The sequence below is a fragment of the Candidatus Dormiibacterota bacterium genome, assembly GCA_035532835.1.
Taxonomy (GTDB): Bacteria; Vulcanimicrobiota; Vulcanimicrobiia; order Vulcanimicrobiales; family Vulcanimicrobiaceae; genus DAHUXY01.
In genome coordinates this window covers 1-57,671 of record DATKQG010000052.1, presented here as the reverse complement: position 1 = coordinate 57,671, position 57,671 = coordinate 1, and the positions used below count along the sequence as shown (strand labels likewise).

Below are 57,671 nucleotides of genomic sequence, written 5' to 3'. Positions count from 1 at the left end.
AGTATTCCAACTGGTGCACGATATAGAGGAGCGTTTCGTGATGCATCGGTTCGTGTTCGAGCGCCGTGTACAGCGCCTGCGCGCGAGCCAAACGCGGCACGCTCGGGTCGTCGAGTCGCGCGCCGGCGATCGCCGCTTCGACGCGCGCATCGCAGGCTCGCGCAAACGCTCGCAGCGTTTCCGGCTCGGGCCAGTCGGCGCGCGTTTGCCGGCGGGCCTCCTCGAGCGAGCCCGGATCGATGCCGCGCTCGAACAATCGCTCGAGGACGGTATCCAGCGCCGGCTCGCCTAAGCCGCGCTCGCAGAGAACGAGAAAGCTGAACGCCGGCAGATGACCCTCGTAGAACGCGAACGGATGGCGCAACGGAATGGGCCGTTCGAAATACGCCTCGGGATCGACCAAGCTGAAGATCTCTGCGGATCGCCGGCGGTTCTCCGCATACCAAGCCAGCAGCGACTCGCGATCGGTGGCGCGGGGCGTTAGGACGCTCATGGATGCGTTCTACCCTTGTTGGCGTTCCGTTGCGCGCCGGCGCATGAATTCTTCAAAGCGGTAGGCAGGCATCGCCGGTGCCAAAACGTGTCCCTGAATCATGTCGCACCCGTGGTCCTTGAGGAACTGCCGTTGTTCGTTCGTCTCGACGCCTTCCGCGACGACCTCCAGGCCGAGGCTCTGAGCCATGCCGATGACCGTCTTCACGATCGTCTCATCGCTGCTCTCGCTTCCGATCCCCGATACGAAAGACCGATCGATTTTCAGAACGTCGAGCGCGAAGCGGCGCAAATACGCAAGCGACGAATAGCCGGTGCCGAAATCATCCACGGCCGTCCGAATGCCGCAGGATTTTAGGTCGCGCACGATCGCCACAGTTTGAGCCGCGTCGCTCATGGCGACGCTTTCGGTAATCTCCATCTCTACCAGATGTGGATCGAGATCGGCCTGCGCGATGGCGGCCATCAAGGCTTTGCGCAGGTCTCGCTGGTGAAATTGCCGGCCGGAGAGATTGACCGCTAGCCGCAAGGTGCCGAGCTCGGCCTGCCACGCCTTGACTTGGCGTGCGGCCGTCGCCAGCACCCAATCGCCGAGCGGCACGATGAGACCGGAGATTTCGGCGCTCGGAATGAAGTGCGACGGCTCGATCAGCCCGCTCTTCGGGTGGTTCCAGCGGACTAAGGCCTCCACGCTCACGATCTCGCCGGTGCGTAAGCTCAATTGAGGCTGATAGTATACCTCGAATTCCTTATATTCCAGCGCGCGACGCAGCAATTTCTCCTGCGAAAGACGCATGTGAATCGGAGATTCGAGCGTTGGATTGTAGAAATAGAATCCGTTGCGGCCGCGGTCTTTGGCGCGATACATCGCGATGTCGGCATTCTTGATCAGCGTTTGATCGTCGCGTCCGTCCTCCGGGTACATCGCGATGCCGATGCTCGTGGAGATGAATTGTTCGTACTCGTCCAATGCGAACGGTTCGCTCATCGCGGCCAGAACGCCGTCGGCGATATCGCGAACCTGATCCGCGTCGGAGAACTCGGTGAGTAACACCACGTACTCGTCGCCACCCATGCGCGCGATCGTCCCACGCTCGCCGATTTGCGCGATGAGGCGAGCCGAAGCCAATTGGAGCAATCGGTCACCACGGGCGTGCCCGAGGGTATCGTTGACGTCCTTGAAATGGTCGAGATCCAGGAAGAGGATCGCAACGCGCGTCAGCCGCGATTGAGCCACCTCAATCGCGTCGCGCAGCCGCTCGGTGAGATACGCGCGATTCGGCAATCCGGTCAGCGTGTCGTAGTAGGCCATCGCGCGCAGGCGCGCTCGTTGCCGGCTGCGTTCGATAGCGCCGGCGATAAGCGTCGATATCAAGCCCAAGAGATCGGCATCGGTGTCGGAGAAATCGGTCGCGCTGGGGGGACTCGATGCGAAAACCAGCGCGCCGTAACGGTCGCCGGCGATATCGAAGCGCAACGCGATGCCGTTATGAAAGCTTACCGGGATGCCAGGCGCCCCGCGCGCCATCACATGTTCCGCCATCTCCAGCAGCGTCGCGTCCTCAACTTGTCCGAAACGCGGATGGCGATAGATCGCATCGATGCGCGCTTCTCCGCTCATCACCTCAACGACCGCTCCCACGCCGACGTCGAAGGCCCGGCAGCCCATCTCGAGCGATGCACGGATGCGGACGTCCGGATAGTCGCCGCTGGCGGCGATGAAGTAAAGGTTGCGAATACGTTGCCGTTGCATCTCCGCGCGCCGTTCGGCGTCGCGACGCTCGGTGATATCCTGGATCACGGCGTAGGCGCCGACGATCGAGCCTCTGGCATACTGAGGAATCAGCGTCGCTTCGAGCTGGAGCGGCGTGCCGTCGATGCGGAACGATTCGAGCGTGAGCGAGACGGTCTCGCCCGTCAGCGCGCGTTCGATGGCCGCCTCGCATCCCTCGTGCTCTTGAGGCGTGAGGAAAACCTTGAGACTCTGGCCGATCACCGCTTCTTGCGGGAATCCCCCAAGGCGGAGCGCAGCCGCATTGACATCGACGATGGTTTGCTCGAGCCCGATCGCCACGACGGCGTCCGGATTGTGCTCGAACAGCGAACGGAGCCGCGCTTCGCTATCGGCTAATTCGCCTTCTTTCTCCGCGATCAGCAGTTGCGCGGCACGCTGTTCGGTCTCGTCTCGCAGGATCGAATACACCGACGTAACGACGCCGCCTCGATAGATCGGCACCGTGGTGACGGTCATATGCAACTCGTGCCCGCCCAGCGAACACACCTTGGCGTGATAGTGCAGCGTCTCCCCGCGTAACGCGCGCTGCAGCAACGCTTCGTGTCGGGCCGTCTCGCTCTCGTCCAAGAACGCACTGTAATGCAGACCGATAAGCTGTTCGCGCGGCGCGTCGCCGAGTTTGGAGACCGCTTTGTTGATATCGATGACGCGCCCGTCGCGGCCGAAAATGATGATAAGATCGGGGTTATAGTCGAAGAGCGAGCGAAATTGCTCCTCGCTGTGCTCGTGCGTCGTCATCGTCGTTCTACGCCGGCTCCGCGTTAGTGCGCAAGATACTCGTAAAGGCCGTGCACGCCCCCCTCGCGGCCGAATCCCGATTCGCGATAGCCCCCAAACGGCGAGCTTGGATCGAAGGCGTTATACGTGTTACACCAGACCACGCCCGCTCGCAAGCGATTTGCCACCCACATACTCTTGCTGCCTTTCTCGGTCCATACGCCGGCCGAGAGCCCGTACTCCGTGTTATTTGCTTTTTCGACCGCTTCGTCCGGGGTCCTGAAGGTCATAATGCTCAGAACCGGCCCAAAAATCTCTTCGCGCGCGATGCGGTGTGCCGGGGAGACCCCCGTAAAAAACGAGGGCGGGAAGAAGAAGCCGCGCTCCGGGATTTCGCACGATGCTTGCACCAGCGTAGCGCCTTGCTCGACGCCGCTGCGCACGAGCGCTTGAATCCGTTCGAGTTGAACGCGCGAGTTGATCGCACCGATGTCGGTGTTCTTGTCGAGCGGATCGCCGAGCCGCAGGGTCGCAATGCGCTCGGTGAGTCGCCGAACCACAAGGTCGTGGACCGACTCCTCCACCAACAGCCGTGAGCCCGCGCAGCAGACGTGGCCTTGATTGAAATAGATGCCTTTGACGACGCCTTCTATCGCTTGATCGATCGGCGCATCCGCGAAGACGATGTGCGCGGCCTTGCCGCCGAGTTCCAGCGTGAGACGCTTCGAAGTCCCGGCCACGGCGGCTGCGATGTGTTTTCCGACCTCGGTCGAGCCGGTGAACGCGAGTTTATCGATGTCGGGGTGATCGACGAGCGCGGCGCCGGTGGCTCCGTCGCCCGTGATGACGTTCACTACCCCTGGCGGAAGATCGGCCTCGAGCACGATCTGCGCGAGCGCGAGCGCGGTGAGCGGCGTCGTTTCGGCGGGCTTGAGCACCACGGTATTCCCGCACGCGAGCGCCGGCGCGATCTTCCAGGCCGCCATGAGCAGCGGAAAATTCCACGGCACGATCTGGCCGCACACGCCGAGCGCCTGTGGTTCGCTCCCGCCGCGCATCGCCCACGGCAATTTATCCGCCCAGCCTGCGTAGTAAAAGAAGTGCGCCGCCGCCGCGGGGATATCGAAATCACGCGATTCTTTGATCGGCTTTCCGCCGTCCATCGTTTCGAGGACCGCGAGTTCGCGGCCGCGCTCGGTGATCGCGCGCGCGATCCGGTAGAGATATTTGGCGCGCTCGTTCGGGCGCATCTTGCGCCAATATCTGTCGTAGGCTTTGCGCGCCGCACGCACGGCCAGATCGACGTCCCTTGCATCGGCGTGAGCGACGCGGGCGAGGAGCGACTCGTTGGCGGGATCGATCGTGTCGTCGTACAGGCCGGACTGCGGAGCAACCCACCGGCCGCCGACGAACAGTCCGTACCGCTCCCGAAGGATCGGGCGGACGCTCTCGGGCGCGGGGGCATACTCGAATATCGCCATCTGCTCTCTAATCTTTCGGAATATAATCGATCGCGGCATAGCGCCCGGTCTGCGCCGTTTCGAGTTGCATGAGCAAATCGTCGAGCAGAGCGCTAGCACCGATGCGGAATCGATCGGGCGAGAGCCACGCGGCACCGAGCGTCTCGTTGACCAGCACGAGATACGCCAGGGCGGCTTTCGTGGTTCGCACGCCGCCCGCAATTTTCAGGCCGCGACGTTCGCCCGTGCGTTCGGCAAAGTCGCGGATCGCGTAACACATCGCCAGAGCCGTCGGCATCGTCGCGCTCACGCCGATCTTTCCGGTCGAGGTTTTGATGAAGTCGGCGCCGGCTTCGAGCGCGAGATCGCTGGCCGAGCGAATGGCATCGTAGCTGCCGAGCTCTCCGGTCTCCAAAATCACTTTGAGGTGCACGTCGCCGCAGAGACGTTTAACCGCCACGATGTCGTCGTAGACGCGGCGCAGGTCTCCGGCGAGAAAGGCGCCCCGATCGATCACCATATCGATCTCGTCCGCTCCCGCCGCAAGCGCCGCCTCCGTATCGGCTAAACGCACGGCCGGCGATGAGAGCCCGCTCGGAAACGCGGTCGCGACCGACGCCACGCGGACGCGACTTCCAACTAACGCGGCCTTCGCCGCTTCAACCAAATTCGGATAGACGCAGACCGCCGCAACGCTCGGGATGCCGGGCCAACCGGGCCGCGGGGCTACGGCCTTGGCGCACAACGAGCGGACGCGACCTACGGAATCCTTGCCTTCCAGCGTCGTTAAATCGACGCATGAGATGGCGAGCTCGATACCGTCTCGTTTGGCCTGGGCTTTGATCGAGCGCTTCGCGAAGTCGGCGGCGCGTGACTCGAGCGCCACCGCATCGACGGCGACGCGCGGTGCGATCATAGGGTTCCGCGCTTTTCTTGCTCCTTTTCGATCGATACGAACAGCGCTTTGAAATTGCCCTTTCCGAATGAGAGGCTGCCCTTACGCTGGATGATTTCGAAGAAGACCGTCGGACGATCTTGCAGCGGTTTGGTGAAAATCTGCAGCATGTATCCTTGGTCGTCGCGATCGACGAGGATACGGCGCTTGCGTAACGTGTCGACGGCTTCGTCGATCGTGCCGACCCGTTCTTCTAACATATCGTAATAGGAATCGGGTGTATCGAGGAACTCCATACCGTTGTAGGCGAGCGCATCGATGGTTGCCGCGATATCGTCGGTGCGGATGGCGATATGCTGCACGCCGGAACCTCGATAGAAATCGAGGTACTCCTCGATCTGCGATTTTTTCTTGCCGCGCGCGGGCTCGTTGATCGGAAACTTCACGCGGTGACGCGGATCGGTCATCACCTTCGATTTGAGCGCGGTATATTCGGTCGAGATATCGCCGTCGTCGAACGACACCAATTGCGAGAAACCGAACACGGCGGCGTAGAAGTCGCCCCACCGATCCATCTCGCCCCAACCGACGTTGCCCACGCAATGGTCGATGAATTGCAGCCCCGGCCTGTGACTGCCGGGAATCGTGCGCCGATCTTCGACGTACCCCGGCGCGAAAATCCCGCGATAGCCGTCGCGCTGAACGAACGTGTGAACCGTATCGCCGTACGTGGCGATCGTCGCTTTGATCAATCGACCGTTTTCGTCTTCTACGACGGTCGGCTCGAGCAGTGAGACCGCACCTCCGCGAACGGCCATTTCCCAAGCGGCGCGCACGTCCTCAACCGCGATCGCGATATCCTTGACGCCGTCGCCATGGGTTGCGACGTGCTGGGCGATCGCATCGTCCGGGAGCAGGCTAGCCGTGAGAACGAAACGCAGCTTGTTCTGCACCAGCACGTAGCTGACGCGGTCCTTGATGCCGGTCTCCGGGCCGGCGTACGCTACCCGATCGAACCCGAAGGCCGACATGTAGTAATGGGCGGCTTGTTTGGCGTTGCCGACGTAGAATTCGATATAATCCCAATCGATCGTTGCCAGGGGATTGCTGCGGGCTTCGGTCATCGTGCTCATAACCGGAGCTTGGCGAAGCGTCGGGGGCTGCCCTGTCGAATGGGGCCGACATGAGCACCTCAACCAGAGCTAGCACGTCCTTGCAGGCAGCCTTCCGGGCGTTGATCGATTACGCCGGGGTATTTCCGCCCGCAATGCTGGCCATGGAACCGGCCGTGGACGAGTATCTGATAGCTCGCGAAGGGCCCCACGCCTGGATGCTCGGGCGATTTATCGCGCCCGCCTCTCGCCTCGACGAATTGGTTACCGTGCTGCGCCGTAAGGATCCGGCGGAGCCGATCGCCGTCAGCGCGATCGTCGATTCGGCGAGCGATCCACGGCGCTGGTTCGGCACGGCGCAGGAGCGCTTGGCAGCGGTGGCCCTCATTCGGTCGACCGTCCCGCAACTCGCGATCGAGGTGCTCGAGACCAGGCTTCCGGCGCTCACGACGAAGCGCGATAGCTACGATGCTTCGATCGGCCAGTTTGCGGCGATGGCCGGCCAAGCCGGCCTGCGCGACGTGCCGATCTACGTCGAGCTTCCTTACGACGCGCGGTGGCACGAGGCGTTGCCGGCGGCGATGGGCGCGTTAGCACGCGCGCGGCTGGGAGCGAAGCTCCGCTGCGGCGGTGCCGAGCCGCAGAGTATCCCGAGCATCGCCGACGTGGCGGCCTTCGTGGCAACGGCGACGAGCGAGGAGGTCCCCTATAAGGCGACCGCGGGACTCCATCACCCGATACGCCATCTGCGCGTGGAGGACGGGGCCGTCATGCACGGCTTTCTGAACCTGCTCGCAGCCGCGGCGTTTGCCCCGGATCTCGACCGCTCCATGCTCGAGCAAGTACTGGCGGAAGAAGCCCCTGAAGCGTTCGGATTCGATGAAGACGGCTTCACGTGGCGCGATCTGCGCGTGGATGTCGAGGCGATCGCGCGTGCGCGCACGCGGTTCGTCGGCTATGGGAGTTGCAGTTTTAGCGAACCGATCGACGACCTGATCGCATTGAAACTGCTTCGGAGCAATGCATAAGGATGCAATCGTGGCGTGACATCGGCGAGCGGAGCGATTTTCCGCTCGAGAACCTGCCGTACGGCGCATTCCGCACACACGGTGGGGCCATCCATCTCGGGGTTGCTATCGGTGAGGAAGTCCTCGATTTGGCTGCGGTGGCGGAGGCGGGCCTCATCGACGACATCTGCGAACGCGAACTGTTGGAGGCCGGAAGCCTCAACCCGTTTCTTGCGGCGGGCCGGGAGTGCTGGACCTCCGTACGCGAGCGCCTGATCGCGCTGCTGCAACGCGACGGCGACGCGCGTCTGCGCACCGCGAACGCCGATCGATTCTTCGCCCGACAACGCGATATCGAAATGGTACTGCCGGTCGAGATCGGCGATTACGTCGATTTCTATTCGTCGATCGAGCACGCCACGAACCTGGGCCGCATGTTTCGTCCCGACGGGGACGCGTTGATGCCGAATTGGCGCCATCTGCCGATCGGATACCACGGACGTGCGAGCACCATCGTCATCGACGGTACCCCGATCGTGCGGCCGAGCGGCCAACGCAAACCGCCCCAAGCGGCGCTCCCGGCGTTCGGGCCGAGCACGCGCTTGGACATCGAACTGGAGGTCGGCTTTATCACGGGCCCCGGTAACGCAATGGGCGAGCCCATCGCCATCGCCGATGCACGCGAACACATCTTCGGAGTCGTGCTCGTTAACGATTGGAGCGCGCGCGATATCCAAGCGTGGGAGTACCAGCCGCTTGGGCCCTTCCTTGGAAAATCGTTCGCTACGACGATCTCTCCGTGGATCGTGACGCTCGACGCGCTGGAGCCGTTTCGCACGGCGGGGCCGCTTCAAGTGCCGCAGCCGCTAGAGTATTTGCAGACACGCGAGGAGTGGGCGTACGACATCGCGCTGGCGGTCGACGTGCAGTCGCGGACGATGCGCGAGCGCGGCATCGCCCCGCAGACGATTTCGCGCACGACCTTCGCGGCGATGTACTGGAATATAGCGCAGCAGCTCGCGCATGCAACGAGCAACGGGACGGCGATTCGCCCCGGCGATCTCTATGCGTCCGGCACGATCAGCGGCCCCACTCCCGATAGCCTAGGCAGCCTTATCGAACTAACGTGGAACGGGGAACGCCCGATCGAACTCGCAAGCGGCGAGCGGCGCGCCTTTCTGGAAGATGGCGACGAGGTCACGCTACGCGGCTGGTGCGAGCGCGGCGGCGCCTCCCGCATCGGCTTCGGAGCGGCACGCGGGACGATTCTGCCGGCGCGCTAGGCGGGGCTAGGTGTTTCGATCCAGGAACGAAAGTACTGCGGGTCTTCGATCTCGCTCGCCGCATAGGCGAGGTTGAGCGGCGCGAACGTATCGATCATGACGGCGATCTCGTCCGTTGACGTTTTTCCGAGCGAACTCTCCACCGCGCCGGGCTGCGGACCGTGCGGCGCTCCGGCCGCGTGCAGCGTGATCGACCCCTCTTCGACGCCGCGACGGCTCATGAAATTTCCGCTGACGTAATACAACACTTCATCGCAATCGACGCTGGAGTGGTTGTACGGCACCGGAATCGCGAGCGGATGGTAATCGAACATCCGCGGTACGAACGCGCAGAATGCGACGCCGGGCGCTTCGAAGGTCGCGTGAGCCGGCGGCGGCTGGTGCAATTTGCCCGTGATCGGCATAAATTCTTCGAGATTGAAGGCGTACGGGTAACAGTAACCGTCCCAGCCGATCACGTCGCATGGGTGATTCTGCACCACGTACGTGGCGTGCCGCCCGGCGTTGGTGACGCGAATCTCGTACTCGCCCTGCTCGGCCAGCGGCGCCCTTAGTACCGGCACCCGAAAATCGCGCTCGTAGTACGGCGCGTGTTCTTCCAACTGCCCGAACTCGTTGCGATACTTGCGTGGAATTTTCACCATGCCGGCCGTCTCGTGGACGAGCATGCGCGTCGGTGACGAGGGCAGCACGCGATAGACCGTGCCGGTTGGAACGATGACGTAGTCGTTCGCCCGGTAAGCGAGATCGCCGAACTGCGTCTCCAGCACTCCGGAACCGCGATGGATGAACAGGAGTTCGTCGCCGCCGGTGTTTCGGTAGAAATATTCCATCGGAACGTCGGCTTGGGCCATCGAAATCGTTATGTCCGCATTGCCGAGCACCGGCGTGCGCGTCGCGATCGCATCGCCGCCGTCGAGTTGTAAGTGGTGCGTTTTGAAGTGACGATTCTTGAGCGGATCGTTAGGAGCGAAGACGAGCGTCGGCCGCTCCCACGGGCGCACGTCGAGCGTCGCGGTCGGCGGGCGAAGATGGTAGAGCAGCGAGTAGATGCTCTCGAAGCCCTTGGTCGAAAAAAGCTCCTCGGCGTAGAGTCCGCCGTCGGGGCGACGGAACTGAATGTGGCGTTTGTGCGGCAAGGAACCGGCGCGGACGTACGAAGGCATGGCCCGTCTCTCTCCTTTAGGGTTGCGCGGCGCGTTCGGTGGCGACGAATCCGTTCGTCCGGTGCGAGCCGTCGCAGAACGGTTTGGTTTGCGACCCGCCGCACCGGCAGAGCGCGATGTTCTCGCCCGGGGTGACGTACGGCGTACCGTCGGCATCGGTGAGCACGACGGGGCCTTTGATGAGGTACGGTCCGCTCTCGCGGACCTTGATCGTTACGGATTCCATAGCATGCGAGGAGTTCGCTTACCGGCCTGCGGTTCCCACAAGCCCAAACTCGGCGTAGAACGCATCGGGATTCATCGGGCGCCCCAGGAAATCTCGCACTTCGACGTCGGGTTCGAGCGTGCGAGCGGGTGCCAAAATGTCGTCGCGATAACGCATTCCGACCACAGGGTTCTCCAATCCGCCGGTCTGGAATGCCGTAAAGAGGTCGGCGGCGTAGACTTTCGACCACAAATAGCCATAGTAGCCGGCGTCGTATCCCCCCATCAAATGTCCGAACGAGGCTTGTGGATGGGTCCCCGGATACATCGGCATCGGCGTGAGACGTTGCGAAAGCGCCTTCCAGACCGCCGTCGTATCGACGTGCGGACCGTTGGAGTGGTACGCCATGTCAACCATTGCGTAGAGTATTTGCCGGGTCGTATCGAACGCGTAGTCGACGTAGCGAGCGCGGACCATTTTCTGGATCAGTTCGTCCGGAAGCGGCGCGCCGGTCTTCCAATTCGAGCTGATCTCCCGCAGAATCGACGGCTGCCAGACGAAGTTCTCGAGCATCTGCGAAGGCGCCTCGACAAAATCTTGCCGGAAGCCCGCGCTGAGCGTTTCGTACGGAGCCGTCGCCAGCAGCGCCGCCATATCGTGCCCGAACTCGTGGAAAAACGTGACCACGTCGCCGTGGCTCAGTAACGCCGGGCGGCCCGGCGCGGGCTGCGGCCAATTGCCGACGATCGCGGCCACCGGCGGGCGCATCGTGCCGTCGATTTTACGGGCGGGCAAGAGTGGGAAATTCGCAAAATGCGAAAATTTGCCGGGACGGGGAAAGAGATCGAAGTAGGTGTATCCGATCAGGGCTCCGCTGCGCGTGTCGTTCACGCGATACGCCAAAACGCCGGGCGCCCACGCTTGCACCGGTTCGATGCGCGAAAACGTCACGCCCAAAAGGACGTGATAGACGTTCAAGACCGCGTCGATCGTATGCTGGACGGGGAAGTACTGCCGCACGAGTTGCGTATCGACGGCGTAACGCTGCTTTTCGAGTAAGTACTGCTCGCGCGAAACGTCCCATGGTTCCAATACCGCCTCCGGTTCGTGCGTCTGCTCGGCTTTGAGATCGCGCAGCACGCCAAGCTCCTCGCGAGCCTTGGGAAGAATTGCGGTATCGAGATTTTGCAGAAATTTCGTCACGCGAGCGGGCGATTGCGCCATCTTGTCGGAGAGCTGGTAGTCGGCCCACGTTTCGTAGCCCAACAGATGGGCGAGGCGGTCCCGAACGGCGATCGCCTGTTGCAGCAATGCGGTGTTGGTTTTGGCTTCGCGACTTTCGTACGCGAGATAGTAAGCTTTGCGCGCCGATTCGTCGGGCGCGAGTTGTAAGAACGATACCGTGCTCTCGTTGACGGGGACTACGTACCCACCCGCATCGTGCTTGTATCCCGCCAGGACGTCGCTCGGTAAACCGGCCGCTTGCGCGCGTGAGATGTCGATCGTCGTATCGTCCTGCGCCAGATGCTCTTCGAAGCGGTTCTGGAGATCGGTGAGTTGCTGTTCCAAGCGCACGAATTCACTGCGATTAGCTGCCGGGAGAGCCCCGCCGGAGCGTCGCAGGCTTACCAGCCAGAGTTCCGTAAGCTTGCGGTCGTAGAGCGTCTTGGCGGTGCCGCTGCGTTGGGCGAGAGCGACGGCCTGATAGAGGGCCGGTTCCGCGGTGAGTTGGGCGAAGACGTCGCTGGCCTTTGTCGCGCACGCGAGCGATGCGTCTCGGACCGCTTTCTCCGGTGAGACTTCGAATAAGAATTGCTGCGCGACCAGCGCGTCGTTCGCATCCGACGACGCATTCTCTAACGGCAGCACCGTGTTGGCGAAGGTGCGCTTTCCGCGAAATTGCGTCACCGCATCCACCTTCGCGGCGGCGGTGGCGAGTTGCGCGTCGCAACTCGCGGAGATCTGCGCCGGCGAGAGATTCCAATCGACCGTAGGGCCGGCGGCGGCCCGTGCAACGGACGGCGCAAGCAGCAGTAAGACGGCGCACGCGACGGCGGGACGGAGCAACACGGCAGGGCCTCCCTAGGTTAGAGCTGGTTCCGGAGAGTGGTTCCGACGGGTCTTCGGCCGCAACCCCGCGCTATCCGGCAGTAGGCGGTTTGGCCCGTGTGGTATCATGCCTGAGCCATGACGGGAGCTCGGCTTCACGCGGCGTAAACTCGTGAACCCCGCCAGGACCGGAAGGTAGCAACGGTAAGCGAGCCCTTACGGGTGCCGTGAATCACCTGGCTCTCGTTGTGGTCGAGTCTTTTTAAGTACGGCGCTATTTTAAGTATGACGATATCTGAAATCTATGCGGCCCTAGCCGCCTTTGCCGCCGCCCTGGCCGGCATCCTGGTCTATCACCTCGTCGCGGTACGTCCGCCGATGGCTCGGATGCGCGCCCTTTTGGAAACCCACGACGGCCTGATCGGCGCCGGCCACGGCGCCGCCGACCGGCTGGGCACGCTTGAAGCGCGCTCGCTTGCCTTGGCTGGTGATATTGAAAGGGTGAGCGGGCGAGTAAGCGAACTCGAAGGCCTGGCTAAAACCGACCTCGCGCTCGTCGGATTCGTCCGTTACGACGCCTTCGACGACACGGGCTCGGAACTCTCATACGCGTTGGCCCTGCTCAACCGAGTGGGCGACGGCGTGGTCGTTAATAGTATCTATTCACGCACGGATACTCGGACCTACGGAAAACTCGTGCACGCTTACAAGCCCGCCGTCAGCGCTTCGAATGAGGAACTGCTGGCGATAGAACGGGCTCGGACCGCAACGACGTAAGGTATGATCGACGAACGTTATTACATCAAAATCGTCCCGCATAAGGGCGAGAGCGTCCATCGCTTCGAGGTACGCCGGCGCGCGATTATCGCCGCGCTCGCGGCTGCGCTCATCGTGCTGGTGGCCACGTTCGGCTTCGCCGCCACGCAGATCTATCGAGCGCACGCCGCCGCCGCGGCATACGCCCGCGAGACCGCCACGAGTCGGGCCGCGCTGGGCCGCATCGACAAGCAGGCCGATGCGCTGCGTTCCGCGCTCCAGCGCGTGCAAAAACAGAATCAGGAGATCCGGCGCCTGATCGGCGTTCCCGCCGCACCCGCCCCCGCGCACGGCCTCCACAAGATGGCCTGGGTCCACGGCCGTTCGTTCGGAGCCGCCGCCCGCCGCATCTCCTCCCTGCGGGTAGCCTCGAGTGCAACCGTGCGCGAGTCGGATCTCAACAAGCGCCTGGCGCTCCGCGTCCTCAACATCCGGCACATCCACAGCATGCTTCGCGCGCAGATGATCGCGGCGATCCCGTCGATCGATCCGGTCGCGGGAGCTCAAATCGACGGCTGTTTCTGTTATCGCACGTACCCCGATACCGAATTTCACCCGGGCGTTGATTTAAGCGCCAACTACGGCGAGCCGGTACGGGCGGCCGCCGCGGGAACCGTCGTTTCGGCCGGCTGGGAAGCGGGCGGATACGGCATCAAGGTCGATATCGATCACGGTAACGGGTACCATACCTGGTACGCCCATCTCTCCAGCGTCGACGTCCATCCCGGCCAGCACGTATATAAGGGCGAAACCATCGCGGCGGTCGGCTCAACCGGTTTCTCCACCGGCCCGCATCTCCACTATCAGGTCATGCACGACGGGGTCGCGGTTAACCCGACGCCGTTCTTGACCGGTATCCCTTCAAATGTCTTAGCCTCGCTGCCGTAGAACAGCCAACGCCTCGTGAACGCTCTGCTTTGTCAAATCGACCGCCTCGCTAATTTTCTGGTATTGATCTATACCGGAGTTCTGATCGTCTATGCGGTAATCTCGTGGATTCCGGACCTGCGCGGGAAATGGACCGAGTATCTCGCCATGCTGGTCGAGCCGGTGCTGCAACCGATCCGTCGTGTCATTCCACCCATCGGCGGCCTCGACATCGCCTTTTTGGTCTTGCTGGTGCTGCTGCAAATCGTCATTCGCCCCGCGCTCTCGCAGATCGCCTACAATACCTGTTACCGGCTCTTTTAGCCGTGACCGTAAAGCCTGAGAATCCCCACCGCACGCTAGTTGCGTCGAACATTCGCAACTTCTGCATCATCGCGCACATCGATCACGGCAAGACGACGCTCTCCGACCGGCTGCTCGAAATGACCCGCACCATCGAGATGCGCGATATGGAAGATCAAGCGCTCGACGCCATGGATTTGGAGCGCGAACGCGGGATCACGATTCGCATGCATCCGGTGACGCTGGGCTACAAGGCTCGCGATGGGCAAACGTTCGAACTCAACCTCATCGATACGCCCGGTCACGTGGATTTCTCGTACGAGGTCTCGCGCTCGCTGGCCGCTTGCGAAGGAGCGTTGCTCATCATCGACGCCGCGCAGGGCATCGAGGCCCAGACGCTCGCGAATTACCATCTGGCGGTCGAACACGACCTCACGATCATTCCGGTCATCAATAAGATCGATCTCCCCGCGGCCGATCCCGAGCGGGTGATGAACGAAGTCGAGGAGCTGCTCGTCATCGAGCGCAGCGAATGCATTCTCGCGAGCGCAAAAAACGGCATCGGCATCGAGGAGATTCTCGAAGCGATCGTTTCGCGCATACCTCCTCCCAAGGGGCACGCCGATCATCTCCGCGCGCTCGTCTTCAACGCGCAGTTCGATGCGTACCGCGGCGTCGTTTCGTACGTGCGCGTATCCGACGGCGAGTTGCGTGCCGGAAGCAAGTTTATGTCCATGGCACACGAGCGCGTGTACGAGTGCACGGAGGTTGGGGTTTTCGCCCCGCAAATGCGGCCGGTAAAGAAGCTCGGCATGGGCAGCGTGGGCTACGTGATGGCAAACGTCAAGTCGCTCGGGGATATCGATGTCGGCGACACCCTCACCGAAGCGCACAATCCGGCGCACGTTCCGCTCGCCGGCTATCGCAAGGCCGTGCCGATGGTGTACTGCGGTCTCTATCCGAACGAGGGTGACGAGTACGGAGACCTGCGCGACGCGCTCGATAAACTCAAGCTCAACGATGCGGCGCTGATCTACGAGCCCGAAACGTCGGTCGCGCTGGGGTTTGGATTTCGCTGCGGGTTCCTCGGGCTTCTCCACATGGAGATCGTCCAGGAGCGCCTGGAGCGCAATTATAATCTCGACCTGATCGCGACCTCGCCCTCGGTCGTATTTCGCGTCACGAAAACCGATGGCGAAATCGAGATGATCGACAACCCGGCGAAGTTGCCGCCGATGAATCTCATCGATACGATCGAGGAGCCGTTCGTTAAGGCGACCATCATCACGCCGCCCGATTACGTCGGTACGATCATGGACGCCACCATCGCGCGGCGAGGCACGCTCCAAAACATGGAGTATCTCCACGACGGGCGCGTGATTCTCACGTTCGAGATGCCGCTGATCGAGGTCATCGTGGATTTCTTCGATCAACTCAAGTCGCGCACCAAGGGCTACGCATCGTTGGATTACGAGATCATCGGATACCGGGAGGGCGACTTGGTCAAACTCGAGATTCTGCTCAACGGCGAATCGGTCGATGCGCTCTCGTTTATCGTCGCTCGTGAAAAGGCGCCGAATCGCGGTCGCGCCCTGGCCGAGAAGCTCAAAGAATTGATCCCCCGTCAGATGTTCGAAGTGCCGATTCAAGCCGCAATCGGCGGCAAAGTCGTAGCGCGGGAAACCGTCAGCGCCATTCGCAAGAACGTTCTCGCCAAATGTTACGGCGGCGACATCTCGCGTAAGCGCAAGCTGCTGGAGAAGCAGAAGGTCGGCAAGGAACGCATGAAGCGCGTCGGGCGCGTCGAGCTGCCGCAAGAAGCCTTCATGGCCGTTCTGCGCTTAGAAGATTGACGACCTACGTCGCGACATCCAATAGCGGCAAACTGCACGAGTTGCAGACGATCTTTGCCGGATCGACGCTCGAACTCGCGACGTTCCCCGGCTACGTCGCGGTGCCCGAAGGCGACTCCAGCTATACGGAAAACGCACTGCGTAAAGCGCGCGGCCTGCAACGGCAACTCCGCGAGGCGGGAATCGCCGCCTGGGTGCTCGCGGACGATAGCGGCCTGGAAGTGGCCGCCCTCGGCGGCCGGCCGGGTGTGCTCTCCGCGCGATACGCGGGGGAAGACGCATCGTGGGCCGAGCGCCGCAAGCATTTGCTCGACGAACTTCGCGGGCTACCGGTATCTGCACGAGGCGCTCGCTTCGTTTCGCACGTCGCGCTCGTGCACGCGGACGGATCCGAGCTGGTTGCCGCGGGCGTCGTCGATGGATCGATCGCAACCGAAGAGTTGGGAGCCGGCGGCTTCGGATACGATCCGGTCTTTTTCTATCCGCCGGCAGGCACGACGTTCGCGCAGATGAGCGAAGAAGCGAAAAATCGCTGTAGCCACCGTCGCTTAGCGGCCGACCATCTGCTCGGGCTCCTGGACATGCATGTCCGCTAAGGCCGGCATTCTGCGCGCCTCCGAGGACGACATTGCATATTTCGCCTCGCGCCGTTGGGCCGACGATATCGGGCGGCGACTCTATCGGCATCTCGGCGAGCATAGCGAGCACGGCACGTGGATTTTCCGCGACGAAAGCACGCCGGTCGGCATCGCCTTCGCGCACGGAAACGGCGAGAGCCTGTACCTGAGCGAACTCTTCGTCGAAGGCTCATTCCGCGGTACGGGACTGGGAGGGGCGTTGTGTGCCGCGGCACTAGGCGAAAGCGCCGACGCGTGCGCCCTCTTGGACCCGATGGATTTTGCAGCCGCGGTATTGGCCGCGCGGCATGGGCTCTCGCTGCTGGAGCCGGTTCTTCGCGTCGCGGGAAGAATCCCCAAAGAAGACGCCCTGGCGGCGCTGGCGTTCGGCGCATATCGCTTTCGCGCGGCGCCGATCGATCCCGTTCGCCATCGCTACGCGATCGGCGCGCTCGATCGCGAAACGCGCGGGTACGAACGGATGGCGGATCACGAACTCTTCGCATCGATCGCAACCGGAAACGCGCTCTTTCTCGACGACGAATGCGTGGGATATGCGTACGTCTGGCCGGACGGGCGCGTCGGTCCGCTCGCGGTTAGTTCCGGCGCGTACGCGACGGCGGTTTTTGCATTCGCGTTGATGACGCTCGCTTCGACATATGGCGCATCGTGGTGCACGGCAGGCGTTCCCGGAAGCAACCTGCGAATCCTCAACGCCGCCCACGCCATCGGGCTTCGCATCGATACGGCCCGGTACGTCGCCGGCCGTAAGGAGAGCATGGACCTGACGCGTTATGTCGGTTACCACCCGCTCTTGTTTTGAAGGAAGAACCCGAACCGGGCAAAATGCTGGGAGGTCCGCAAGCCGCCCTCGAATATCGGGACGTAGCTCAGTTTGGTAGAGCGCTGCGTTTGGGACGCAGAAGTCGCAGGTTCAAATCCTGTCGTCCCGAGATCTCCACTTGCGGTGCCGTGGTATCCTAGGCAAGGTGCCGAAACGTCACTTCGAGCGCCCGTGGTCTAACCGGATAAGGCACGAGTCTTCTAAACTCGAAGATGGGGGTTCAAGTCCCTCCGGGCGCGAATTCTCGGCCCTCGCGGAACGCGAAAAGTATCCCTCGTCAGCCAAGACGCGATGGTGATTGTAGCTCAGTTGGTTAGAGCGCCTGACTGTGACTCAGGAGGTCGCCGGTTCGAGACCGGTCAGTCACCCCACTTATACGAGCCCGCCGCACGAGTGCGCCGGGCTCGTGCCTTTCTACCGGGGAGAGCCTGCGACGAGCGCGAAGATCGCGTCCGGATGAAGCGCGAGCCGACCTCTCAACCAATATGGCACGATTCGCTCGGCATCATCGTTACCGTTTTGTCGGCAATGATGCTGGCCTTTGTCTTGCTCCAGGTTTCCCGTCTCGATCGTCAGGCCGGGAGCGATCGAGCCACAATCGCACGCGAACGTCTCGCGGTAGCGGGCGGCTCCTCGATCGTGGAAGCCATGCGGCACGTCATCGTTCTGCAACCGCAGCGGGTCTTTGCCGGCGGGGCGCGCTCGACCGCGGATGCCTCCTCGCGCGTCGATCGCGAGCTCGAGCACATCGGCGACGATATACGTACCGGCCCGCTCTCCGTTCTCGGACTCGGCAGCCAGTGGAGCAAGGTGCGTAGGGAATGGTCGAGCGCCCGCCGAGCACCTCCCGGTGTTCCCTCGATCGAGCCGCTGCACCAGGTCACGATTCAGTTGCAGAACGTCCTCTACGGGATGGAAGACGCATCGAACCTCACCTACGACACCAGTCAGTCGGCGCAAAATTTAGCCGACATCGCCTTTAACGAAAGCCCGCTGGCGTATCAGCAGGCGCGACGCATTCAATTGCTCGCGACCGTCGCGCGCCGGACCGGCGAGCAACCGCTCAAACAGCGGCTCGTCTTCGCGAATATAACCAGCAATATCGGGGGCTTAGCCGATCTAAGCAGCGATCACGTCGCCAGGATCGTCACGCGGCTTTCGCTCCTCGCTCCGGCCCAAGCATCGACTTATCGTCAGTTGCAAACCGATGCGGCCGAGTATGCTAAGACCGGCACGGCGCTGCACGAGTTTCTCCTGACGCGCGTGCTACTCTCGCCGGCGGCGTCGATCCCCATACGCTCGCTGGATGCGCACGTCGAAGCATCGACCGCCGCCGCCGTAGCGATCTCGAAGTCGGCATTTAGCGCATTGGATACCGATCTTCAGGTCCGCGATCGTATCGAGATAATACGCAACCGCTATTGGTATCTCGCATTTCTGCTCGGCGCCTTCACGCTGGTCGGCCTGATGCTTACGATCGCGCAGTTCGTGATTCGGCGCGACCGCACGCTGCTGCGGCAAGCGCAGACGGAGGCGGCGCGTTTAACCGCGGAGCTCGCGCGCAGCGAGGCCGAGGAAGCGCTGCGGCTCTCGGAGGCGCAGTTCAGGGCCGTCTTCGAGGGTGCTGCCGTCGGCATCGCGGTCGTCGACCGCGGCGGATCGCTCATCGACTCGAACGAGGTCTTTCAATCGATGTTCGGCGGGGATATCGCGGCCGCGCTGAGCGGCCACGAAGAAGATCTCGCCGATCTGCTAGCCGGCCGTCGCGATACTTTTGAATTCGAACAGCATCTCCGGCCTGTCGTGGGCGACGAAGTGTGGACCGATGTGACGGTCTCCATCGTCACCACCGACGACGCGCCGGTGATGGCCGTGTGCATGTTTCGCGACAAGACCGCGCTCAAGCACAGCGAACGCCGCATGCAGCACGACAAGACCCACGATACGCTCACCGGGCTGCCGAACCGGGCCCTCTTCGAGGAGCACCTGCGCCATCGCTTCGACGAAGCCAACGCCCTCTTGGATTCGTTCTTCGCCGTCCTCTTCATCGATATCGAGCACTTCAAAGATGTCAACGAGAGTTTGGGGCACGCCGCCGGCGACGCGGTGCTCTCTCAGATCGCGCAGCGCGTGCGTACGTCGATCGACGCTCGGGACGTCGTCGCTCGGCTCGGAAGCGATGAATTCGCCGTGCTGATTCAATCGCTCGGCGATATCCTCCACGTCGAGTCCGTCGCGCGCCGCATTCTGAATAACCTCTCGAAATCGATCTCCGTTGGAAACCGAACGATCTATTTGGGCGCAAGCATCGGAATCGCGATCGGTTCGGCGAGTTACGAACGCGCCGAGGATGTCATGCGCGACGCGGAGACGGCGATGCAGCACGCAAAGATCGGCGGTGGAGCGCGCTACGCGGTCTTTGATTCGAAGATGCAAGACCGGGCTCAGAAGCGGCTCGCGCTCACGAGCGATATCCGGCTGGCGCTAGAACGCAACGAGTTCCGCCTGCTCTACCAACCGATCGTCACCCTGGCGGACGGCGCGTTGGTCGGCTGCGAAGCGCTGTTGCGATGGGATCACCCGGTCGAAGGCGTCTTGAACCCGATGGAGTTCATGCCGTTGGCAGAGCAGAGCGGGCTCGCTACCCCGATCGGACGCTTCGTTCTCCAGACCGCCGCGGAACAGTTCGGCGCGTGGCGACGCAATCGCAACGGCGCGATGAACTTCACCATGCACGTCAACGTCTCGGCCAGCGAATTGCTCGATCCCGACTTCGAACGCATCCTGGTGCAATGCATCGAGCATCACGGGCTCTCGCCTTCGGATCTCATGGTGGAGATTACCGAGAGCGTCGTCCTGGACACCGGCACGCGCGCCAACGTGACGCTGGAGCGCGTGCGCGATCGTGGCTTCAGCATCTGTATCGACGACTTCGGTACCGGCTACTCCTCACTGCGGTATTTGCAGCAATTCAAAGTCGATGCCATCAAAATCGATCGGGGTTTCGTCGCGGGAGCGGACGGAGAGTTGGCCAGCGAACCGATCGTTCGCACGCTGATGACCTTGGCCGAGGCCTTCGACGTTCGCGTTGTAGCAGAAGGGGTTGAAACCACTCGGCAGCGAGACATCCTGCGAAACGCAGGCTGCCGTTTCGCCCAAGGCTACCTCTTCGCGCGCCCCCTCTCCGCCGCGGATTTGGTCGCCCTCTATCCGGAGGTGCTTGGAAAAATCGCGCGCCCGGCCTCCGCATAGAAGCGGCCCGGCTTCGAGCAGGACGCAGGTCCCACGATTGCGTAACCACCCTCTGCCTGAAAACCGGCTTGCAAATCGGGGCACGGGTCGCTACACTATGGCAGTTGCCGAGCGCCTTTAGCTCAGTCGGTAGAGCAGCGGACTTTTAATCCGTTGGTCCCGGGTTCGAGTCCCGGAGGGCGCAGAGTCTCGCACCGCTAGCTCAATGGTAGAGCAGTTGACTCTTAATCAATTGGTTGAAGGTTCGAGTCCTTCGCGGTGCACGTCATAAAAAGAGCCTGTAACGATGCGAAAGCCTCGAGCGTTACAGGCTCTTTCTTTTGCTGAGCCGGCACCGGCTCGGCGGCGAAATGACTGACGGTTCCGAGACTCGCCCTTGAAAGGCGCCAAGACGCCGCCGGGCCCAATCGATCGATGACGCCCTTGGGCGCGACCGGTTTCCGGCAGCCGCTGGAAATCTGCTCGCAGATGAAGTACATTAAAATTCGGCGGCTGCCGGTTCCTTACGGTGAAGCCTGTACGTCACGGCTCCCGGGGCATCAAGCGCGCAGTCGTTCCGAGGTCAGTTCGACAGGAAGAAACGACGTGGTATAACGCCATAAACCCCGACGTAAGAGCGCTGGGATATCCTCATCGCCGGCGGCTCCCGCGATCTTTGGGGTCACCCGGAGGCTCGTCATGAACAGTTGCCGTGTTCTAGCCGTTCTCTGTCTCGCGGGTGCCGCGATCGGTTTTCCGCGGCCCGTGCGCGCGCAACTATTTCATCTTCCGATACCGGGATTAACTGTGCCGGGCATCGCTACCGAGGCCGCCGCAAAACAGCTCGCCCCTTACTTCGAAGCGAATCAACCGGTTATTCGCGACTGGTCGGGCCTCTATCCGACGGTCCCGGTGCTCCCGGGTGAGGTTTTTCGGCCGACTCGCACCCGAAGCGCGCAACTCGTTTTCGAACGCGCGGTGATTTCGCAACTGCGCACGTCGCAGAACGGCATCGTGACGCTCGCGCGCGGGGACTACGTCCTACCGGTGCGAGTTTTCTGCACCGACATTCATCGCCACGCCAATGCTCCGTTCATGTATCTTTTGGGGCCGTTGCGCGGAACGCGCGCCGACCTTCTGACGCGCATGTACGCGCACGCGGGTTCGGTCGACCCCCCGTTCGGTAATCTGCAGAGGCTTTCGTGGGATTTACAAGACGGACTCAGCTACGATCAACTCGACCCAAACGCGCGATCGTTGTTCGCGCGACTCCTTCCCGGCGAGCAGCCGGCGATTGCGCAGAGCTTCCTGGATGCCTTACAAGATCGCTGGAGGGCGATAGCATCGATCGTTCCCGGCGTGCCCGGTTTTGACCAATCGATCGGGCAGATGGGCGCGGTTGGAAATTCGATAAACGACATACGCAGCGCGCAAAGCACGTTGCAAAGCGATGCGAACGATTTCGATGCCCTGCGCAGTTCGTTCGTGCTGGGCCCAACTTCGGCTGCGACCGACGGCGACGTCTCCTCGACACCATGGAGCGTTCCGTGGAACGGCACCTACATTCGGCTGCTCACCGAAGGGGCTTTCGGAAGTCTCGGGTTACTCGAGATTCGCGTAAGTTCGGAGCGCAATCGCGTCCCGGTTACGGACAACATCGGCTACCCCCCGCGCTGCCTGGAATGCCAACCCTTGACGATGCGTCCGAAATATAAGGGCGCGCCGGAACCGCCTCTGCACGTAACGGTGAGCAGCGACGCACCCGCTCGCAGCGTTAGCCCAGGCACCGGCCGAATCGCCTTCTACGGCGACATCGGAAATATCATCAACAACCAGAACCCGCTGCTCATCCGCCCTTCAACGCTCCTTTTGGCCGAGGATGGTTCCGTCGCCCTCATTCACCTACGGTGGAGCGGCTGGGGCACGAGCGTGGCCCGAGCCACCGGTGTCTGGAGCGCAAGTAATTGCACGCCGAGCTGCGCAAACGGCAAGCGGACGACAAGCCCGGCTCGATTGACGCTATCGAGCCCGGGGCTCGGGGGCGGCCACCGGGTGTACCGCTGCTTCCAGATCTATCCCCCGCACCCTCAGCGTGATATTGACGATCACGGCTGCATCCAACGGCAGGGAACGTATGCTGTTTACGCGCCGCTATCCGGGCCCTGAACGATGGATTCAGGCTTCCGGCCGCTCGGCGGTGCACCCGGGATTTTGCGTTGCAACCACGTCCCGGACAATGTCCTAACCCGACGGAAGAAGGGGGCCGCCATCGAGCCCGGCAAGCAACCACGGCCTTACACCCGGACGGCAACGTTCTTGGTGCGGGGCCTTTTGCTATTTCCTGGAGACACAGCACAACATGAAGTTTTCCACAAAGGCCCTGGCGGCATCGCTGCTTTTGTTAGCCGCGACGGTCGCCGCGCCCGCACTCGCTAGCGGTAGGTACGGAGCCATCGCATCCGAGCGCGGCAACGACGACGTCGTGTACCACGCCTATAATTTCTCGAGCAAAGCCGTGGCGACGCGCATGGCGCTCAAAGCCTGCAATGCCCATAGCGACGGCGCCAACGACTGCGCCGTCCGCGTATGGTTCCACAAAAAGCGCTGCGCGGCGTTCGTTACGACGAGCAGTCACACCAATTACGGTTTCGGAAACACGCAAGAAGCAGCCGTCCGGGACGCCAGGCTCGACCTGCCGGGCGGCAAAGTTGTCGACGCGATCTGCAACTCAGAATCCGGCAAGTAACCCTTCGTACAAGGCCGCGCTTCAAGGCCCCGGCGCACGACGACGCGCTGGGCCTTTTTTTTGCCTGGAAATCCAAGCCGAAACTCAGGCTTGCCTCGCAGTGAAACCGCACGCAAGAGCTAGCGTACATCCTGCGAAGTACCACGGAGTCGGGGAGGTGGAATGACCGGTAAACGAAGCGTCTTCTGGTTAGCTGCACTCGCATTCATCGTGCCGGTAGCGGCAGGCGCGCAGGCCCCAAGTCCGTACGATATTTTTGCGCGGGCTCGCGCGTTTTGGAGCGCCCAAATCTATCCGTCTTATCTTGCCTACAACGTTGTCGTCCGAGTCGACGAAGGGGCCTCGCCCAAGACCGAGCGCTATGCGTCGGAGTATGACGCCACCGACAATGCGGTCTGGGTCGATTCCGTCAGCGATTACGAAATCGCGCATCCGGTCAAGGTCAAGGGTTTCAACTTCGGGATCCTGGGGTTGGTAGCCAGCAAGCCGCTTCCGCCGGTCGACTTTTTGGGCGTCCCGATGCTCGCGCCGACGTTTTCGTTCGGCATGGCACCCTTCGTTCCGGCCGCGGCGGCGGCGGGCCGCGATAGCGCGCAGGTCGTCGCTGCGGTGCGCGCGCAGTTCCACGACCCCAATCCCCGTACGCAATCGGCCTCTGCGCAAACCCTGCCGCCGGGGCTGCACCAGATCGGGTCGGTAACGGCGTTCAAACGCGATTACCGGGTCGCGCTCCTGGGGATCGAAAGCATCGGCGGACGCCCGTGCTATCACCTCGCACTCTCACCCCTGCACGACGCGAAGAGCTATCGTTTGCGCGAACTCTGGGTCGACGAACGAACCTATGCCACGGCGCAACTTCGGGAGGCGCTGAATTTCGTGAACGGTCCCGGGACGGGCGTGCCTTGGACGGTGCGGTTCACGCAGGTCGGCGGCGCGCAGTACATCGCGAGCGAAAGCGCGGATGCGCCGATGTCGTACCGCGGCCTGCTCTATCGGCACGCCAGCGTCGCATTCGAAGACCTTCACCGGCAATCGCTCCCGCCTCCGGTGATGTTGGTGCCACCTACGTCGGACCTCGTTATGAACGAGCCTCCAACACCGTAAAATAGTCGATCCTCACGGGAGGAAAAGCATCGGGCGCGTTCTATTTATGGTGGTCGCCACGGGCAAGTGGCGGAACTGGCAGACGCGCTGGATTTAGGTTCCAGTGGGGCAACCCGTCAGAGTTCGAGTCTCTGCTTGCCCACCAATCGCTTGCCAGCGGCTGGTACACTATGTGGCGTCATGCGGAAGTAGCTCAGTGGTAGAGCATCGCCTTGCCAAGGCGAGGGTCGCGAGTTCGAATCTCGTCTTCCGCTCCAATGTTTGTCGAGCAGGGGCGCAGGCGCAAACGCGCTCTGGCGCCCCTCTCGTTGTTTCGATGAGCCCCGACGGGCCACCGGAAATGGGAGATACCCGTGACCTCGTCAACCCTTACGCGCCTCGCCGCAACTCAGGTCGAGCTGGAGATTCCGATCACGTCGGAGGAACTCGAGGCCGCCCAAGAGCGCGCATTTCGTAAGCTTGCCAAAAACGTTCGCCTGCCGGGATTCCGCCAAGGCAAGGTACCGCGCAAGGTGTTCGAGCAGACCTACGGTGCGCAGAGTATCGTGAGCCAGGCCATGGATGACGTCGTACCCGAGGTCTACGCGAAGGCCGTGCGCGAACACGATCTCGAGCCGATCGATCGCCCGCGCATGGAGCTGATTTCGGACGACGACGGTAACCCGACCGGCCTCAAAGCGGTCGTGGACGTTCGTCCCGCGATCGATTTAGGCACCTATAAGGGCGTCGAGGTCGAGCAGGCTACGCCGCCTGTCACCGATGAGGACGTGGAACGCAGCCTCCTCACCCTGGCGAAAGACCGCGCCACGCTGGTGCCGGTCGAGCGCCCAGCGAAGCTCGGCGACGTCGTAACCATGGACTACGAGGGCAAGATCGACGGGGTCGCCTTCGAAGGCGGGACCGCCCAGGGGCAAACGACGGAGCTCGACGAGGAGCGCTTCATTCCCGGCTTCGCAACCGGCATCGCCGGCATGAGCGCCGGCGAGACCAAAGACGTCGAAGCAACCTTCCCCGAGCAGTACGGGCAGCCGGACTTGGCAGGGAAGCAAGCAGTATTCACGATCGTCCTTCACGACGTGAAAGAGCTGGAGCTGCCGCCGCTCGACGACGAGTTCGCCAAGTCGATCTCCGAGAATCAGACGCTTGATGCCCTGCGCGACGACGTCCGCAAGCGCCTCGAGGCCATCTCCGCCTCTCGCACGCGCCGGGCGATCGGGAATGCCCTGATGGAAAAACTGCTCGAGACGCAAAGTTACGAGCTTCCGGAGATTCTGGTCGAACGCGAGATCGATCAGATGATCAACGATGCTTCCGGGTCGGCCGCCCGCTCGGGCGTCACCTTCGAAGAGTACCTCACGCAAAGCGGCAAAACCGAAGACGCGTTGCGCGAAGAGTACCGCCCCGACGCGCAAGCGCGCGTCAAGGGCACCCTCTTCATCGAAGCCGTGGCGAAGGCCGAGAATATCGCGGCGACGCCCGCCGACATCGCGCTGGAACTGGAGTCGCTGGCGCGCCAGTACGGCCAGCCCGTCGAAAAGATCCGGGCGGCCCTCGGCAACAACGTTCTTTCCTTAATGGACGGCATCGTGAGAAACAAGACGCTTGAGTTCCTGATCGACCACGCCAAGGTCGTCGAGCCGGCATAAGGCAACTTTCGGCTCGCCGTCGTAGTTAGGGCGAGTATACTGATTCTGGGGAAGAGGAAACATGGGTCATTTGGTTCCGATGGTGGTCGAGCAGTCCGCGCGCGGCGAGCGTGCGTACGACATTTATTCGCGATTGCTCAAAGACCGGATCATCTTCGTCGGCGGGGCAATCGACGATCAGCTCGCGAATTTGGTTATCGCGCAGTTGCTCTTCCTCGAGAAAGAAGACCCGGATAAAGACATCGATATGTACGTCAATAGTCCCGGCGGCAGCGTGACCGCGGGCCTGGCGATTTTCGATGCGATGCGGTTCATCAAGCCCGACGTGGCGACGATCTGCATGGGCATGGCCGCGTCCATGGGGTCGATCCTGCTCACCGGCGGGGCACCCGGCAAGCGGTTCTCTCTGCCGCATAGCAAAATCCTGATCCATCAGCCGTGGGTCTCGCAGATCGGTGGCCAAGCGACCGACGTGGAGATCGCGGCGCGCGATCTCATCGCAACGCGCCAGATCATCGCGAAAATCTATGAAAAATCGACCGGTAAGGGGCTCGAGCAGATCCTCCACGACATCGATCGCGATTACTATATGACCGCCGCCGAGGCCCTTGAGTACGGGATTATCGATACGATTATCGAAGAGCGTACCACCTCGTCGTCGACGCCGGCTTAAGCCGAGAAGGACGCCCGCCAACCGATGTTTCGTTTCGGAGACGAGAAGGGCCAGCTCAAGTGCAGCTTCTGCGGCAAATCTCAGGAGCAGGTACGCAAACTGATCGCCGGCCCGGGCGTCTACATTTGCGATGAATGTATCGAGCTCTGCAACGAGATCATCGAAGAAGAGCTCTATAAAAACGTCGACGAGAATCTCCGTCTTCGCAACATTCCTAAGCCTAAAGAAATCAATCACATTCTCAACCAGTATGTGATCGGGCAGGATCGCGCCAAGAAATCTCTGGCTGTAGCGGTATACAACCACTACAAGCGCATCAACGCGGGTACGACCGCCGACGACGTCGAGTTGCAGAAATCGAACATCCTGCTGGTCGGGCCGACCGGTTCGGGCAAAACGTATTTGGCGCAGACGCTTGCGAAGATTCTCGACGTTCCGCTCGCGATGGCGGACGCAACGTCGTTAACCGAGGCCGGTTACGTCGGCGAAGACGTCGAGAACATTTTGCTCAAGCTCATCCAAGCCGCCGATTACGACGTGAAGCGGGCCGAAAAAGGCATCGTCTACATCGACGAGATCGACAAGATCGCGCGCAAGAGCGAGAACCCCTCGATCACGCGCGATGTCTCCGGCGAAGGCGTGCAACAAGCGCTCCTAAAGATTCTCGAGGGAACGACGGCCAACGTTCCGCCACAGGGCGGGCGCAAGCACCCGCATCAAGAGTTCATTCAGATCGATACGACCAACGTGTTGTTCATCTGCGGCGGAGCGTTCGACGGGCTCGAGCGGATCATCGAGTCGCGCGTTTCGGCCAACAACATGGGCTTCCGCGCGACCCCCGAAGGGAAGAAGGACGCGCACACGGGCAAAATGTTGCAGCACCTCATGCCGGAGGATCTGCTGAAGTTCGGATTGATCCCGGAGTTCATCGGGCGCCTTCCGATCGTGGTGACGCTCGACGCGCTCGATGAGCTGGCGCTGCGCCGCATCTTGACGGAGCCTCGCAACGCGCTGGTTCGCCAGTTCCAAAAAATCCTCAACATGGACGGCGTCGATCTGCAATTCACCAAGGACGCTTTGGTAGCGATCGCCACCAAGGCCCAAACGCGCAAGACCGGTGCGCGAGGATTGCGCTCGATTCTCGAAGAGACGATGCTGGAAGTCATGTACGACCTGCCGTCGCTGCAAGGCGTCAAAAAATGCATCGTCAATAAAGACGTCATCGATAAAAAAGAAGCGCCGACGCTCATCTATCAAGAGCAAAAGAAAGAGCCCGCTTAGCGTTTAACGGAACCCGCGCCCGGGTAACCGGCCCTACATGGAAACCGAGCAGTCGTGCAGTTGCGGGACCGGCGCAAGCGACGCCACCTGCACCCCGTTCGCCGTGATTCCGGCGTGGTGGGGTGGATTTCTCTTCCACGTTCTCAACCCGCGTCAGACCTGCATCTACACGTATCTTACGATGCTCGCCGATCGCGACGGCCGTTGCCATCCGACCATCGACAACATTCGAGAAGATCTCGGCCTTTACAGCTCGTCGATGGTCTTTGAGGCCCTTACCGTTCTCGAGGATCTGGGATTTATCGTGCGGGAGCGCCGCGCGTTTCCGGGCGTGCGCGCTAAACGCAACGTATACCGTAAGCCGTCGTGCGAGGCAACCGTCCTGCGCCTGCTCGAACGGGGGCGGCTCGACGGCTATCTCCAGCCCGTAGGGCCGAGTGCTTCGCCGGCTTCTGCGCAGGCGAAAGAGCTCGTCGTCGAGGGATTACGCCGGCTGCTGGGCGAGGCATACGAGCGCTACGAACGCGCGACACCCTCTGCCAAGCGCGACGTACTGCTCGAAATTCTCGAGCAACTCGTATCGCCGCCACCCGCTCTTACGCTCTCGGTCTCCGTCTAGCCGAGGGGCAATCCGTAATGGTGCGGAAATGGAAGCGCTTCCATGACCGCACCAACAGACTCCATCATCGGGCTACCAAAGGCCTACGACCCCACGAGCGTCGAGCAGCGCCTCTACGCCCACTGGGAACGCAGCGGCGTTTTTCACGAAGAGCCCGACCCCGCGCGCCCGCCGTTCATCATCTGCATGCCGCCGCCCAACGTCACCGGGCGAGCGCACCTGGGCCACGGATCGACGTATACGCCGATGGACGTCCTGGTACGGTATCACCGCATGCTCGGCGAGAACGCCGATTGGTTGCCCGGCTTGGACCACGCGGCAATCGCAACCGAGTCGGTCCTCATTCGCGAACTGGCCAAGACGGGCGAGTCGCGCGAGTCGCTCGGGCGCGAAGCCTATCTCGAGCGCGCCTGGGCGTGGGCGCGCGAATATGGCGGGACCATCGACGGTCAATTTCGAGCGCTCGGCTTCGGCCCCGACTGGGCTCGCTCGCGTTTTACGATGGACGACGGCCTCTCGGCCGCCGTTCGCAAGGTCTTCGTTCAGCTCTACCGCGAGGGCTTGATCTACCGCGGAAAACGGCTGATCAATTGGGATCCAAAGGGAAAGACGACGGTCTCCGACGCGGAGGTGGAACACGTCGAACGCGACGCGCATCTCTGGCGGATCCGGTATCCGCTCGCCGGGGAATCCGACGCATTCATCGAGATTGCCACGACGCGGCCCGAAACGATGCTTGGCGACGTTGCGATCGCGGTCCATCCGGACGACGAGCGCTATGCCGCGCTCGTTGGGAAAAGCGTGCTGGTTCCGCCGCTGTTGGAACGCGCCATTCCGATCGTCGCCGATGCGGCGGTCGAACGCGATTTTGGAACGGGTGCGGTGAAAGTGACGCCGGCCCACGATGCGACCGACTACGAAATCGGCTTGCGCCACGATCTGCCGATGCCGACGGTGATCGATTTCGATGCAAAAATCACCGGAGCGCAGATTTCGGTCGGCCCGTACCAAGGGCTGGATCGTTACGAAGCGCGCAAGCGCATCGTCGAAGATCTGCGCACGGGCGGCTTGCTGGTTGCGGAAGAAGCCTATCGGCATGCCGTATCGGTGAGCGAACGATCGGGCGACGTGATCGAGCCGCTGCTCTCGTTGCAATGGTTCGTCCGTATGGCGCCGCTCGCGAAGCCCGCGCTCGACGCGTATCGCGACGGACGGCTGCGTTTTATCCCCGAACGCTACGGCCGGACGTACGAGCAGTGGCTCGAAAACATCCGCGACTGGAACGTGTCGCGCCAAGTCTGGTGGGGGCATCAACTGCCGGTCTGGTACACGGCGTCCGGCGATATCGTCGTGGCCGAAACGGAAGAAGAAGCGCTGGAGATCGCGCAACGAGATTACGGCACCCGTTCGCTGCAGCGCGATCCCGACACATTGGATACGTGGTTCAGTAGCGGGCTTTGGCCGTTTTCGATTCTCGGTTGGCCCGAGCAGACGCGCGAACTCGAATGTTGGTATCCGTCGTCGGTCCTGATAACCGGCTGGGAGATCATCTTCCTATGGGTCTCGCGCATGGTCATGCTCGGTCTGCATCTGTTTAACGAGGTTCCCTTTCCGGAAGTCTTCGTCGCACCGCTCGTTTTCGACGCTCAGGGCCGCAAGATGTCCAAATCGCTCGGCAACGCGATCGATCCGATGGACTTGGTCAAAACGTACGGCGCCGATGCGTTTCGCATGGGCATGCTGCGCCAGATGCGTATCGAAGGCCAGGAGATTCGCTTCAACGAGTCGCGCTGCGAAGAAGCGCGCAACTTCAACAACAAGGTATGGAATGCCGCGCGCTACACGCTCGCCCTTCCGGAGGGTCTGCCGAGCGCGCGGGTCCTGCCCAAGCCGAGCGAACTCTCGCTCCCGGATGCGTGGATTCTCACGCGGTTGCGCGATACGATCGTGCAAACCACCGAGCAGCTCGACCGGTACGACTTCGGCAACGCCGCCGAAACCGTTTGGCGGTTCGTGTGGTACGAATGCTGCGATTGGTATCTCGAAGCCACCAAGGCCGCGACTGCGACGCGTGCGGCGGTGCTCTCGTGCGTGCTCAATAACGCCATGCGCCTACTCCACCCGTTCGAACCCTTTATCACCGAAGAGATATGGCTCGCGCTGCCGCACGACGGCAGCACGATCGTCACGTCGTCGTGGCCCGACCCCGACGAGATTCCGGTCGACCGGGAAGCCGCCGCGCGCTTCGAAGCGACGCAGCGCGCGGTCGAGCGCATCCGTAACTTGCGTTCGGAAATGACGCTCGCGCCGAAGCACGTGTTACCGCTCGAGGTGCCCGCCAACGTTCCCGATGACGTAGCGGCCATGTTGGCGCTGCTCGCACACGGTACGATCGAGCGCGTCCCCGCGGCCGGCGAAACGCTCGACGAGGCTCTGGCGGCGGTCAACGGTCGCGCTCCCGCCGGGCTCCTGCGCGATCGCGCGATCAAGGAGCGCGCGCGGCTGCTCGCCGAGGTGGAGCGTTCGGAGAAGAAGCTCTCGAACCAGGCATTCGCCGCCAAGGCGGCGCCGGAGGTCGTTGCGAAAGAACGCGAAAAGCTCGATGGGTACCGCAGCGAACTGCATCGCGTCCAGGCGGCGCTCGTGGCAATGGGAGAGGCCGAATGAACACCGCGCACAAGAGCCGCACGCTGCTGAGCGCTCAGGAAATCGAACGCGTTATCGCTCGCCTGGCGCATCAGATTCTGGAGCCCGAAGACGCACAGGGAAAGCTGGTGCTCTTGGGCGTGCGTCGTGGCGGCGAAGCTCTAGCCCAGCGCTTGGCCGCGGAGATCGCCCGTATCAGCGGGCGGGCGCCGGAACTCGGCTTCCTCAACATCAACCTGTACCGCGACGATCGGGTGACGCATCAGATGCCCGAATCGCAGATCCCCGTCGACGTAGGCGGCCGGACCGTGATTATCGTCGACGACGTGCTCTATACGGGTCGGACCATTCGTTCGGCGCTCGACGCGGTTACCGATCTTGGGCGGCCCGAGGCGATTCGGCTCTGCGTGCTGATCGATCGCGGCCTGCGCGAGCTTCCCGTCCAGGGCGATTACGTCGGACGCGTCATTCCCACCAGCCGGCGCGAGCGGGTCGAAGTCTCGCTCGCAGCGCAGCCATCATCAAGCGACGAGGTAGCTATCCTTGCGGATGCGTCGTAGCCTCATCGATCTGGACGATCTGAGCGCGCAAGAGATCGAGTACCTCTTCACCCGCACGACGGCATTCGAGCGCGAGGCTCCGCCCAAGCTGCTCGACGGCATCGCGTGCGTCAATATGTTCTTCGAGCAAAGCACCCGCACGTACACGTCGTTCAATCTGGCCGAACTTCGGCTGGGCGCGCAGGTGGTCAATCTCGCGCCTAAAGACCTCAGTCTCGCGACCAAAGGCGAAACCGTCGAGGACACGGTCATTACCCTTGCCGCCATGGGGGTCCAGGTTTTGGTGGTGCGTCACCCCGAGGCGGGTTTTCCCAAACGCTTGGCGATGGCGTTCGACGGACACGTCGTCAATGCGGGCGACGGCGCGCACGCGCACCCGACGCAGGCGCTCCTGGACATCTTCACGTTACGCGAGGAATTCAACGAGCTGCGCGGTCTCACGATCGCGATCGTCGGCGACGTCCTGCATAGCCGCGTCGCCCACTCAACCATGCTCGGACTCATCGGGCTGGGAGCCGACGTCGTTCTGGTGGGCCCGGAGTGCTTTCTTCCGTTCGACCACGCGATACCCGGGGCGCGGATCGAACGCGACCTCGATGCCGTTCTGGAACACGCGCATGCGTTGATCTTGCTGCGCATTCAGCGGGAACGTTTCGAAGCGATGCCGCTGACGGATGAGGAGTACATCGCGTCCTACAGGCTCGACCGCGCGCGGCTCAATCGCCTGCGTCCGCAGACCATCGTGATGCATCCGGGCCCCTATAACCGCGGAATGGAACTCGACGACAGCGTGCTCGAGTTCGCGGGCTGGCGCTACGCTCGTCAGGTGATGCACGGCGTTTACGTTCGGATGGCGGTCTTGGATTTTCTCGTAAACGGTCAGGGGTAGGCTGCGTATGCTCGTTCGCGGTGGGCGCCTGGTCGATCCATCCGTTCCGTTCGACGGTCTTCGCGATCTTCGCATCGATGCCGGGATCGTCGTTGAAATCGGCGAGCATCTCCAACCGCGCGAGGGCGAAGCGACGTTCGACGCGAGCGGCGCGATCGTCGCACCGGGCTGCATCGATATGCACGTGCATCTGCGCGAACCCGGCTTCCCGCACAAAGAGACGATCGAAAGCGGAACGACGGCGGCGATCCGCGGCGGATTCACCGCAATCGCGTGCATGCCGAATACCAACCCCGCGCTCGATACCGACCGGACCATCGAACAACTCATCGGCGAACTGCGCCGGCGCGCTCGCTCGCGCGTCTATCCCATCGCGGCAATCACGCTCGGCCGGCGAGGCGAAGAGCCGTGCGACTTCCCGAGCCTAGCTCGCGCCGGTGCGGTCGCTTTTTCGGACGACGGCAATACGGTCATGAACGCGCGCGTGCTACGCGATGCGGCCCACGCAGCCGCCGATATTCCGGGCGTATTCATATCGCATTGCGAAGACGAGCATCTCAAAGGCGATGCGGTGATGCATGAGGGGCACGTCTCGCGCGCCCTGGGCGTACGCGGAAGCCCGGCGCTCGCCGAGGACGTCATCGTCGCTCGCGATTTGGCCATCGGGATCGAGGCCGGCAAGCCGTGGCACATCGCTCACCTCTCGACGCACGGCTCCATCGAACACTTGCAGCACGCCAGAGCCCACGGTGGGCTCGCAACCTGCGAGGTGACGCCGCATCATCTCACGTTCACCGACGAGGCGGTGCGAGAGCGCGGAGCCGGAGCGAAGGTCAATCCCCCGCTGCGCGACGACGTGGACGCCCGCGCGCTGCGCGATGCCGTCAGGGACGGCGTAATCGACGCCTTCGCCACCGATCACGCTCCACATACCGACGCAGAAAAAAGCGGCGACCTAAGCCACGCATCCGTCGGTTTTACGGGGTTGGAGATTGCGCTTGGCGCCTATGCGCTCGCACTGCCGGACCTCTCGTTACTGCGATTCGTGGCGCTCCTCTCCACGAATCCGGCGCGCATCCTCGGCGTTCCCGGCGGATCGATACAGGTGGGCGATGCCGCCGACATCACGATTTTCGCCGATCGCTACTGGGTCGTCGATACGTCGACCTTCGCTTCGAAAGGCCGCTCGACGCCGTTTGCCGGCTGCACGCTTCCGCGGATGGTGCTCGCCACCATCGTCGCCGGAGAACTCGTGTACGATCGTCGCGCCCTTTAGCGCAACCTGCTAGTGACGTAGCAGCGGGGTCTGCACCAACCCGTTGATCACGAACTGCACCGCGAGAGCTGCGAGAATGATACCCAGCACGCGCGTGACGACGTGCGTGCCCGTGGTGCCGATCCGGTGCATGAAGCGCGCCGCGCCGCGCATGCAGAGCCACGTAATCGCCAGCGCGCTCGCGTAAGCGAGGAAGACCATCACCAAACGCACGGGCTCGGCGTGCGAAAGATTGACCAGCAGCATCACGGTCGCGATCGTTCCCGGCCCGGAGATCATCGGTATGGCGAGCGGAAAGACCGCCGGGTTCTCGCCGGCTTGCGCGGCGCGCTCCTCTTCGCCGGTGCTCCGAGCGCCGGTCGGGCGCGCGAACAACATATCGATCGCGATGAGAAACAAGAGGATCCCGCCGGCGATCGTAAACGCCGGGAGCGTGATGCCGAGATAACCCAGCACCGCGGGGCCCACGACCCCCATCGCCAACATCACCACCGCGGCGACCAGCACCGCCTGATCGACGATGCGCCCGCGACGGCTGGGCGCGATATTCGCCGTCGTCGTCAGGGTAAGCGGAATCATGCCGATCGGATCGATGATCGTCAGGGCAGTAGCGAACGCGGTCGCTGCGAAATGCCAGTCCATGGTTGGTCGCCGTTATTTCCAGGGGCGGACGGTCCCTTCGGCTAACCGTCGGTACTTTGAGATGGCAACCCCCGCAGCGCTCTTTCTTGCAGACGGCTCCCGCTTCGACGGGCAAGGACTCGGCTATCACGGCATCGCCCTGGGCGAAGCCGTTTTCTATACCGGCATGACCGGTTACGAAGAGGCGATGACCGATCCGTCGTACGCCGGCCAGATCCTCACCTTCACGTATCCCTTGATCGGGAACTACGGCATTTCGGGGAGCGCCGCGCAATACTCGCGCGCGTGCGTAGCCGGTGCGGTCATCAAGCAGATCTCCTACCATCCCTCGCACCACCTTTCCAAGCAAACGCTGCCGGAGTGGCTCGACGAGCAGCGGATCCCGACTCTGGTCGGCGCGGACACGCGCGCGATCACGATCGCACTGCGCGAGCACGGCACGATTTGGGCGGCCCTAGCGGTCGGCGAGCAGGCCTTGGAACGAGCCGAGCGCACGCTGACGGATTTCGTGCGCACGGCGACGACCGACGGCCTGGTCGCCGGCGTCGCAACGCCCACCCCGTACCTCGAAGGGGCTCCGGGCGGGCCGCGTATCACCCTTGTCGACTGCGGGGTGAAACGGGCCATCCTGCGCGATCTCACGGCGCTAGGCGCGCAGGTGACGGTGCAGCCCTACGATGCATCGCCCGAAATGCTTCTCGCGAACGATCCGGCAGCGATCTTTATTTCGCCCGGCCCCGGCGACCCGACCGATCTGCCGCAGACCATCGCTACGCTGCGCGCACTCGTCGGCCGCGTGCCGCTCTTCGGCGTCTGTCTGGGCCATCAATTGCTCGCGCTCGCGCTGGGCGCTGCAACGTTCAAGCTTCCGTACGGTCATCGTGGAGGAAACCAACCGGTCAAAGACCTGATCCGCAATGAAGTGCTCGTCACGGCGCACAATCACGGGTACGCCGTCGATGCGGCCACGCTAGGAGGCGATCTCGTGGCAACGATGACGAACCTCAACGACGGCACGAACGAAGGTTTTTGCCACCGCGCGCTCCCGATCGCCGCGGTGCAGTTTCACCCGGAGGCCTCGCCCGGACCCTCGGATGCGCGCCACCTGTTCGCGCAGTGGTTTGCGAGCGCGGGGATTCCCGTCGCAACGCTCACCCCGGCTCCATGACGCCTCGCTCGCGGGCGTGGATCGCGGCGGCGATTGCCGCGCTGGTCATCGCATGCGTGGGGCCGGCGGCCCGAGCCCAGTCGCTGCAACGACTGACGATCACCCAGTTCACACTGGCATCGGATACCGCAACGCCCACGCTTGAAGTGCCGTTCCATCTCCTGATCGTCGTCCGCGTCCGCGAACGGATCGCCGAACTCGATACGCTCGATCTGCCGGTCCTTACGTCGCTGGAGTTGTTGGGTGACGAACGCCATCTCTCGAGCGATGCATCCGGAACGCTCTACCGCGAAACCATTACCGTGGTCGCCCACCACACGGGATCGATCGCAATCGATCCCGCCACCCTGGACGCCATCGACGCGCGCGACGGCAAAGCGAAGCGCTACTTTTCAAACCGGCTCACGCTCACGGTTCGCGGCGGAGCGCTCGCACCGCTACGGAGCGGCGCCGCGGCGATCCTCGCCGGAGTCGTGTTCGTCCTGCGCGTAGCGGTGGTGCTGGCGGGCCTTCTCTGCGCCGCTGCGATCGTCGTGCTGCTATTTCGGCGCAGGAACGTGCCCGCACCGGTCGCAGCGCAGCCGGCCGTGCACCGATTGGAACCACCGCGCGATCCGCGCGACGACCTGCGCGACGCGCTCGTGGTGCTGCGCGCCGAACCGACGCGCGCCAACGCCCTGCTCGCGCGGACGCACGTGCGAGCCACCGTCGGCGCGACCGATGATGAAACCCTCGCGGACGTGCTCGCGCGAGCCGCCTGCGACGACCCCGCGATGGCGCTGGTTTTACGCAATCTCGAGCGCGCCGCATTCACGTACGATGCCGATCTGCAGGCGGCGATCGCCGCAGCCGTGGATTCTCTGGAGCACGCAATCACATGAACGACCCGAAGCCCTCCGACCTCGCACGCGCGCTCTCGCAGACCATCGTCGGGCAACACGATGCGGTCGAAGCGCTGTTGCTCGCGCTAATCGCGAACGGGCACGTGCTGCTCGAAGGCCCGCCCGGATTAGCCAAAACCCTCGCCTGCCGGAGCTTGGCGGCCGCTCTGGACGGCGCGTTCAAACGCATCCAATTTACGCCCGATCTGCTGCCCAGCGATATTATCGGAACGCGGATCTTCGACCAGCGCGACGCGACGTTCTCAACGGTTCTCGGGCCGATCTTCGCCAACGTCGTCCTCGCCGACGAAATCAATCGCGCTCCCGCCAAGGTGCAATCCGCGCTGTTGGAGGCGATGCAAGAACGCCAGGTTACGATCGGTCTGCAGACCCACGCACTTCCCGACCCGTTCATCGTCATGGCAACGATGAATCCGCTCGACGCCGAAGGAACGTATGCTTTGCCGGTGGCGCAGATGGACCGTTTTCTCGCCAAGATCGACGTCGGATATCCCTCGCGTAGCGAAGAACTCGCGATCTTGGATCGCTTCGCCGTTGCCGATACGCAGCCGCTCCACTCGGTCGCTACGCTGGCCGACGTCCAAGGGTGGCGCGCGCAATCCCATCGCGTGCATTTAGAAGAGCCGCTTAAACGGTACATCGTCGATATCGTTCTGGCGACGCGCGAAACCCAACACGATGCGATCGATTATGGCGCCAGCCCGCGCGCCACCCTCGCCATCGCCAACCTCGCTCGTGCCAAAGCCATGCTGGACGGTCGCGACTATGCGGTCCCCGATGACGTTCGCGCCGTCGCAAAGCTCGCATTACGCCATCGCATCGGATTCAATTATCGCTTGACGACGGCTAACATCAGCGCCGATCGCGTCATCGACGATCTGATCGCAGCGGTTCCGGTACCGTAATCATGTATCGCCCGAAGGCCTTTCAAGTGGACGATCCGGCGATGCTCTATCGCTTTATTGCCGAGCATCCGCTCTCGACGTTCGTGACGACCGACGAACTGGGGACGATCGCAACCTCCCAGCTACCGCTTCTCCGAAGCGAACGAGACGGCGCAACGACGCTGATCGGACACCTGGCGCGTGCCAATCCGCAATGGCAGCAGAACCCACATCCCGGTGCGCAGGCGGTCGCGCTTTTCGTCGCGGCACGAGCGTACATCAGCCCGGCGTGGTACGCCTCGGCGCGCGAACATGGCCGAGTCGTCCCGACGTTCGATTACATCGCGGTCGAGGCGCGGGGCAGCGTACGATTCGTGCACGACGAACCGACGTTGCTCGCGTTCGTGAGCGCGTTGACTGCGCAAGAAGAAGCGCGCATCGGCGGCGTGTGGTCGCCTCGGACGCTCGCACAGGATTTCCTCTCCTCACAACTACGGGCGATCGTCGGCGTGGAGCTACAGGTTTCGCAGATCGTCGGAAGCTTCAAACTGAGTCAAAATCGTTCGCACGACGATATCGCAGGCGTCGTCGCGGGATTGCATGCCCTCGGAAACCCGCAGTCGCATTGCATGGCCGATCTGATTGCCTCGTCCGAGCCGCCCCGCGAGCCTCGCCCATGACGCTGCGCGAGGCGCTGTTGCGCGGCCGGCGCAGGCCCCGTGCCTGGGGTTCCGGGTCGCCCACCACCTATCGTGGCGATGGGTACGAGTTCGTCGAGCTACGCTCGTACGTTCCCGGCGACGACGTTCGGCGCATCGATTGGGCGGCGACCGCGCGAGCCGGCGCATTGCAGACCCGCGTCATTCTCGAAGACGTCGCGCTCACGCTTGCAGCGATCGTCGACGACTCCGGTTCGATGCAGGTCGGGCGGCAGCGCCGTCTGATCGACGCAGCGGAGGACGCCCTCGAGCTGTGGCTGGAGAGCGCGCTTTCCGACGACCGTGTGATGCGCGTCGGCCCCGATGTGGTCGTGCCGAGGCAGGGACTGCGCGGGCGGCAAGCCGCGCGCATCGCGAAAGCCCCGCTCGATGTCGCCTTCGATCTGCGCTCCTGCCTCGAAACGGCGCACGCGGCGCTCCCGCGCGGAAGCGCCTTGCTCGCGATCTCCGATTGGCACGATGCCGAACGTCCGGAGGTCGCGCGTCTTCTGGCCGAACTCGGGCGCCGCTTCGATTGCACGGCGCTGGTCGCGCGCGATCCGTGGTACGACGACTTCCCGCCGCGAGGGTTCACGACGTTTCGCGGGACCGAAGGCGGGAGTCTAGCCGTCTTTGTGGGCGCACGCGAGCGAGTGCGCTACGTCCGCGCAGTGCAAGAGCGCGAGGCGCGCATCGTTCGCAGCCTCGACGAAGCGCGCTGGCGCGTGGGCATCTTGCACGAATCGGACGGCGCCGCGGCGCTCGCCGGCGCGTTCGGCATTCCTCACCTCCGCCGGGAGCGTGTGGGATGAGCTTCGATCATCCGTGGCGTCTGCTTCCCGCGCTGCTCCTGGCTGCGGCGGTGCTGTGGTTGTTGCAGCGCGCGCAGCGACGCGAGCATGCGAACGCGCTCGCCTATAGCAATATCGAGTTTCTCACCGTGGCGTTACAACCACGGGCATGGATTCCCCGGGCGATGCGTGCGGCCACGATCGCAGGCTTGCTGTTGTTGGCGATTGCCGCCGCGGGACCACGCGTGGTTTTACCCGTCCCCGTGCACGACGGATACGCATTCATCTGCATCGATACGTCCGGATCCATGCAATCGACCGACGTGATCCCCAATCGGGCTCAGGCCGCCAAGGCCGCCGCGCGCGCCTTCATCCAGCAAGCCGCGGCGGGCACACATGTCGGCGTCATCGCGTTCTCTACCGCCGCGAGCATCGTGCAACCGTTAACGACCGACCATACGCAAGCAATTCGCGCTCTCGCGGATGTCCCCGAACCCAACGGGGCGACCGCGATCGGCGACGCGCTGCGCTTGGCCGCGCAAGCGATGCCCGCCGCCGGCCACCGAGCGATCGTCCTGATCACCGACGGCGTCAATAACACCGGCACCGATCCGGCCGCGATGGCGCAATGGCTCGGCGCGCACCACATTCCCGTGTACACGGTGGGCATCGGAACCAACAGCGGGAGCCTGATCCCCGGCACCATGCAGCCCGCCACCATCGACGAAGGCGCGTTGCGCGCGTATGCGAACGAAAGCGGCGGTGCGTACGCTCGGGCCGAGGGAGCCGCGCAGCTCGAACGCGTGTTGGCACGGCTCGGGCGAGTCGTGTCGTTGGAGAACAAGCCGCTCGACGTAGCGATCCCGGTTGCACTTCTTGGAGGAGCCACGATCGTTCTGGTTCTGCTTGCATTCATCGGTCTCGGGAGGCTCCCATGACGGATATCGAATCCAGTCGCCACACGTACGAGCGCGAGGCGCTCCTCGAAGAGACGCTCGCGTCCGATCCGATCGTCCAATTGCAACGCTGGCTCGATGAAGCATACGCGAAAGCCGGTCTCGACGAACCGAACGCGATGTGCGTCGCTACCGTTGCGGCGACCGGACGTCCGTCGAACCGCATGGTGCTCCTGCGCGGGCTCGACGAACGGGGGCTCGTTTTCTACACCTCATATCTGAGTCGCAAGGCGCGCGAGATCGATGCGAACCCCTATGCGGCCGCGACGTTCTTCTGGGCGCAGCTCGAACGGCAAGTGCGGGTAGAAGGTGCGATCGCCGCGCTTCCCGAGGACGAATCCGATGCCTACTTCGCAACCCGTCCGCGCGGTCACCGCCTCTCGGCGTGGGCCTCCGAACAGAGCGAGACCATCGACCGCCGCGAGACGCTGGAGGAGCGCATGGCGCATTTTGACGCGCGTTTCGAAGGCGAAGAGGTACCGCGTCCGCATTCCTGGGGCGGATACCTGATCGTTCCCGATGCGCTCGAGTTTTGGCAGGGTCGTCGCAATCGCATGCACGATCGCCTGCAGTATCGGCGCGACGGGCGCGCTTGGAGCCTGCACCGCCTCCAACCGTGACGAGCGTGCAAGCGTGTTTGATACGGATGTCGGTTCGGGAACGGTTGTGGCACGAAAGGAACACCTGATAATGACGTTCGAGAGTAGTTTTGAGACCGAGTTGTACCACGATCCGCTCGCTGCGGAATCCGCAGTGGAACGCTTGCACGCACTCGGTTACGCGCGAGAAGACATCAGTGTCATGATCGACGACAAAACCCGCGAGCGCGCGTTCGCCGCGCTAACCAACAGCAAGGGCAGCGAAGGCGCCGCGACCGGCGCGGCCGTCGGCGGCGTGCTCGGCGCCATCGTCGCCGGGATGACTGCAACCGGAAGCATCGCCGCGATCGTCGGGACGGGTGGGCTTGCAACCCCGCTGGTTGCCGGACCGCTTGCCGCAGCGCTGGTCGGCCTTGGAGCCGGCGGGGCAGCCGGCGGCGTCATCGGCGGACTGGTCGGCCTCGGAGTTGGCGAGCACCGCGCCAGAGAGTACGAGAAGGGTCTGCGCGACGGCGGCATCCTTATCGCCATCAAGCCCAAAGCCCACCACGACAAAGCCGAGATCCGATCGGCGTTCGGGAGCGAGCGTCTGCGCGATGCGCGCACCGGCGAGCTGGACGCTTCGGTCGATTATGCGGGGCAGATTCCCGGGAGCGAAGCCGGGCGCCGGCAACGCTGATTAGCGGAATGGCCGAACGCGGCGGTTCTGCGACGTTTCTCGTCCAGGACTCCGGCCGCGTTCGGGCCAATCCGTAGGCCCCAGCATGGCGCGCCGCAACATTATGGTCATCGGGTCTGGGCCGATCGTTATCGGTCAGGCCGCCGAATTCGATTATGCGGGCGTGCAAGCGTGCCGGGCCCTCCGCGAAGAAGGCCACCGCGTCGTTCTCGTCAACAGCAATCCGGCCACGATCATGACCGATCCCGAGGTGGCCGACGCGGTCTACCTCGAGCCGCTGACGGTTCGATCCGTCGAACAGATCATCGAGCGCGAGCGGCCGGATGCACTGCTTCCCACCCTCGGCGGCCAGACCGGTTTGAATTTAGCCGTCGAACTCGCCCGGGCCGGCGTTCTCGAGCGGTATAACGTCGAATTACTCGGCACGCCCCTCGACACGATCGAACTCGCCGAAGACCGCGAGCGCTTCAAAGAGAAGATGATCGAAATCGGAGAGCCCGTAGCGCAAAGCGCGATCGTGACGACCATCGACGAAGGGCTCGCGTTCGCGCAGGAGATCGGCTACCCGCTCGTGGTTCGTCCCGCGTACACGCTGGGTGGAACCGGCGGCGGGGTCGTCTATTCGGAAGAAGAGCTCCGCGAACGTCTCGATGCAGGGCTCAACGCGAGCCTCATCCACCAAGTATTACTCGAAGTCTCGCTCCTGGGCTGGAAAGAGATCGAGTACGAAGTGCTGCGCGACTCGGCAAACAATTGCATCATCGTCTGCAATATGGAGAACATCGATCCGGTCGGCGTGCATACCGGCGACTCGATCGTGGTCGCGCCGTCGCAGACGCTCTCCGACGTCGAGTACCAAATGCTGCGGACTTCGAGCTTGAACGTCATCCGCGCGCTCAACGTGCAGGGCGGCTGCAACATTCAATTCGCGTTGCATCCCGATCGTAGCGAGTACGCGATCATCGAAGTCAATCCGCGCGTCTCCCGCAGTTCCGCACTAGCATCGAAAGCAACCGGGTATCCGATCGCCAAGATCTCCACCCGGATCGCGCTCGGGCAAACGCTGGACACGATCCCGAACCCGGTAACGGGCGTTACGACGGCGGCCTACGAGCCGACGCTCGATTACGTGGTGGTCAAGATTCCACGCTGGCCGTTCGACAAATTCCCGCTGGCGGATACGCATCTCGGAACGCAGATGAAATCGACGGGCGAAGCGATGGGAATCGGGCGGACGTTTCGCGCCGCGATGCTCAAGGCGCTGCGCGGCTTGGATCTCAAACGCGATACGCTCACCGGCGCGGGATTCGAGGCGTGGAGCGCATCGGAGCTCGAGGCGATCGTCGTCAAACCGACGCACGACCGGCTGTTCGCCGTCTGCGAGCTACTCCGCCGCGCGTTGCAGGGCGGCGATTCGGATGAGACGCTCGCGGCCTGCATCGCGCACGTTCACGACCTGTGCGACATCGATGCATTTTGGCTCTATGAGTTCGCCGCGCTCGTCGCGCTCGAAGAGCGATTGCGCGCCGGCTCGAGCGATGCGGACATCGACGAGGCGTTCGTATGCGGATATTCGGCTCAGGCCATCGAGCAGCTCTGTCGCGACGGCAACGCCGTTGCCGCTCGCCGTACGGACGGCGCCTTTCGGATGGTCGACACGGCGGCCGCAGAGTTTCCCGCGCGCTCGCCCTACTATTATCTCTCGCGCGGCGAGACCGACGAGATGCGCCCAACGCCGGATCGCGCGGTCGTCGTCGTCGGCAGCGGGCCGATTCGCATCGGGCAAGGCATCGAATTCGATTACAGTTGCGTCCACGCGGCCTGGGCGCTCAAGGATGCCGGTTTCTCACCGGTCGTCGTCAACAACAACCCCGAGACCGTTTCGACCGATTTCGACGTCAGCGACGCGCTCGTCTTCGAGCCGCCCGGCGCCGATGAAGTCGAAGATGCATATCGCGCGACGAACGCGCTCGGCGTGATGCTCGCCTTCGGCGGACAGACGGCGATCAATCTCGCCGGGGAACTGAGCCGTCGCGGCGTGCGCATCATCGGCAGCGATCGCGCCAGCCTCGATATGGCCGAGGACCGAGAACAATTCGACGCCGCGCTGCAACGCCTGGGCGTCGCGCGGCCGGAAGGCAAGGCCGCGCGCAGCTTCCGCGAGGCGCGTGCGCACGCGCGCGAACTCGGGTTCCCGGTCTTGGTGCGACCGTCGTTCGTACTCGGCGGCCGCGGCATGGAGATCGTCTATAACGAAGGGCAACTCGCGTCGTATGCCGAGTCCGCCCCGCCGATTCTTCCCGACGCGCCGCTGCTCGTCGACAAATATCTGCGCGGTTTGGAAGTGGAAGTCGATGCGGTCTTCGACGGCGAGGACATCCTGATTCCCGGCATCTTCGAGCATCTCGAGCGCGCGGGCATCCATTCGGGAGACTCGATCAGCGTCTATCCGACCCAAACGATCGATGCGGCGATGGAGCAACGGATCCTCGGCGTCACCACCGCAATCGCCAAGGAGCTGCGCATTCGCGGGCTGATCAACATTCAGTTCGTCATTCACGAAGGGCAGCTCTACATCATCGAAGCCAATCCACGCGCGAGCCGCACGGTGCCGATCATCCAAAAAGCTACCGGCGTCAACCTGGTCGCGGCGGCAACCCGGATCGCGCTAGGAGAGAAGCTGCGCGATATGCCGTACGGGATCGGGCTACGCCCACGCACGCCGTACGTCGTCGTGAAAGTCCCGGTGTTCTCGTTCTCGAAGATGCGCGGCGTCGAAACGGTTTTGGGGCCCGAGATGAAATCGACCGGCGAGGTGCTGGGCATCGACGACAGCTTTGCCGGCGCCTTGCGCAAAGGTTTTATCGGCGCCGGGATCCGGCTCCCGGGCACGGGTGGGCGCATCTTGGTATCGATCGCCGACGAAGAAAAACATGCGGCGGTTCCCGTGCTTCGCCGATACGCGGACCTCGGGCATACGCTCGTTGCGACGGCCGGTACCCGCGACGTGCTCGAAGCGGCCGGCATCGCGAGCGAGGCGATCAACAAGATCGCGGACGGTTCGCCGCACGTTCTCGAACTGATCCATCAGCGCAAGGTCGATCTGGTGATCAATGACGCGCTCGGTCAACGAGAGCTCACCGATAATTACCGCATTCGGCGAGCCGCGGTCGAAGCGGGGATCGCCTGCCTGACGTCGCTCGACACCGCGAAAGCCTTGGTCACCGCGCTCGAAACCGTGCCGGGCGCGCCGCGGAGCCTGCAAGAGTATCGTAACGGAGCGCTATCGACGGGAGAGTTGCATGGATGAATCACAAGTGTACGTGCTTGGAGGGAACGCCAGCACGCTCGCGTTCGTCAACAGCTTTCGCCCGGACGGGAGCACGATCACCGCACGATTGGTCCCGCTTGCGTGGACGCCCGTCGGCGTCGCCGTCGGCGAAGGATGGCAAAACGTCGGCATCGCCAAAGACGGCCTGATCGACTGGGTCGATCGCACGTTCTTTCCCGAAGACGAGCGCTCGTTCATCGCGCCGGTGCGCGATATCGAACTCTTGACGCGCGTCGAATGGCATAGCGAATTGCCGGAGTCGCTGACCGATCGCAACGTGCTCAATATCGAGGACGTCCCGGATGAAGTCTCCGAGGGCCTGACCCATCCGCCGGTCGCCGTCGTGCAGTGTGCGGCGTGCCGGCGGTTATGCGTGCGCGACGATTTTGTGTGGAAAGAGAAACAACTCTGCGCGTGGGATTTCCACTCCACCGTGTTCGGTAAGCGCGGGCCTTGGCGCAACGGGCCATACGAACCACACCATTTTGAAACGCTCCCAACCTGCGCCTACGTCGCCGGCCCGATCCTCGCGGAAATGAATATCGAAGTGGTCGTCCTTACGAACGCCATCGATGAAGACGTCGCCCGTCGCATCGTCGAGGTGGTTCTCGGCGCCGACGCGACCCATTCGCACATGGCGGTTCGCACCGAGGGCGGGTTCACCGTGCTGCGCGAGAGCGCATGACCAATCGCGCGATCGCGCGTTTGTCGTTCCTCTTCGTGCTGCTCTTCCTCGCGTTGGCCGTGCGGCAGTTCTACGTGCAACTAATCGAAGGGCCGTCGATCGCCGCAAAACCGTACAACCCGCGTCACGCGCTGCTCGACGCCGGGCGCGGGCGCATCCTCGCAACGGATGGTACGGTGCTGGCCCAGACCGTCGGCAACAAGCGTGTCTACGCGCTCGGGCCCGCCCTCGCACAAACGCTCGGCTACGTTTCGGCGCGATACGGCACGAGCGGCCTCGAGGACGCGTACGATCGCGCGCTTTCGCCGACCGGCAGCACCGGCGATCCGGTCGCTCAATTCCAGGAGATCCTGGACGCCGTTCGAGGCAAACCGGCCAGAACCGGCGGAGCGGATGTGGTGACGACGATCGTTCCCGCCATCCAGCGCAAGCTGTACGATTTGCTGTCGCAACATGCGCGCGATGCCGGCGTGGTTCTCGATCCGCGCACGGGCGCCGTGCTCGCGATCGCCAGCATGCCGACGTTCGATCCCAACCACCTCAATGCGATTTTTCCGCAATTGACTACCGACACGAGCAGCCCGCTGCTCGATCGGGCGATCGACGGCCTCTACCCGCCCGGCTCGACGTTCAAGATGTTCACGGCGGGTGCGGCACTCGATTCCGGAACCGTTACGCCGCAGACGCGTTTCGAAGACCCTGGTTACCTGTACATCGGGAACTTCAAGCTGCATAACGACGAAAGCGAAGCGACCGGGTACGCCGACGTCACCACGGCCTTTGCGCTATCGAGCAACGTCGATTTCGCGCAGATCACGTTGAAGATGGGCCTCGATACGTTTTACGAATACCTCTCCAAATGGGGCATCGGCGATTCGCTGGACTTTCAACTGCCGGCTCAGCGCGATCGCGTGCCCCCCAAGGACTCGGTCGTGCCCGGCGAACTCGCCCAGATGGGGTTCGGCCAGGGCGCGCTCCTGATGACGCCGTTGCAGATGGCGCTCATCGCCTCGACGATTGCCAACGGCGGCAACGAGCCGCGTCCGTATATCGTGCGTCAAATCGTTCGCAATGGGACCGTCGCGAGCGTCTATAGCACCGGTACGCTTGCTTCGCCGATATCGGCGGATACCGCCGCCGAAGTGAAGAAGATGATGATTGCCGTGGTGCAACGGGGAACCGGTACCAGCGCGGCGCTGCCGGGTGTCACGGTGGCCGGCAAGACCGGTACTGCCACCAACCCGTTCGGCCGCGCGCACTCGTGGTTCGTCTGCTTCGCTCCGGCCGACCATCCGCGTGTGGCGGTGGCCATCGTCGTTGAAAACGGCGGGTACGGGGCGGCGGTGGCCGCGCCGATCGCCCGTGAAGTCCTGCGTACCGCTCTTGGAAGCATGAAGACATAGAACGTTGATCGAGCAACAGACCTTCAACAATCGCTACCGGCTCGACGGGAGACTGGGCGAAGGCGGCATGGCGACGGTCTATTGTGGGACCGATACGCTGCTGCGCCGGCGCGTCGCCGTGAAGGTGCTGCGTCCTCAATACGCCTCCGACGCCGAATTCGTACGGCGCTTCTATCAGGAGGCCGAATCCGCCGCGAAGCTCTCGCATCCGAATATCGTCAACACGTACGACGTCGGCCGCGAAGGCGACACGTACTACATCGTCATGGAACTCGTCGACGGATCGACGCTCGCGGAGATCATCACCTCAGACGGAAAACTACCCGAGCCGGTAGCGATCGATTACGCGGCGCAGATTTGCAACGGCCTCGCGTACGCCCACCGTCAAGGCTTGCTCCACCGCGACGTCAAGCCCGCGAATATCTTAGTGACGAAAGACGACGTGTGCAAGCTCTCCGATTTCGGCATCGCACGCGCGGTCTCGCAACATACGATGACGCTGACCAAGCCGGGCTTGGTGATGGGCAGCGTCTTTTACATCTCTCCCGAGCAGGCACAGGGACACGAGCTCCACGAGACCTCCGACCTCTACAGCGTGGGCGTCGTGCTCTACCAAATGCTCACGGGCAAGCTGCCCTTCACCGGAGAATCGCCCGTCACCGTCGCGCTCAAACACATCGGCGACCCGGTACCGACCCTGGATACGAAAGCGCTGGGCATTAGTCCGGCGCTCGCCGCAATCGTGAACAAGCTGCTGCAGAAACGGCCGGAGAATCGCTTCCAGTCGGCGAGCGACGTCGCGTCGGCTCTACGAGAGGCTCGCGAGCGCCCGAGCGTCGCCGCTTACACGCTGCAAAACGATGCTCCGACGCAACTCTTCGAAACGCAAAAGCCGCCGCCCCGACGCTCGCCGATGCCGGATCGCATGTACACGTCGATTAGCGAAGAAGAAGAGCGCCGCTCGAATCGCGGTTCCGGATTCGCGCTATGGCTGATCGTCGCCCTCGCCGTAGCCACCGCTGCCGGCTACTTTCTCTTCGGGCGTCCGTTACCGAATCTCGCGGCGAACGTCACGGTAGCGGATTACAGCGCGATGAGCGACGTGCAGGCCCAACAAGCCGTCGTCAATCTCGGCCTCGTCGCACGTTTTTTGAAGAGTCCGAGCGATAGCGTGCCCGCCAATCACGTCATTCGCCAAAACCCCGCGCCCGGTACCAAAGTTGACAAAAACAGCGTCGTCGAGCTGGTTATCAGCAACGGGTTGCCATTGGTCGGCTTGCGCGACGTGCGGAGTTTCTCGGCTAGCGACGCGCAACGCATCTTGCAGGACGATCGATTCAAGGTCAAAGTCCTTCGAAGGTTCGACAACGCGCCCAAGGACAGCGTGATCGATCAGCATCCCGCGCCCGGATCGCAGGTTCGCCGATCGTCGGTCATCACGCTGGTCGTATCGAACGGCCCCAAGCCGGTTGCGATGCCTAGTTTCGTGGGTATGAACGTTGACGACGCACAGGCATTGGCTCAGAAGCTCGGCATCACGATCGATCTATCGCAACGCGCGCCGGTCGCGGGCGTGGCACCCGACACCGTTGCGTCCCAGGATATCGCCGCCGGTCAACGGGTCGATCGAACGGCGGTCGTGCACGCTCTCGTCAGCACCGGAGACCCGAACACGACGCAGACGGCGCAAGTAGCCGTCCCGAGCGTCCAGGGATCGCCGTACAAACTCGCCATCCGTACGTTAACCGGCGACGGTTTTCGCGTCGCCGTGCAATTCACCATACAGAGCGCTGCGAACGGAACGATCGTCGCACAATCGCCCGATCCTCAAAGCCAGGCGATGCAAGGCTCGACCGTGAGCGTCACGCTATCGGTTCCGGGTGAAGTCCCGGATACCGAAGGGATGACCATCGATCAAGCGCACGACGCGTTGGCCGCGGCCGGATACAGCATCGGGACCATGACCTATACGTCGATCGAGGGGGCCAACGGGCACGTCGTGCGTACCGAGCCCGAGGTCGGCACGAACTTGGCACCGGGATCGTCCGTGACGCTGATCGTCAACGGGCCGTAGGTGCCTACCAAGCCGCTGCGGGTCCTCGGGATCGATCCGGCCTTGCGCGTCACCGGCTACGGCGCGATCGAGCGCGTCGGCGAGCGAATCGCACTCATCGAGGCCGGTATCGTCGCTCCGAACGTCGATCGTCCGTTGGAAGAGCGCCTGCGGGAGCTGCACGCCGGTATCGCCGACATCATCGCGCAAACGCGACCCGACGTGATCGTAATCGAAGAGCTCTACAGCACCTACAAGAACCCCACCACCGCGATCCTGATGGGGCACGCGCGAGGCGTCATGTGCCTGGCAGGTGCGCAAGCGCGCCTGCCGGTGTTCACGTTGGGTCACTCCTACGTCAAGCGCGCGCTGATCGGCTCCGGCAGCGCGCGTAAAGAGCAAGTCAACGCGATGGTCACGCGTTTGCTGCGGTTGCGCGTCGCGCCGAAGCCGAACGACGTCTCCGACGCCCTGGCGATCGCGCTCGCATATCTCAACAGCAGCGAGTTGCCGGCCGTATTGCGCATCCCGCCCGTGCCACGCCGCAGACGCGGATTTATCGGCTGATCCGTCGAAGGCCGCAAGGATGTTCTCTCGCATTAGCGGATCGCTGGTCGAGCGAGCCCACGAAACCGTCGTTCTGGACGTACATGGGCTGGGTTACGAAATCGTCCTCCCGCCATGCGTCGCCGAAAAGGTCGCCCAAGCTCCGGGAGAGCGCGTCGCGCTTGAAATCTTCTCCGTCCTGAATATGGATGGAAACAGCGGCCGCTTCACCTACTACGGATTCACCAATGCGATCGAGCGCGAGTTTTTCGAAGCGTTGTTGAGCGTGGCCTCGATCGGCCCCCGCTCCGCCGCGCGCGCCTTTTCGCAGCCGATGTCGTCGATTGCGAGCGCCATCGACCGAGGCGATCACGCGGCCCTCAAAACGCTCCCGGGCATCGGGCAGCAGAAGGCGCGCGACATCGTCGCGAAATTGCAGGGCAAGGTCGCGAAATTTCTGCTGATCCAAGATGCGCCCAGCGCCCCGACCGCAACGATACCCGGTTTCGCCGACGAGGCGCTCGCGGTGCTGCTCCAACTCGAGTACAAGCGTGGCGAAGCCGAATCGATGATTCGAGAAACGTTGGAGAGCGCGCCGGCGATCCGCGACTCCGAGACGCTCCTCGCCGAGATCTATCGCCAGAAAGCCCAGCGCAAGAGCGAATGACGGCACGCGATGCATGAGGATACGGCCCGCAAGCGTCTGATCGGTCCGGACGACGCGCAGGGACCCGAACGAATCGTCGATCCGACCGACACGCTCGAGGATGAAGTCTACGGCGCATCCCTTCGGCCGCGGTCGTTTGCCGACTACGTCGGGCAGGAGCGGGTCGTAGAGAATCTGCGAATTGCGATCGCCGCTGCATCCAAGCGTGGAGAACCGCTCGATCACATCTTATTCTTTGGGCCGCCGGGCTTAGGCAAGACGACGCTGGCCGGTTTGATTGCCAGGGAGATGGGCGCGAATTTTCGCCCCACCAGCGGGCCTACGCTCGAGAAACCGAAGGACCTCGTCGGCATCCTCACCTCGCTCGAAGATGGCGACGTGCTGTTCATCGACGAGATTCATCGCCTGGGACGCGTCGTGGAAGAATTTCTCTATCCCGCGATGGAGGATTATCAGATCGATTTCGTCGTCGATCGCGGCGCTTACGCCAAGACGCTCAAATTACCGCTCAAACAATTCACGCTCGTCGGAGCAACCACGCGCGCGGGGATGTTAACCGCGCCGTTACGCGAGCGCTTCGGCATCGTGCACCATCTCGATTACTACGCAGTGGAAGAATTGGAGCGGATCGTCACGCGCTCGGCCTCGGTGCTCAACGTGCCGATCGATGCCGCCGGCGCACACACCATCGCCGCGCGAAGCCGCGGGACGCCGCGCATTGCCAATCGCCTGCTGCGACGCGTTCGCGACTTCGCCGAAGTGCGGGCCGAGGGACGCATCGATGCGAGCGTTGCCGACGAGGCCCTGCGCCGCGAAGGCGTGGACGATCTGGGCCTGGACCGCCTGGATCGGGCGTTCTTGCGTACCATCGTGGAACAATACGGCGGCGGCCCGGTCGGCATGGGAGCGATCGCGGCGACACTCACCGAGGATGCCGAAACGCTCGAGGACGTCGTCGAACCCTACCTGCTCAAGCATGGATTCGTCGTGCGCACCGCCAGCGGGCGTAAAGCGACACCGGTTGCATACCGTCACCTCGGCACGCATTCGGACGCTCCCGAGCAAGGGCGCTTGTGGTGATTCCGCGCTCGCGTTTCCTTGCCGCCGCAGGTGCGGGGATGCTCGGGTTCGCAACGCGCGGTCGCGCGCGTGCGGGAGCGGCCGACGAATTCGACCCCGCTACCACAACCACGCGGCAAGCGTTACGCGTCTTGCTCGGGCGCGGCACGGCCGTCGTGCAAGGCCCCGATCGCTTCGCATTCAACGGACGCCCCTACCGCGGAACGTTTACGCAGACTCCGGATGGTTCGATCGTCAATCTGGTCGATCTCGAGGCCTATCTCTACAGCGTCGTCCCGCGCGAAATGTCGCCGGCGTGGCCGAGCGCGGCGATGCAAGCGCAAGCGATCTGCTCGCGTACCTACGTGTTGCAGCGGAGCAATCCGCGCCGCGCGTACGACGTCGTTCCCTCGGAACTCGATCAGGTTTACGGCGGATACGCTTCGGAATCACCCGCGGCGCGCGCGGCGGTCGACGCCACCGCCGGGTCGGTCCTGCGATACGCCGACGCGTTCGCCTACGCGCTCTACTCGTCGTGCTGCGGCGGCCACACCGAGGCATCGTCCGACGCTTGGAACGGGCCCTCATTCGCCTATCTGATGGGCGTTCCGTGCCCGTATTGCACGGCTTCGCCGTACTATCGCTGGCAGCGCACCCTTCCTTTAGCGACGGTGGCGAGCGCTTTTACCGCGCAACTCGCACCCATCGGCGCGTTGACCGACGTGCGCCTCGGCGCGATCGATCCGAGCGGCCGCGCCAAGACCGTCGAACTGGATGCCGGCGGCGCCTCGGAGTTCGTCATGGCCAGTCGCTTTCGGCTTTCCGTCGGCGCGCGCACGGTACCGAGCCTGTTGATCACGAAGATGGGCTTGATGAACGATTCCCCCGCCTCACCTGCCCAAGAGCCGGGAACGCTGGCCATTGCCGGCGGAGGCCTCGGGCACGGGGTCGGCCTGTGTCAATGGGGAGCGCTCGGCATGGCGCTGGCCGGGCATCGTGCGTCCGATATTCTCGCGTTCTATTTTCCAGGAACCACTATCGGACATGACTGACGACGAAAACGATAAGCGCTACGCCTTACGGCTACGCAAGTTCATCGACGTCGTCGTTGAAGATCCGCTCTCGGCCATGCTCTTTCGCGGCGCGGTTGCCGATATTTCGCCGACCGGGATGCGCGTGATCGTCGATCAGTATCTGCCGGTTGGAACCAAATATACGCTCACGATGAAACGTAGCCCATTCTTGCGGCTTCGCGGCCAAGTCCGATGGATCAAGGGCTTCAACGACGACACCTTTCAAGTCGGCATCCTGATCGTCGACGCCACCGACGACGACAGGAAACGTCTGACGAATTTCCTCGAGCTGGAGCACCAACGTCTATCGACCAGCTAGCCAGCGCCTACGATTTCGAACTTCCCGCCGACCTCATAGCCCAGCACCCCGCGGAACGACGCGATGCGAGTCGCCTGATGGTCGTCGGCGCAGCGCGCGTCGAACATCGCATCTTTCACGATTTACCGCAGCTGTTGCGCCGCGGCGATCTGTTGGTTCTAAACGAAACGCGCGTGATCGCCGCGCGCATCTTCGGCACGCGCGTCGTCCCCGAGGGGGCGGGCGGGCGCGTGGAATTGCTGCTCTTGCACCCCGCGGAGTCCATGCGCTACGATGCCGCCGCAACGCGCTGGGTCGCGCTCGCGCGCCCGGCGCGCCGGCTACGCGTGGGCGAACGCATCGCGTTCGAGGGTTTCGGCAGCGCCCGCGTGGAGCGCGAATTCGACGGGGGGATGCGCGAGGTCGCCTTCGATCTCGATCGGCCGTTCGAAGCATTTCTAGCTCAGGCGGGCCGGCTTCCGCTGCCGCCGTACATCAAGAACGATAGCGACGAAGCCCAAGCCCGCTACCAAACCGTCTTCGCGCGCACCCCGGGCAGCGTCGCCGCCCCAACCGCTTCGCTGCACTTCACGCCCGAGGTGCTGCAGGCGCTCGATACCGCCGGCGTCGAGATCGCCCGGCTCACGCTGGATGTCGGGATCGGAACCTTTCGGCCCATGCAGAGCGAGCGTATCGACGAACACGTGATGCATGCCGAGCGATTTCATATCCCGCCGGCAGCCGTCGACGCCATAGCGCAAGCGCGCCGCGAAGGCCGCAGGGTCGTTGCGGCGGGCACCACCGTGGTTCGCGCCCTGGAGGGAAGCGCGCGGGCCAACGGGCGCATCCTAGCGGGAGAACAGCAGACCGACATCTTCATCGCACCCGGCTTCCAATTTCAGGCCGTCGACGCCATGATCACCAATTTTCATTTACCGCGCTCGACGCTGCTGGTATTGGTGAGCGCCTTTGCCGGCCGCGAGCGGATCGCACGTGCTTATCGAACCGCCGTCCAAGAGCGCTACCGATTTTTCTCTTTCGGCGATGCGATGCTCCTGACGCGGGACTCTTGAACTCGATGTGGGTACTTTCAAAGCCGTGAACTACATAGCGTTTGCAAATCCGGGGCCTGCCGGCGTGCTCTACGTGGCCGAAGGGCCCGCACCCACGCCCGGCGCGGGCGAAGTCCTCATCAAAGTCGAGGCCGCCGGCGTCTGCCGCGCCGATACCCTCCAGCGGGCCGGTTCGTATCCGCCGCCGCCCGGCGCGTCGCCGGTCCTCGGCCTCGAGGTCTCGGGAACGATCGCCGCGTTAGGCGATGCCACCGACGGGCTACGGGCCGGCGATCGCGTCGTCGCGCTCTGCAACGGCGGAGGCTATGCCGAATACGTCGCCGTCCCGTACGGGCAAGTCTTGCCGCTGCCGTCCACCTGGTCGTTTATCGAAGGCGCCAGCCTCCCGGAAAACGCATTCACGGTCTTCGACAACGTCTTCACGCGGGCGCGCCTGCAGCCGGGCGAGACATTGCTCGTCCACGGGGGTTCGAGCGGCATCGGTACGACCGCTATCATGTTCGCACGCGCGCTTGGCTCCAACGCGATCGTCACCGTCGGAAGCGATGCGAAGGGCGCGGCCTGCATCGAGTACGGAGCGAACGCCGCAATCAACTACCGCGAACGCGATTTCGTCGCAGAAGTAGCGCGCCTTACCGACGGGCGCGGCGTCGATGCGATCCTCGACATCGTCGGCGGTGACTACATCGCGCGCGACATCGAATGCCTCGCCACCGATGGGCGTATCGCCTGCATCGCAACCGCGGGCGGCGCCAGCGCAACGATCGACATCGGCAAGCTGATGCGCAGACGCGGGACGATCATGGGCTCGAGCCTGCGAGCGCGCACGACGGCCGAGAAAGCCGCAATCGCTCGCTCACTTCGCGAGCGCATCTGGCCCCTGCTCGAAGCGCGCATGGCCATCGTACCGGCGATCGACTCACTCTATACGTTCGGCGAAGCCGCAAAAGCCCACGAGCGCATGGAGTCCAGTCGCCATATCGGCAAAATCGTGCTCGTGCCGGACGCATCCCAAGCGGACTGATCCGGGTCGCAAGAAGAAGACCACGCGCCTCCGAAGAGGCCGTGATACGTCATCGAACTAGAAGGGTAGAATCCTCGCATGAACGTTTATACACCACATAAATGGGAACTTTCGGGTCTTGCCGGCATCTCCGACGAGACGCTGCAGATCCATTTCGGCCTCTACGAAGGCTACGTCAAAAACACCAACCTGCTCAACGAGCGTATCGGCGAATTGCGCGCGGCCGGCAAAAACGTCGGCTCCGACCCCGCGTACGCCGAACTCGTGCGGAGGCTCGGTTGGGAGTACAACGGCATGCGTTTGCACGAATTGTACTTCGATAACATGACCAAGAGCCCGACCGAACTAAAATCCGGCAAACTCTACGACGCGCTCGGGGCGGCATACGGCAGCTTCGATGCGTGGAAGAAAGATTTCTCCGCCGTCGGCGCGATGCGCGGCATCGGCTGGGCGATCGCCTATATGGATCCGACCAACGGTCAAATCACCAACCATTGGATCACCGAACACGAGATGGGGCATCCCGCGGGATTCAAACCGATCGTGGTGCTGGACATTTGGGAGCACGCGTACTTCCGCGACTACAAACCGGCGGATCGTCCGAAGTACATCGAAGCGTTCCTTGCTAATACCGATTGGGCCGCCTGCGAAAAGCGCCTCGCGTAAGGTTCTTCGTTAGCCGCCGCCGGTGACGCGAGGGCGCCCCGGTGGTGTGGGGAAACGTTCGTCAGCGCGCATCCTGCGCGCTTCCTACTCCTACGTTTTTGTGCAACATTCAAAGGAAGTTCGACATCCTGTCGATTGCACAAAAATCGCAGGTTCCCCACACCACCGGGGCGCCCTCGCGTCACCGGCTATCTATATTCAATCAAATCACTGCGCAGCAGTAACGATGATTGTTTTGAAATCCGTGTACCAGACTAGGCCGGGGGGCGCGTCTTTTTGTTTTCTGACGTGTTTGCGCTCGGTGTAATCGATCGGAACCTTCGTTCCGGTTTTCGCCTTCGAATGCTGGGCGGCTAGCCGCGCGGCTTCCATCACGTCGTCGTCGTTCGGCTCGCGGCGATCGTCGCGTTGCACGATGACGTGAGCGCCCGGTATGCCTTGAGCGTGAAACCAGAGATCGCCGGGACGTGCCACTCGGAACGTCAGGTCGGCGTTCTCCGTCGGCGAGCGTCCCACCAAGATTCGGCTGCCGTTCGGCGTGCGCACTTCGAGCGGCGCGCGTTTGCGTTTCTTGGCGGCCTTCGCCGTGGTCGAACGATGCGGCTCGATTCCGGCTACGGCATCTTCGACATCCGAGAGATCCTCGTCGGCGGCGCGTTCGACTTCCCATGCCAGGGCTTCGATCGCTTCGCGTTGCGTCAGCAGCGAACGCTCGCGCTCGTCGAGATGCGGGAGCGACGCTCCCAGCTTCTTGTATTCGGAGAAGAGTTTTAACGCGCGTTCCTTGGCTTCGTCGCGCCCGGACTCGTCCAGTTCGTATAACGTGTTGTAGATCGTCTCTCCCTGCGTTCGCAGGGTTTCGCGGTCGATCGCTTTAGCGCGCTTTGCGGCGATCGTCGCCAACTCGCTTTCGGTGCGTTTCGCCCGATCGGCAAGGCGTTTTCGTAATGCGGCGCGGCGCGCGCCGGTTCGCGCGCGCTCGGCGCCGCCGGCGTTCGCGTTGCGCGCTTCGCCCAGCAGCGAGAGCAGCGAGGCCTCGCGCGGGCCGGGTTGCGCGTCTTCCAGGTTGGGGAGTTCCAGCACGTGCGCTTGCAGCAGCACGCCGTTACGGCGATAGGTGTAGAGCGGTTCGCGCATCGCGGCGTCGCTCTCGAAATAGGCGAGCGCATCCGGTTCGGCGAGGCCTGCGCCCGCTTGCGCGATCAACTTCGGTATCAACGAAGCCTGCGGCCTGGCTGGCGGCGGTTGGTAGGCCATGCCGGTTTGAATCGCGCGCGTGCCGTTCTGCGCGAGCGAGAACTCCTTGGCGGCGGTGACGATCGTTTCGCGCTTTGTGAGGATGACGTTCCCGAAGCGCGGCACCAACTCGATGTAGAGTTCGACTTCGTCGCCGACGCCGAAGCGCGACCTGGCTCCAAACGTCAAGCGGATCAACCGGTCGCCTTTGCGCGCTTTTGCGCCCAGGAGCGCCATGCCGCGGAGCGTGACGCCCAAGGCGCGTATGAAGCCGGGCTCGGCAGCGATCGGCAGCTCTCCGTCTTCTACGGTGACCACGGGCGGGGTGCCGAAGATATCGATGCAGAGCAGCGTCGTCTGGCCGCGATTCCAGAGGGCGATCGCGGTGCGCTTGTCGGGCAGGAGCCCGACGTCTCGTACTTTCGCGCCGCGGAAGCGTTGCTCGATCTCGAATGCGAGCCGCCGAATTAAAACCCAGTCCGTCACCATGCCAGCGGCATGATTCGCACGTCTTGGTGAAATACTCTCTGCTGTATGATCCGCATCGCAGCCTCTATCCTCATCGTGGCGTCCGTGTTGGCATTAGGTGCCTGTTCCTCAGGTGTTGCCGGACCTGCCGGATGGAAGAAGACGGGGCCGGGAGTGTGGACGAGCCCAACAGGCGAGCGGTACGCCTACGTTTCGCGCAAATTCGATGGAACCATCAGCGATCTGGCCTCGCAGGTCGCAACCGATATGGAACTCTCGCACCGGGGAGCGCGGCTGTTGCGCAGCGATCCGATCGCCGCGTGCCCGGCTCAAGCGGCCATCGCGACGTTCGTGCAAGGGACGACCACGATCGAGCAAGCCTTCGGCGTCATCGACAACCGGAGTATTACGATCGCGTATTCGCGGCCGAGCGGCGCGCCCGAGGCCGCGGCAGCAACGGCGGCGATGGAACACACGCTCTGCGCGGCGCCGCTGTAAGCTTCGGCCCTACCGCTTTGCCGCCGCAAAGCGGTCGCGCAGTTCGCGTTTGAGGACTTTGCCGCTCGGGCCCAGCGGCATCGCTTCGATGAAGTGGACGTGACGCGGATATTTATATTT

General features: G+C 63.1%; 51 protein-coding genes, 7 tRNA genes and 1 other RNA gene (1 of these 59 running past the window's edge). 49 read left to right on the top strand and 10 right to left on the bottom strand.

The annotated features are described in order from the left end of the window. The 5 genes in view from VMW12_06805 to hppD are tightly spaced (at most 23 nt apart) and all read right to left on the bottom strand, a layout consistent with a single transcriptional unit that may run on beyond the window. Positions 1-493, bottom strand: the 5' end (the start) of a protein-coding gene (locus VMW12_06805) for an SUMF1/EgtB/PvdO family nonheme iron enzyme (GenBank protein ID HUZ49433.1). Its footprint begins 782 nt before the window's first position; 493 of the gene's 1,275 nt are visible here — the first part of the coding sequence; the start codon lies at positions 491-493; the stop codon falls past the left edge of the window. Positions 494-502: 9 nt separating this feature from the next. Continuing rightward, a complete protein-coding gene (locus VMW12_06800; protein HUZ49432.1) occupies positions 503-3,025 on the bottom strand; it encodes an EAL domain-containing protein in 2,523 nt (840 codons plus the stop codon). 23 nt (positions 3,026-3,048) lie between these two features. Continuing rightward, positions 3,049-4,485 carry an aldehyde dehydrogenase family protein gene (locus VMW12_06795; GenBank protein ID HUZ49431.1) on the bottom strand — a complete coding sequence of 479 codons (1,437 nt, stop codon included), beginning with the start codon at positions 4,483-4,485 and terminating at the stop codon, positions 3,049-3,051. 7 nt (positions 4,486-4,492) lie between these two features. After that, complete coding sequence (gene deoC, locus VMW12_06790; protein ID HUZ49430.1) at positions 4,493-5,380, bottom strand: deoxyribose-phosphate aldolase; 888 nt, start codon at positions 5,378-5,380, stop codon at positions 4,493-4,495. Next, a complete protein-coding gene (hppD, locus tag VMW12_06785) occupies positions 5,377-6,492 on the bottom strand; it encodes a 4-hydroxyphenylpyruvate dioxygenase (protein HUZ49429.1) in 1,116 nt (371 codons plus the stop codon). The genes deoC and hppD overlap by 4 nt, the downstream gene beginning before the upstream one ends. 50 nt (positions 6,493-6,542) lie before the next feature. Between hppD and VMW12_06780 the strand changes: the two genes are divergently transcribed. Then, complete coding sequence (locus VMW12_06780) at positions 6,543-7,499, top strand: hypothetical protein (protein ID HUZ49428.1); 957 nt, start codon at positions 6,543-6,545, stop codon at positions 7,497-7,499. A gap of 2 nt (positions 7,500-7,501) precedes the next feature. Then, complete coding sequence (fahA, locus tag VMW12_06775; protein ID HUZ49427.1) at positions 7,502-8,761, top strand: fumarylacetoacetase; 1,260 nt, start codon at positions 7,502-7,504, stop codon at positions 8,759-8,761. On the opposite strand, the gene VMW12_06770 is transcribed toward fahA, so the two are convergent. From VMW12_06770 to VMW12_06760, 3 genes are read right to left on the bottom strand one after another with little or no spacing between them, the layout of a single operon-like run. Then, the gene (locus VMW12_06770) at positions 8,758-9,927 is read right to left on the bottom strand and encodes a homogentisate 1,2-dioxygenase (protein ID HUZ49426.1); all 1,170 of its coding nucleotides are present in this window, start codon (positions 9,925-9,927) and stop codon (positions 8,758-8,760) included. The two genes, fahA and VMW12_06770, sit on opposite strands and share 4 nt — an antisense overlap. A 16-nt stretch (positions 9,928-9,943) precedes the next feature. Continuing rightward, the gene (locus VMW12_06765; protein HUZ49425.1) at positions 9,944-10,153 is read right to left on the bottom strand and encodes a CDGSH iron-sulfur domain-containing protein; all 210 of its coding nucleotides are present in this window, start codon (positions 10,151-10,153) and stop codon (positions 9,944-9,946) included. An 18-nt stretch (positions 10,154-10,171) separates the two neighbouring features. Beyond that, complete coding sequence (locus VMW12_06760) at positions 10,172-12,202, bottom strand: M3 family metallopeptidase (protein HUZ49424.1); 2,031 nt, start codon at positions 12,200-12,202, stop codon at positions 10,172-10,174. Positions 12,203-12,327: 125 nt separating this feature from the next. Between VMW12_06760 and ffs the strand changes: the two genes are divergently transcribed. The 26 genes from ffs to VMW12_06630 all read left to right on the top strand — a co-directional run bounded on the left by ffs (position 12,328) and on the right by VMW12_06630 (position 34,152). Continuing rightward, positions 12,328-12,426: signal recognition particle sRNA small type (gene ffs / locus VMW12_06755), an RNA gene on the top strand. A 40-nt stretch (positions 12,427-12,466) separates the two neighbouring features. Further along, entirely contained in the window at positions 12,467-12,958 is a 492-nt protein-coding gene (locus VMW12_06750; protein HUZ49423.1) for a DUF4446 family protein, read from the top strand. A gap of 3 nt (positions 12,959-12,961) precedes the next feature. Continuing rightward, positions 12,962-13,885: a M23 family metallopeptidase gene (locus VMW12_06745; GenBank protein HUZ49422.1), complete on the top strand. Its 924-nt coding sequence runs from the start codon at positions 12,962-12,964 to the stop codon at positions 13,883-13,885. 15 nt (positions 13,886-13,900) lie between these two features. After that, positions 13,901-14,188: a YggT family protein gene (locus VMW12_06740; protein HUZ49421.1), complete on the top strand. Its 288-nt coding sequence runs from the start codon at positions 13,901-13,903 to the stop codon at positions 14,186-14,188. 2 nt (positions 14,189-14,190) lie between these two features. Further along, the gene (gene lepA / locus VMW12_06735; GenBank protein ID HUZ49420.1) at positions 14,191-16,020 is read left to right on the top strand and encodes a translation elongation factor 4; all 1,830 of its coding nucleotides are present in this window, start codon (positions 14,191-14,193) and stop codon (positions 16,018-16,020) included. Continuing rightward, positions 16,017-16,616, top strand: coding sequence for a non-canonical purine NTP pyrophosphatase (locus VMW12_06730; GenBank protein HUZ49419.1), 600 nt, complete (start codon positions 16,017-16,019; stop codon positions 16,614-16,616). The genes lepA and VMW12_06730 overlap by 4 nt, the downstream gene beginning before the upstream one ends. Then, the gene (locus tag VMW12_06725; protein ID HUZ49418.1) at positions 16,606-17,460 is read left to right on the top strand and encodes a GNAT family N-acetyltransferase; all 855 of its coding nucleotides are present in this window, start codon (positions 16,606-16,608) and stop codon (positions 17,458-17,460) included. The genes VMW12_06730 and VMW12_06725 overlap by 11 nt, the downstream gene beginning before the upstream one ends. A gap of 56 nt (positions 17,461-17,516) precedes the next feature. Then, a tRNA-Pro gene (locus tag VMW12_06720) sits at positions 17,517-17,590 on the top strand. Between the two features lie 56 nt (positions 17,591-17,646). After that, positions 17,647-17,720: transfer RNA gene (locus VMW12_06715), tRNA-Arg, on the top strand. A gap of 55 nt (positions 17,721-17,775) precedes the next feature. Beyond that, positions 17,776-17,852 (top strand) — tRNA-His (locus tag VMW12_06710). Between the two features lie 85 nt (positions 17,853-17,937). After that, positions 17,938-20,733 carry a bifunctional diguanylate cyclase/phosphodiesterase gene (locus VMW12_06705; protein HUZ49417.1) on the top strand — a complete coding sequence of 932 codons (2,796 nt, stop codon included), beginning with the start codon at positions 17,938-17,940 and terminating at the stop codon, positions 20,731-20,733. Between the two features lie 111 nt (positions 20,734-20,844). Continuing rightward, a tRNA-Lys gene (locus VMW12_06700) sits at positions 20,845-20,917 on the top strand. Positions 20,918-20,924: 7 nt separating this feature from the next. After that, a tRNA-Lys gene (locus tag VMW12_06695) sits at positions 20,925-20,996 on the top strand. 415 nt (positions 20,997-21,411) lie between these two features. Beyond that, the gene (locus tag VMW12_06690) at positions 21,412-22,878 is read left to right on the top strand and encodes a hypothetical protein (protein HUZ49416.1); all 1,467 of its coding nucleotides are present in this window, start codon (positions 21,412-21,414) and stop codon (positions 22,876-22,878) included. Between the two features lie 193 nt (positions 22,879-23,071). Further along, the gene (locus VMW12_06685) at positions 23,072-23,458 is read left to right on the top strand and encodes a DUF4189 domain-containing protein (GenBank protein HUZ49415.1); all 387 of its coding nucleotides are present in this window, start codon (positions 23,072-23,074) and stop codon (positions 23,456-23,458) included. A gap of 162 nt (positions 23,459-23,620) precedes the next feature. Continuing rightward, complete coding sequence (locus tag VMW12_06680) at positions 23,621-24,562, top strand: hypothetical protein (protein HUZ49414.1); 942 nt, start codon at positions 23,621-23,623, stop codon at positions 24,560-24,562. 60 nt (positions 24,563-24,622) lie between these two features. Further along, a tRNA-Leu gene (locus VMW12_06675) sits at positions 24,623-24,707 on the top strand. Positions 24,708-24,744: 37 nt separating this feature from the next. Continuing rightward, positions 24,745-24,819 (top strand) — tRNA-Gly (locus tag VMW12_06670). Between the two features lie 96 nt (positions 24,820-24,915). Next, a complete protein-coding gene (gene tig / locus VMW12_06665; protein ID HUZ49413.1) occupies positions 24,916-26,208 on the top strand; it encodes a trigger factor in 1,293 nt (430 codons plus the stop codon). A gap of 61 nt (positions 26,209-26,269) precedes the next feature. Beyond that, on the top strand, positions 26,270-26,881 hold the full coding sequence (locus VMW12_06660) for an ATP-dependent Clp protease proteolytic subunit (GenBank protein ID HUZ49412.1): 612 nt from the start codon (positions 26,270-26,272) through the stop codon (positions 26,879-26,881). 24 nt (positions 26,882-26,905) lie between these two features. After that, positions 26,906-28,162: an ATP-dependent Clp protease ATP-binding subunit ClpX gene (clpX, locus tag VMW12_06655; GenBank protein ID HUZ49411.1), complete on the top strand. Its 1,257-nt coding sequence runs from the start codon at positions 26,906-26,908 to the stop codon at positions 28,160-28,162. Positions 28,163-28,199: 37 nt separating this feature from the next. Continuing rightward, the gene (locus tag VMW12_06650) at positions 28,200-28,781 is read left to right on the top strand and encodes a hypothetical protein (protein ID HUZ49410.1); all 582 of its coding nucleotides are present in this window, start codon (positions 28,200-28,202) and stop codon (positions 28,779-28,781) included. Between the two features lie 42 nt (positions 28,782-28,823). After that, positions 28,824-31,448, top strand: a complete 2,625-nt coding sequence (locus tag VMW12_06645; protein ID HUZ49409.1) for a valine--tRNA ligase — start codon at positions 28,824-28,826, stop codon at positions 31,446-31,448. Continuing rightward, a complete protein-coding gene (pyrR, locus tag VMW12_06640) occupies positions 31,445-31,987 on the top strand; it encodes a bifunctional pyr operon transcriptional regulator/uracil phosphoribosyltransferase PyrR (GenBank protein ID HUZ49408.1) in 543 nt (180 codons plus the stop codon). The genes VMW12_06645 and pyrR overlap by 4 nt, the downstream gene beginning before the upstream one ends. Then, positions 31,977-32,876, top strand: a complete 900-nt coding sequence (locus tag VMW12_06635) for an aspartate carbamoyltransferase catalytic subunit (GenBank protein HUZ49407.1) — start codon at positions 31,977-31,979, stop codon at positions 32,874-32,876. The genes pyrR and VMW12_06635 overlap by 11 nt, the downstream gene beginning before the upstream one ends. A gap of 7 nt (positions 32,877-32,883) precedes the next feature. After that, on the top strand, positions 32,884-34,152 hold the full coding sequence (locus VMW12_06630; GenBank protein HUZ49406.1) for a dihydroorotase: 1,269 nt from the start codon (positions 32,884-32,886) through the stop codon (positions 34,150-34,152). Positions 34,153-34,161: 9 nt separating this feature from the next. Here the strand turns inward: VMW12_06630 and VMW12_06625 are convergent, their stop codons facing one another. Beyond that, positions 34,162-34,794, bottom strand: a complete 633-nt coding sequence (locus VMW12_06625; protein ID HUZ49405.1) for a MarC family protein — start codon at positions 34,792-34,794, stop codon at positions 34,162-34,164. A gap of 61 nt (positions 34,795-34,855) precedes the next feature. Here VMW12_06625 and carA point away from each other — a divergent pair, with 61 nt between their 5' ends. The 20 genes from carA to VMW12_06525 all read left to right on the top strand — a co-directional run bounded on the left by carA (position 34,856) and on the right by VMW12_06525 (position 55,349). After that, positions 34,856-35,962: a glutamine-hydrolyzing carbamoyl-phosphate synthase small subunit gene (gene carA, locus VMW12_06620; GenBank protein HUZ49404.1), complete on the top strand. Its 1,107-nt coding sequence runs from the start codon at positions 34,856-34,858 to the stop codon at positions 35,960-35,962. Next, positions 35,959-36,843 carry a hypothetical protein gene (locus VMW12_06615; GenBank protein HUZ49403.1) on the top strand — a complete coding sequence of 295 codons (885 nt, stop codon included), beginning with the start codon at positions 35,959-35,961 and terminating at the stop codon, positions 36,841-36,843. Before carA ends, VMW12_06615 begins: the two co-directional genes overlap by 4 nt. After that, positions 36,840-37,769: a MoxR family ATPase gene (locus VMW12_06610; GenBank protein ID HUZ49402.1), complete on the top strand. Its 930-nt coding sequence runs from the start codon at positions 36,840-36,842 to the stop codon at positions 37,767-37,769. The genes VMW12_06615 and VMW12_06610 overlap by 4 nt, the downstream gene beginning before the upstream one ends. Before the next feature lie 2 nt (positions 37,770-37,771). Next, positions 37,772-38,428 carry an FMN-binding negative transcriptional regulator gene (locus VMW12_06605; protein ID HUZ49401.1) on the top strand — a complete coding sequence of 219 codons (657 nt, stop codon included), beginning with the start codon at positions 37,772-37,774 and terminating at the stop codon, positions 38,426-38,428. Continuing rightward, positions 38,425-39,258 (top strand): DUF58 domain-containing protein, encoded by an 834-nt coding sequence (locus VMW12_06600; GenBank protein HUZ49400.1) that lies wholly within the window; start codon positions 38,425-38,427, stop codon positions 39,256-39,258. The genes VMW12_06605 and VMW12_06600 overlap by 4 nt, the downstream gene beginning before the upstream one ends. Further along, positions 39,255-40,175: a VWA domain-containing protein gene (locus VMW12_06595; GenBank protein HUZ49399.1), complete on the top strand. Its 921-nt coding sequence runs from the start codon at positions 39,255-39,257 to the stop codon at positions 40,173-40,175. Before VMW12_06600 ends, VMW12_06595 begins: the two co-directional genes overlap by 4 nt. Continuing rightward, positions 40,172-40,813: a pyridoxamine 5'-phosphate oxidase gene (gene pdxH / locus VMW12_06590; protein ID HUZ49398.1), complete on the top strand. Its 642-nt coding sequence runs from the start codon at positions 40,172-40,174 to the stop codon at positions 40,811-40,813. The genes VMW12_06595 and pdxH overlap by 4 nt, the downstream gene beginning before the upstream one ends. Before the next feature lie 70 nt (positions 40,814-40,883). Beyond that, entirely contained in the window at positions 40,884-41,471 is a 588-nt protein-coding gene (locus VMW12_06585; GenBank protein ID HUZ49397.1) for a hypothetical protein, read from the top strand. Between the two features lie 85 nt (positions 41,472-41,556). Beyond that, complete coding sequence (gene carB / locus VMW12_06580; GenBank protein ID HUZ49396.1) at positions 41,557-44,781, top strand: carbamoyl-phosphate synthase large subunit; 3,225 nt, start codon at positions 41,557-41,559, stop codon at positions 44,779-44,781. Then, positions 44,774-45,487, top strand: coding sequence for a hypothetical protein (locus VMW12_06575; GenBank protein HUZ49395.1), 714 nt, complete (start codon positions 44,774-44,776; stop codon positions 45,485-45,487). The genes carB and VMW12_06575 overlap by 8 nt, the downstream gene beginning before the upstream one ends. Beyond that, complete coding sequence (locus VMW12_06570) at positions 45,484-46,890, top strand: penicillin-binding transpeptidase domain-containing protein (GenBank protein HUZ49394.1); 1,407 nt, start codon at positions 45,484-45,486, stop codon at positions 46,888-46,890. Before VMW12_06575 ends, VMW12_06570 begins: the two co-directional genes overlap by 4 nt. Before the next feature lie 4 nt (positions 46,891-46,894). Next, positions 46,895-48,964, top strand: a complete 2,070-nt coding sequence (gene pknB / locus VMW12_06565; protein HUZ49393.1) for a Stk1 family PASTA domain-containing Ser/Thr kinase — start codon at positions 46,895-46,897, stop codon at positions 48,962-48,964. Then, a complete protein-coding gene (gene ruvC / locus VMW12_06560) occupies positions 48,965-49,510 on the top strand; it encodes a crossover junction endodeoxyribonuclease RuvC (GenBank protein HUZ49392.1) in 546 nt (181 codons plus the stop codon). It abuts the gene before it with no gap. A gap of 19 nt (positions 49,511-49,529) precedes the next feature. Then, on the top strand, positions 49,530-50,156 hold the full coding sequence (gene ruvA, locus VMW12_06555) for a Holliday junction branch migration protein RuvA (protein HUZ49391.1): 627 nt from the start codon (positions 49,530-49,532) through the stop codon (positions 50,154-50,156). A 9-nt stretch (positions 50,157-50,165) separates the two neighbouring features. Then, positions 50,166-51,236: a Holliday junction branch migration DNA helicase RuvB gene (ruvB, locus tag VMW12_06550; protein HUZ49390.1), complete on the top strand. Its 1,071-nt coding sequence runs from the start codon at positions 50,166-50,168 to the stop codon at positions 51,234-51,236. Next, the gene (locus VMW12_06545; protein HUZ49389.1) at positions 51,230-52,267 is read left to right on the top strand and encodes a SpoIID/LytB domain-containing protein; all 1,038 of its coding nucleotides are present in this window, start codon (positions 51,230-51,232) and stop codon (positions 52,265-52,267) included. The genes ruvB and VMW12_06545 overlap by 7 nt, the downstream gene beginning before the upstream one ends. Next, positions 52,260-52,607, top strand: a complete 348-nt coding sequence (locus tag VMW12_06540; GenBank protein ID HUZ49388.1) for a PilZ domain-containing protein — start codon at positions 52,260-52,262, stop codon at positions 52,605-52,607. Before VMW12_06545 ends, VMW12_06540 begins: the two co-directional genes overlap by 8 nt. Further along, positions 52,595-53,659: a tRNA preQ1(34) S-adenosylmethionine ribosyltransferase-isomerase QueA gene (gene queA, locus VMW12_06535; GenBank protein HUZ49387.1), complete on the top strand. Its 1,065-nt coding sequence runs from the start codon at positions 52,595-52,597 to the stop codon at positions 53,657-53,659. The genes VMW12_06540 and queA overlap by 13 nt, the downstream gene beginning before the upstream one ends. Before the next feature lie 25 nt (positions 53,660-53,684). Next, positions 53,685-54,683, top strand: coding sequence for an NAD(P)H-quinone oxidoreductase (locus VMW12_06530; GenBank protein ID HUZ49386.1), 999 nt, complete (start codon positions 53,685-53,687; stop codon positions 54,681-54,683). Positions 54,684-54,761: 78 nt separating this feature from the next. After that, the gene (locus VMW12_06525; protein ID HUZ49385.1) at positions 54,762-55,349 is read left to right on the top strand and encodes a Fe-Mn family superoxide dismutase; all 588 of its coding nucleotides are present in this window, start codon (positions 54,762-54,764) and stop codon (positions 55,347-55,349) included. Between the two features lie 207 nt (positions 55,350-55,556). Here VMW12_06525 and VMW12_06520 read toward each other — a convergent pair whose 3' ends face one another. After that, positions 55,557-57,074 (bottom strand): NFACT RNA binding domain-containing protein, encoded by a 1,518-nt coding sequence (locus VMW12_06520; protein ID HUZ49384.1) that lies wholly within the window; start codon positions 57,072-57,074, stop codon positions 55,557-55,559. A gap of 45 nt (positions 57,075-57,119) precedes the next feature. Here VMW12_06520 and VMW12_06515 point away from each other — a divergent pair, with 45 nt between their 5' ends. Further along, complete coding sequence (locus VMW12_06515; protein HUZ49383.1) at positions 57,120-57,551, top strand: hypothetical protein; 432 nt, start codon at positions 57,120-57,122, stop codon at positions 57,549-57,551. Positions 57,552-57,671: the final 120 nt, after the last annotated feature.

Bases quoted from the DNA above. Each gene is read 5' to 3' on its own strand.
- VMW12_06800 (HUZ49432.1), bottom strand. From the start codon at position 3,025: ATGACGACGCACGAGCACAGCGAGGAGCAATTTCGCTCGCTCTTCGAC.
- VMW12_06795 (HUZ49431.1), bottom strand. From the start codon at position 4,485: ATGGCGATATTCGAGTATGCCCCCGCGCCCGAGAGCGTCCGCCCGATC.
- deoC (HUZ49430.1), bottom strand. From the start codon at position 5,380: ATGATCGCACCGCGCGTCGCCGTCGATGCGGTGGCGCTCGAGTCACGC.
- hppD (HUZ49429.1), bottom strand. From the start codon at position 6,492: ATGAGCACGATGACCGAAGCCCGCAGCAATCCCCTGGCAACGATCGAT.
- VMW12_06780 (HUZ49428.1), top strand. From the start codon at position 6,543: ATGAGCACCTCAACCAGAGCTAGCACGTCCTTGCAGGCAGCCTTCCGG.
- fahA (HUZ49427.1), top strand. From the start codon at position 7,502: ATGCAATCGTGGCGTGACATCGGCGAGCGGAGCGATTTTCCGCTCGAG.
- VMW12_06770 (HUZ49426.1), bottom strand. From the start codon at position 9,927: ATGCCTTCGTACGTCCGCGCCGGTTCCTTGCCGCACAAACGCCACATT.
- VMW12_06765 (HUZ49425.1), bottom strand. From the start codon at position 10,153: ATGGAATCCGTAACGATCAAGGTCCGCGAGAGCGGACCGTACCTCATC.
- VMW12_06750 (HUZ49423.1), top strand. From the start codon at position 12,467: ATGACGATATCTGAAATCTATGCGGCCCTAGCCGCCTTTGCCGCCGCC.
- VMW12_06745 (HUZ49422.1), top strand. From the start codon at position 12,962: ATGATCGACGAACGTTATTACATCAAAATCGTCCCGCATAAGGGCGAG.
- VMW12_06725 (HUZ49418.1), top strand. From the start codon at position 16,606: ATGTCCGCTAAGGCCGGCATTCTGCGCGCCTCCGAGGACGACATTGCA.
- VMW12_06705 (HUZ49417.1), top strand. From the start codon at position 17,938: ATGAAGCGCGAGCCGACCTCTCAACCAATATGGCACGATTCGCTCGGC.
- VMW12_06690 (HUZ49416.1), top strand. From the start codon at position 21,412: ATGAACAGTTGCCGTGTTCTAGCCGTTCTCTGTCTCGCGGGTGCCGCG.
- VMW12_06685 (HUZ49415.1), top strand. From the start codon at position 23,072: ATGAAGTTTTCCACAAAGGCCCTGGCGGCATCGCTGCTTTTGTTAGCC.
- VMW12_06680 (HUZ49414.1), top strand. From the start codon at position 23,621: ATGACCGGTAAACGAAGCGTCTTCTGGTTAGCTGCACTCGCATTCATC.
- VMW12_06660 (HUZ49412.1), top strand. From the start codon at position 26,270: ATGGGTCATTTGGTTCCGATGGTGGTCGAGCAGTCCGCGCGCGGCGAG.
- clpX (HUZ49411.1), top strand. From the start codon at position 26,906: ATGTTTCGTTTCGGAGACGAGAAGGGCCAGCTCAAGTGCAGCTTCTGC.
- VMW12_06650 (HUZ49410.1), top strand. From the start codon at position 28,200: ATGGAAACCGAGCAGTCGTGCAGTTGCGGGACCGGCGCAAGCGACGCC.
- VMW12_06645 (HUZ49409.1), top strand. From the start codon at position 28,824: ATGACCGCACCAACAGACTCCATCATCGGGCTACCAAAGGCCTACGAC.
- pyrR (HUZ49408.1), top strand. From the start codon at position 31,445: ATGAACACCGCGCACAAGAGCCGCACGCTGCTGAGCGCTCAGGAAATC.
- VMW12_06635 (HUZ49407.1), top strand. From the start codon at position 31,977: ATGCGTCGTAGCCTCATCGATCTGGACGATCTGAGCGCGCAAGAGATC.
- VMW12_06630 (HUZ49406.1), top strand. From the start codon at position 32,884: ATGCTCGTTCGCGGTGGGCGCCTGGTCGATCCATCCGTTCCGTTCGAC.
- VMW12_06625 (HUZ49405.1), bottom strand. From the start codon at position 34,794: ATGGACTGGCATTTCGCAGCGACCGCGTTCGCTACTGCCCTGACGATC.
- carA (HUZ49404.1), top strand. From the start codon at position 34,856: ATGGCAACCCCCGCAGCGCTCTTTCTTGCAGACGGCTCCCGCTTCGAC.
- VMW12_06615 (HUZ49403.1), top strand. From the start codon at position 35,959: ATGACGCCTCGCTCGCGGGCGTGGATCGCGGCGGCGATTGCCGCGCTG.
- VMW12_06610 (HUZ49402.1), top strand. From the start codon at position 36,840: ATGAACGACCCGAAGCCCTCCGACCTCGCACGCGCGCTCTCGCAGACC.
- VMW12_06605 (HUZ49401.1), top strand. From the start codon at position 37,772: ATGTATCGCCCGAAGGCCTTTCAAGTGGACGATCCGGCGATGCTCTAT.
- VMW12_06600 (HUZ49400.1), top strand. From the start codon at position 38,425: ATGACGCTGCGCGAGGCGCTGTTGCGCGGCCGGCGCAGGCCCCGTGCC.
- VMW12_06595 (HUZ49399.1), top strand. From the start codon at position 39,255: ATGAGCTTCGATCATCCGTGGCGTCTGCTTCCCGCGCTGCTCCTGGCT.
- pdxH (HUZ49398.1), top strand. From the start codon at position 40,172: ATGACGGATATCGAATCCAGTCGCCACACGTACGAGCGCGAGGCGCTC.
- VMW12_06585 (HUZ49397.1), top strand. From the start codon at position 40,884: ATGACGTTCGAGAGTAGTTTTGAGACCGAGTTGTACCACGATCCGCTC.
- carB (HUZ49396.1), top strand. From the start codon at position 41,557: ATGGCGCGCCGCAACATTATGGTCATCGGGTCTGGGCCGATCGTTATC.
- VMW12_06575 (HUZ49395.1), top strand. From the start codon at position 44,774: ATGGATGAATCACAAGTGTACGTGCTTGGAGGGAACGCCAGCACGCTC.
- VMW12_06570 (HUZ49394.1), top strand. From the start codon at position 45,484: ATGACCAATCGCGCGATCGCGCGTTTGTCGTTCCTCTTCGTGCTGCTC.
- ruvA (HUZ49391.1), top strand. From the start codon at position 49,530: ATGTTCTCTCGCATTAGCGGATCGCTGGTCGAGCGAGCCCACGAAACC.
- ruvB (HUZ49390.1), top strand. From the start codon at position 50,166: ATGCATGAGGATACGGCCCGCAAGCGTCTGATCGGTCCGGACGACGCG.
- VMW12_06540 (HUZ49388.1), top strand. From the start codon at position 52,260: ATGACTGACGACGAAAACGATAAGCGCTACGCCTTACGGCTACGCAAG.
- VMW12_06525 (HUZ49385.1), top strand. From the start codon at position 54,762: ATGAACGTTTATACACCACATAAATGGGAACTTTCGGGTCTTGCCGGC.
- VMW12_06520 (HUZ49384.1), bottom strand. From the start codon at position 57,074: ATGGTGACGGACTGGGTTTTAATTCGGCGGCTCGCATTCGAGATCGAG.
- VMW12_06515 (HUZ49383.1), top strand. From the start codon at position 57,120: ATGATCCGCATCGCAGCCTCTATCCTCATCGTGGCGTCCGTGTTGGCA.